Genomic DNA, 43,428 nt, shown 5'->3' with positions numbered 1-43,428 from the left:
AAAAGTGGATGGGTCCATTCCATTATCCTTGTAAAATCATTGTGTTTTTTGTTCTTAAAATGTTTTTCGAGGATAAAACAAAAGATGGGGCGAAACAAGGAAGGAATACCGAACATAAAGGACGATAGTTACCGTCCTTTATGTTGAAAAATCATTAGCTTTGTAAAAGTTGATGCTGGATAAAACGCCACTGTTCATCGAAGTGTGTCGTCGGTTTGAGTTTGAATTCACTTCGTACAAATTGGGCGATGCGGCCTTCGGCAAAGGCTAACAGTAAATTGGCTAATATGGCTTCGTCTAAGTTGAAGCCTTTACCTTCTCGCAGGGTTTTTTCCCGTAAAATTTGCTTTAACTGGGTTTCAATTTTGGCAAATAAGTTACCAATACGACTTCGCAGGCGTTCATTTTCACCGAGTAGAGCATCACCGTTGAGAACGCGGGAAATTCCTGGGTTACGCTCGGCAAAGATCAGCAGCAGTTGCAGTACCAACTGGCAGCGCTTCATGGTGTCTTTTTCGTCATCCATGATTAAATTGATGCGCGACAATAACGACTCTTCGATAAATTCGATTAAGCCTTCGAACATCCGCGCTTTACTCGGGAAGTGGCGATACAGGGCGGCTTCCGATACACCGACTTCTGAGGCCAGTTTCGCTGTGGTGATCCTTTGTCCTGGGTTGGTTTCTAGCATCTGCGCTAGACATTGCAGAATGTGTTCACGACGATTAATTTTTGGGCTTACAGCCATTGCAGTATCCTTGGCTCAATAACGACTTAGGGGATTATTTAGTGCCTGAATGGCCAAATCCGCCTTCACCACGGTCTGAGCTGTCGAACTCATCAACGAGTTTGAATTGTGCTTGTACCACAGGAACAAACACCAGTTGCGCGAGACGATCGCCCATTTCTAAGGTGAATGGACTGTCACCACGATTCCAACAAGATACCATTAAGGGGCCTTGGTAATCTGAATCTATGAGTCCGACTAGATTCCCCAGTACGATACCGTGTTTATGGCCAAGGCCTGAGCGCGGTAAAATCACCGCAGCAAGTCCTGGGTCGGCCACATGAATAGCAATCCCCGTGGGAATGAGCACTGTTTCACCCGGTGCTATGGTTAAAGCCGTGTCTATCATGGCGCGAAGATCCATGCCTGCACTGCCTGCGGTGGCGTAAGCGGGCAAAGGAAATTCTGAGCCGATACGGGAGTCGAGAATTTTTAATTCAATCGGTGTTTTCATGTATTTGTTTTTTCTTTCACTATCAACGAAAGTAATTGCCGTGCCAACGTGAGTTTGTCAGTAGCAGGCAAATCTTGACTGCCGTGCGGCCAGAAAACACGCAGGGCATTAGCATCGGCATTAAAGCCTAGGCCAGCAATGGAAACGTCGTTTGCGGCGATCATGTTCAAGTTTTTACGTTTGAGCTTATCGTGCGCATAGGCTTCTACATCATGGGTTTCGGCGGCAAATCCCACCACAAAAGGACGGTTAGGTAAGCTCGCAACCGTGGCTAAGATATCAGGATTCCTCACCAGCGCAAGTTGCATTTCTTCGGTCGATTTTTTGATCTTACAGGTAGCAATATCACTAATGCGGTAGTCTGCAACGGCGGCGCAGCCAATAAAAATATCTTTTTTATCAACGTTATCCATAACAGCATCGAGCATATTTTGCGCCGATTCAACATCAATCCGTGTCACGCCTTCTGGGGTGCTGAGATTTACTGGGCCTGAGACTAAGGTGACTGCTGCACCCATATCTGCCGCGGCTTTGGCCAGTGCAAAGCCCATTTTTCCAGAACTGTGATTTGAAATGTATCTGACGGGATCAATTGCTTCACGGGTTGGTCCGGCGGTAATAAGCACCGACTGGCCTGCAAGAGGCTGCGCAGAGACTTCTTTTGTTGCAAAAAAATCACTGGCTAGCTCGGCAATTTCTAGCGGTTCGAGCATGCGTCCAGGGCCGACTTCACCACAGGCCTGACTGCCACTGGCGGGGCCCCAAAGTGTAAAACCACGTGATGCGAGGCTAGTTAAATTCGCTTGTGTAGCCAGATTACGGTACATCTGCTGATTCATTGCCGGACACAGGGCGATAGGTGCCTCAGTGGCAAGACACGTGGTGGTGATTAGCTCATCGGCCATGCCTGCATTAATCCGCGCCAATAGGTTTGCGGTTGCAGGGGCGATGATGACGAGATCTGCCCAACGAGCGAGTTCTATATGACCCATGGCTGCTTCTGCTGCGGGGTCGAGCAAGCTAGATGCCACTGGATGTCCAGACAACGCTTGCAGCGTCAGAGGCGTGATAAATTCCATCGCACTTTGGCTCATCACCACGCGCACATCAAAGCCTCGCTCCTTCAAGCGGCGTACTAAATCAGCACTTTTATAGGCCGCAATACCGCCGCCAATGCCCAGCAGGACGTTTTTATTTGTCAGACTCACAGACATCATCCGAGATAGAAATAATGCCGGCAACAATATCACAAAGTGGTGAATTTTAGTGACTATCCCAGTTCAAAAAATCTCGTCCATACTCAGTAAAGTGAAAATATGTGAGATGACAGGGAGGTCACATGGGGATTAAAGATTGGCCTGAGGGCGAAGGTCCCAGAGATAAACTGTTACAAAAAGGAGCTGCGCATCTCTCGGATGCTGAATTACTGGCAGTATTGCTGCGTAACGGTTTAGCCGGATTAAACGCGGTTGACCTTGCTAGGTCGCTTATTTGCGAGTTTGGCGGCCTCAGAAACCTGCTCTGTGCCCCAAGAAATCAGGTGTGTCGACTTCCGGGCGTAGGACCTGTAAAATACGCCCAGCTTCAAGCTGCGGCCGAATTAGCGCGGCGTGTAGCGCAGGAAAATCTGCAAAGAGGTCAGGTTTTGACAAATCCCGATTTAACTCGGGACTATTTAATGCGACAATTGGCCGATCGCTCCTATGAAGTGTTCGCAGTTTTACTGCTGGATAGCCAGCATAGAGTGATTCAATTTGTCGAATTATTCCGCGGCACAATAGACTCAGCATCAGTGTATCCACGTGAAGTGGTGAGCTTAGTGCTGGAGAAAAAGGCCGCAGCAGTTATAGTTTGTCATAATCATCCGTCTGGTATTGCCGAGCCCAGTCAGGCTGACCGACGAATAACTGAGCGATTAAAAAATGCGTTAGCAACCATAGACGTATCCTTGTTGGACCATATGGTTGTAGGTGATCGAGAGATAGTTTCTTTTGCAGAACGAGGCTGGATTAATTAATCTAACACTTGATCTTCACTCTGTGATCGTGTATAAAATGCGCCCTCTTTGTGCCTCGGGCGACGGCCATACGAGGCACATTAATGCTCGAGCGTTAAAATTGTTTTTGGAGAAGATTGACATGTCAAGAGTATGCCAAGTTACTGGCAAGAAGCCGATGGTTGGTAACAACCGTTCGCATGCAAAAAACGCGACCCGTCGTCGTTTTTTACCTAACCTACAAAACCACCGTTTTTGGTTAGAAGAAGAAAAGCGTTTCGTACAGTTACGTGTATCTACTAAAGGTATCCGTCTGATCGACAAAAAAGGTATCGAAGTTGTTGTTGCTGAACTTCGTGCCCGTGGCGAGAAGGTATAATAGATCATGGCTAAAGCTAAAGGTAATCGTGAGAAGATCAAATTAGTTTCTACAGCTAAGACTGGTCACTTCTACACAACTGAAAAAAACAAGCGTAACATGCCTGAAAAAATGGAAATCAAAAAATTTGATCCAGTTATTCGTCAGCACGTTATCTACAAAGAAGCCAAAATCAAGTAATCCTTGGTTAGTGTTTCGAGAAAAGCCCCTTATTTAAGGGGCTTTTTTTTTGCATTTTTTTAGTGGCTAGTCATCAAGTTGAGATAATTGCCTCGCAAACTTAAGCAACTGAATCATCCCTTGTGAAGTTAAAAAAGTGTGAACACTTGCTGAAAATATAAAACAGTGCGGTTCTAAGCACTTTAAATCATTAAATCTGCACTTTAGTGAGAATAAATTCTTTATATGTGAATTAAAATGCAATACCATACGCGAAAGTTAGCGATTCATTCCTGGTGTGTCATAGTGACGCTGCCAGCTCAAAAATGAGGTGTAAATAACGCGTGCGTACCACTGAACTGGTTGATGGATTTCGTCATTCTGCCCCCTATGTTAATGCTCACAGAGGTAAAACTTTTGTGGTCATGCTTGGCGGTGAAGCTTTGGCTCAAAATCAATTCCGCGCCATCTTAAATGATGTCGCCCTGCTGCACAGTTTAGGGATCAAAGTGGTGTTGGTATATGGCGCTAGGCCGCAGATTGATGCTGCATTAGCCGCCAACGGTATTGCGCCTGCCTACCACGACGGTGTGCGTATCACGGATGAAGATTCGCTCAAAGTGATTAAGCAAGTTGCGGGTGCACTGCAATTCGATATCACAGCGCGTTTATCCATGAGTTTAAGTAATACGCCGATGCAAGGTGCGCAAATTAACTTAGTGAGCGGCAACTTTGTGATTGCTCAACCACTGGGTGTGGATAATGGTGTGGATTTTTGCCTGAGTGGCAAAGTGCGTCGTATTGATGTGCAAGGCTTAAAACGTCAGTTAGATAATCACTGCATCGTATTGATGGGGCCGATTGCGGCTTCGGTTACTGGTGAAAGCTTTAATCTCACCGCTGAGGAAATCGCGACTCAAGTGGCAATTAAGCTTAAAGCAGACAAGATGATCGGCTTTAGCTCACAGAACGGTATTCTCGATCGTAATGGCGATGTAATTGCCGAGTTGATGCCAAATGATGCGCAAAACATCATGAACAAGCTGGCCGAGCAAGGGTCTGCTTGTGTTGGCACTATGGCGTTTCTCAAAGCCAGTATCGATGCTTGCCGCAATGGTGTGCCACGTTGTCATTTAGTTAGCTACCTTGAAGATGGTGCTTTACTACAAGAGCTGTTTTCCCGCGAAGGGATTGGTACACAAATCGTCACTGAGAGTGCTGAGCGTTTACGCTGTGCGTCGATCGCCGATATTGGCGGTGTGTTGAACCTTATCCGTCCATTGGAGGAACAAGGCATTCTGGTGCGTCGTAGTCGTGAGCAGCTTGAGATTGAAATCGAACAGTTCATGTTGATTGAGCGCGACGGTTTAGTGATTGGTTGCGCTGCGCTCTATCCTTTTGAAGAGGACAATGCGGGTGAGTTTGCTTGTTTGGTGGTGCATCCTGATTATCGCGATGCCGACAGAGGCAGTTTACTGCTAAAGAACATTATCAATCAGGCTAGAAACCGCGGTTATTCACGCTTGTTTGCGCTGACAACTCGGAGCATTCACTGGTTCTTAGAGCATGGTTTTGTGATTGAAGATGTTGAAGCACTGCCGCAGAAGAAAAAGCAGTTGTATAACTATCAACGCCGCTCAAAAATTCTCGCGCTCGATCTCTAAGCCGTTCTAACTCAATCTAATCAATGCCAGCCTAGTACTCATATTAGCGCTGGCATTTTTATTGACATAATATGTCTTTATTGGCAGATTAAGGCTTCACTGCACGGGAGATACTGCCAATGAGTCCTCAATTTTTTGAACTCGCCCCTTTAACCCAAACCTCTATCTTCAGTTTTATCGTCTTATTGCTCGGTTTAGCGGGTATCTTACTGATGTTATGGCTAAAAAATATGCCTAAGATAGCGAAGTCAGCGAGTTTAGGTATATTGCTGGTGATGATGGGCGGATTTTCTTGGGTCTTCTATCAATCGAATAGCGCCGAATTAGTGTTAACCGATACAGAGCTCACAGTGGATGTTCCCTTCTATAAAGTGCAGTTATCCCGTGTGGATTTATTGCTCGCCGAGGCACGTATAGTCGATTTGCAACAAGAGGCAGATTTAACGCCGAGATTTAAAACGAATGGTATAGGCATGCCAGGATTTCAATTGGGTTGGTTTAATCTACAAGGGAAAGGCAGGGCATTTTTGGCGATAACAGATAAATCGCAGTTAGTGTTAGTGCCAACGACTAAAGGCTACAGTTTATTACTGACAGTACCGCAAGGGAGTGAGTTTTTAGCACAGTTACAGAAGTAATCATCATATGTCATCACTTCTGCCACTGTGTTTATCGGCGTGATAATGCTCACGCCGTTTTGCGTTTATAGGCCATATCTAAGGTAAAGACGAGTAGCGCGCTCCAGATAAAGCCGAAGGTCACGCCTTTTTCGGCATCGAAGGGCTCATTGAACAGACTCACCGCGAGGATAAACATAATACTCGGGCCAATATATTGGAAAAAGCCGAGCATAGACAATGGAATACGTACCGCTGCCCCTGCAAAACACAGCAAAGGAATGGTAGTCACTATCCCCGCCGCCATTAACATCAGATTCAATTGCCAATCGTTAGTCAGCATGCTCGCCGTGGCAGTGTCTAAGGTTGCGACGAGATAAATCAGCGCTACCGGTAATAACACTGCGGTTTCGACCAATAATCCGGCCTTAGCATCCACATTGACCTTTTTTCGCAGCAGTGCATAGAAACCAAAGGTGCCCGCGAGTGCTAGTGAGACGATGGGAATCGAGCCAAAAGAGATTAACTGGATCAATACGCCAGCGCTGGCGAGTGAAACCGCAAACCATTGCAGTTTACGCAATCTTTCGCCTAGAAATAACATCCCGAGTAAGACATTGAGTAAAGGATTGATGAAGTAACCTAGGCTGGCATCGAGCATGTGATCGTTATTTACCGCCCAGATAAATAGTAGCCAGTTTCCCGCGATCAGTATGGAAGTAATGGTAAGAACCATCAACTGTTTAGGCTGTTTAAACAGTAAGCGTAAGCGAGAAAAACCGCCGATAAACTGCATAATGATCAGCATAAACACGAATGACCAAATCACTCGATGGAGCAAAATTTCGGTGGCGGAAACATGGTTGAGTAATTTGAAATATAAAGGCGCAAAACCCCACATACAGTAAGCACTGACGGCAAGTAGGATCCCTTTGCGGTATTCAAGATCTGGCATGAGACATCTTCGAAGAACAACAAGGTGGCGATTGTAGGTGTGTCTGACCGCTGACTCAAGGGCATCGCCGTGTTCTTTTCGTTACAGAATATCTCCACAAAAAATTGAATGGGCGATTAAAGTGAGTAACCATCCTGTTAATCAGGACGTTTACCTTAGTCAATCTTGAGCCCTAAGGCAGTAATACACATCTAAATTTAATCGCCTAACCCACCATATAAGTCCCTGTTCCAAAAGCGATATGCGTGCCTTGCTCATTATGTAGTTCCATGCGGCATACTGAAACTCGATTACCCGCACGGATCACGCTGCCCGTCCCGGTAAAGGTGAGGCCGCGTCCCGGCCGCAGATAATCAACGCGCATATCGATAGTGCCTAGTGTTTGCAGGCGTTGCTGCAGCTCTTCGACTGTCCAATCATCACGACTGGCGACCAGTCCTGCAAAGGCCGTGAGTCCGCCAACCACATCGAGTACCGTGGCTGTCACACCGCCGTGGAGGATTTGCTGGTGGATATTACCAATCAGCTCAGGCTTCATGTTAATCACCACTTCGACGCCATCAATGTCGTAACGTTTGATATCAAGTCCGAGTAGATTATGAAAAGGAACATGTTGATCAAATACAGCTGCGACTCTTCTCAAAGCTTCGGCTTGGATTGGGCTGGTCATTTTTGGGTCCTTGTCACTGAGTGACGGTATTAGGCGTAATTGGATTTGTTATCAACACTGAGATAAACAAAGTGCGGCTTAGAGCAATTAATCTACAGTGAAGCTTACGGCTAATGCAACTCCGTCGCTAAAATGACGACACCGTTTCGGCAGTTTTTAAAGTATTTTACCCCGCGTTCGTTATTTTTGGCTTAGCCCACTAGGGTTAAAATAGCTGCAATCGTGGTGAATTGCCTCGTCTAAAGCGCTTTAAATTACCGTTGAATCCTGCATTTTGAACTAGTTTGGGTATAGAATAGGCCCCCTCACTTTTGACATAGAAGATCCATGGAAAAGCTCGTACTCGACACGCATGATGATCCGCTCTCGCAACGCCTCGCGCAGGTGTTTGGTTACCGTGACTTTAGGGACGGTCAGCGGGAGGTGATAGAACGTGTCTGCGGCGGGCAAGATTGCTTAGTGATCATGCCAACGGGCGGCGGTAAGAGTCTGTGTTATCAGTTACCCGCCTTGATGATGAATGGCATCACTATTGTCGTCTCCCCATTGATTTCTTTGATGAAAGATCAAGTCGATAGCTTATTGCAAACCGGTGTTGCTGCGGCTTATCTGAATTCTTCTTTGCCGCGTGAGCAGAGTGCCGAAGTATTAAGGCAGCTACGCCACGGTGAGTTGAAGTTACTTTATGTGTCACCTGAGCGCTTATTAACCGCTGATTTTATTGAGCGTATGCAGTCTATCCAGCTGGCGATGTTTGCCATCGATGAGGCGCATTGTATCAGTCAGTGGGGTCATGATTTTCGCCCTGAATATGCGGCGCTCGGCCAGTTAAAGCAACTCTTCCCCTATGTGCCCATGATGGCGCTGACCGCAACAGCAGATCAGGCGACTCGACAGAGTATTTGTGAGCGGCTCGGTATTGACCCGTTCCGTTTACTTTCAAGTTTCGATCGGCCCAATATTCGCTATACAGTCGCCGAAAAGCTTAATGCAGCTAATCAGTTACGACATTTTTTAACGCAGCAGAATGGTACTAACGGCATTATTTATTGCAGCAGTCGCCGTCGTGTCGATGAAGTGGCTGACCGTTTATGTCTGCAAGGTTTTAATGCCAAGGCCTATCATGCGGGAATGACGCAGGAAGACCGTGGTGCAGTACAGGATAGTTTCCTTAAAGATCAAATCGATATTGTGGTTGCCACTGTGGCTTTCGGTATGGGTATTAATAAGTCGAATGTGCGTTTTGTGGTGCATTACGATATCCCAAAAAGTATCGAAGCCTATTATCAGGAAACGGGCCGAGCAGGACGTGATGGGCTCGATGCAGAAGCTTTTATGTTGTTCGATCCCGCCGATATTGGTCGGGTGCGACATTTGATTGAACAGTCCGAGCCAGGACCGCAGCAACAGGTCGAATTCCACAAACTTAATACTATGGCCGCCTTTGCTGAGGCGCAGACCTGTCGCCGCCAAGTGTTGCTGCATTACTTTGATGAGAGTGCATTAGAGCCCTGTGGTAACTGCGACATTTGCCTCGACCCGCCTAAGCGTTATAACGGCACCGAAGATGCACAGAAGGTGTTGTCATGTATTTTCCGTTTAGGCCAGCGTTTTGGTATCAATCATTTAATTGAAGTGTTGCGCGGTTCGAAAGGCGCACCGATAGTCGATCGAGGGCATGACAAACTCACGACTTGGGGGATTGGTAAAGACAAGAGCCATGAGTATTGGCTGAGTGTGATCCGTCAATTGATCCACTTGGGACTGGCGAGTCAAGATGTGACTCGTGGCTCCTCTATTACCTTAAACCCATCGGCACGGCCTGTGCTCAAAGGGGAAGTGGCGCTAATGCTTGCTGAACCGCGTATTCAGTTAACAACCACAAAACGTAAGGCGAGTCAGTCTAAAGCACCGTTGAATTATGACCGTAAATTGTTCGCACGGTTGAAGTTATTGCGTAGAACCATTGCCGAGCAGCAGGATGTGCCGCCGTATTTAGTCTTTAACGACGCTACCCTCGCAGAAATGGCAGCCATGATGCCAACGAGCGCGGGGGAAATGCTCGCCGTTAACGGGGTTGGCGAGCGTAAACTGAGCCGTTTCGGTGACGCTTTTCTCGATGAAATCGCGGCTTATTTAGCGGGAGAATAATAGTTTGGATTATTCTCATTGACTTTAACCTTGCCCAATTGATTGATACTGGCTCGCTTAATTAAAGACTCTAAGGTATCAAACTGTTGCATCGCCGCTATACCAATATTGACCTTACTTGAACCCTGCCAAGGCTGAATGTAAGCAACTAACTGACTAACGACTCTTTTAGCACCAGTTGCCGAGGTATGCGGCAGGATAATGACAATTTCATCCATCGAATATCGGATTAACTTATCTTGCTCCCGTAGTCTGTGTTGTAGCTCATCCTGTAAGAGAGGTAGGTCAACTTGACGGATCTGACTCGCATTAAACAATAATAAAGACAGTGGGTAATTACCTTGTTTGGCACTGTTTAATGCTGATGTGACTTGTTGGAGCAGCGTTTCCGCAGGTTCATTACCTTCAATATGTGGGGCACGATTATTCTGTTTATCAATCAAATACCAAATAGCTCCGCCCAATAATGCCATTGCGATTAAGAACAGTGTGCTATAGGCCCAATCGACATTTAGCTCTTGTAAGATTGAATCTTTTTCTGGTGCAGTGCTATTTGGCTCCTGCTGCAGATCTTGTTGATTTAGACGGGCCTTAAACTGCAATATCCGAGCATTATTCATTGCTTGATTGGTGAGCTCGGCCGCTCGATAGCGTTTGAGTAAGAAAGAATAGGCTTGTTTAAAATCCCCTTTTTCTAAGTAGTGATCGCTCATGATCCCGTAGAATCCTTTGAGATCTGAGTATTGCTTTAGGTTTTCAGCTTGCTCAATAGCGTGATTCATGAGGATTAAAGCGGCATCTTCTTGATGCTGAGCAAAACGAATTTGGGCGAGTAGGCGAGTTGAACGCATTGTCGCTAATTGTTGATTTTGTTTTTTAAACGTATTAATCGCGATAGAAAGATACTCTTCGGCATTATCGATGCGGCCTTTATCGAGCGCGATTGAGGCCAAAATGGCATAACTGTAGGCGAGTTCAAGTGGCGAACCTAGCTCAGGTAAAAGCGCTTTAGCTTGTTGTTCGAGTTTATCACTGTAATCAAACTCTTGATTATCAAGCGCTATCCGAGCTGCATTGCGTAAAATAAAGTGTAAAACTTTCCCTTTTGCATCGGCACTTTGTATACCTAAGTTGGTGTAATACATGGCTTGGGGGAAATCATGGGTGGCATAAAGTAAATTTCCCATGGCGGCATACACATAGGCCTGTGGTGGCCAAATCCAATTTTGGGTTTGAGCATGAATATCCGGATAAATATCAATCGCGAGGCGTAAATCTTCGATAGCAGAGGAGAAGTTATCAGTGTCAGTATCGAGTTGGCCACGTAAGCGTAAAGCATCGACTAAGGCTTGTGGTTGCTGGTAACGTCGCGCTAGGTTAATGGCTGAATCAAGCAAAGGTAGGGCATTTTGAATATTGTTATAGCTAAGGTTGGCGTCGGCTTGGCAGATCAAAAAGTAAGGTCGTACTTGATCTAGCTTAAGTTGTTTAGCGTTTGCTTCGCCTAATTGAGCGACGTTGATAGCGGCTTCATTTTCCCCTATTTGTAGTAGGTTTTGGCATTTCAATACACTTAATCTGAGTCGATTGATATCTGAGCTTGCACTGGTCGCAAATTGTTTTTCTAACGCTGTTATTTGAGTGAGTGCTTTACTGGGATATTGGTAGACGAGTTCAGTGAGTTCATCTAATTGGTCTATAGCACTGGCCCCAAAGGGAAACAGCCATAACAACAGGCTCAGTACCAAGACGCGAAAATCCATTTTGTGCTCCATATAAAATGCGTAAGTTCTAATATCCCTAATCACTAAGGCGGGATTATAACTTTTCTTAATCGTTTTTTGCATAAAAAACTATTTTTTTCTAAGGGGAATAAGTTAACACATCCCAGTGATTTCTGAATCCAAACAGCTGGTTAATTCTGTGGAATCGATCACTAATTTGGGGATGAAACTCACCGTTATTAGCCTTAAGACAGGTTGAATGAGTGGAACATGAAAAAATTAGGGTTGACACTATCGGCTAGGCAAGTTAAATATTAACCGTCCTCAATAATTTAAACAGAATAAATATACAGATTAAATGAATATTATTAGCCGCAAACTCGACCTCCTCCTTCTCTCTCTCGCGGTTTATACGCGGAGGTCTTAGTGTTGCACGCTCGATAAAGAGGCAAAGCATTCACAAACCCCGCACCGATGTTGCGGGGTTTTTTGTATCTGAATACGGCAAAAATTAACTAACGAACGGTGACGTTCCATGGAGAAGCGAGATGTCTAACAGAGTCATAATATTTGATACTACCTTGCGTGATGGTGAGCAGGCGTTAGCCGCAAGTTTGTCGGTCAAAGAAAAACTACAGATCGCTATGGCGCTGGAACGTCTCGGTGTGGATGTGATGGAAGTGGGTTTTCCGGTTTCTTCACCCGGTGATTTTGAGTCAGTGCAGACTATAGCGCGTACCATCAAAAATAGCCGTGTTTGTGCCTTATCCCGTGCATTGGAAAAGGACATAGATGCTGCGGCGCAGGCCTTGTCAGTTGCAGATCAATTCCGTATCCATACCTTTATCTCGACCTCGACGATTCACGTTGAGAGCAAGTTGAAGCGTTCTTTCGATCAAGTGTTAGAGATGGCCGTAGGCGCGGTGAAGTATGCCCGCCGTTTTACCGACGATGTGGAATTTTCCTGTGAGGATGCGGGGCGTACGCCCATCGATAATCTATGCCGTATGGTAGAAGCGGCCATTCGTGCGGGCGCGCGCACCATTAATATTCCCGATACGGTCGGTTACACAGTGCCCAGCGAGTTTGGCAATATCATTCAAACTTTGTTTAATCGGGTGCCGAATATCGACCAAGCGGTGATCTCAGTGCATTGCCACGATGACTTAGGTTTGTCTGTGGCTAACTCGATAACTGCAGTGCAACACGGTGCGCGTCAAATTGAATGTACGATCAATGGCATAGGTGAGCGTGCGGGTAACTGTTCACTGGAAGAGATCGCTATGATTTTAGCGACGCGTAAGGGCATGTTAGGGCTAGAAACGGGCATTAATGCCAAAGAAATTCACCGTACTTCTAATTTAGTCAGCCAGTTATGCAATATGCCAGTGCAGGCGAACAAGGCTATTGTCGGTGCCAATGCCTTTACCCATTCGTCGGGCATCCATCAGGATGGCATGTTAAAAGCACAAAATACCTATGAAATCATGACGCCAGAAAGCATAGGTTTGAATCGCAACAACTTGAATATGACCTCGCGCTCGGGTCGCCATGTGATCAAGCATCGCATGGAAGAAATGGGCTATAGCGAGCACGATTACAATATGGATACTCTGTATGAAGAGTTTCTAAAATTGGCAGATAAAAAAGGCCAAGTATTTGATTATGATTTAGAAGCCTTAGCCTTTATGGAAGCGCAGGCCGAAGAAGACAATCACTATCAATTGCAGCAATTAGTGGTGCAGTCTGACTCAACTGAAGGCGTAGCTACGGCGACTGTGCGTATCGAAGTGGGCGGCGAAATTAAAACCGAAGCCGCAACGGGTAATGGTCCTGTCGATGCTGCCTATAACGCGATTGCCCGCGCAACCGATCGCCGAATCGATATCATCAGCTACAAGCTAGGCGCTAAGGGCGTAGGTCAAAATGCCTTAGGCCAAGTCGACATTACCGCGGTTTACCACGAGCAGAACTTTCACGGCGTAGGTTTAGCGACCGATGTGGTCGAAGCCTCGGCGCGCGCTTTAGTGCATGTGATGAACTTAACGTGCCGCGCAGACAAGGTTGCCGATTACAAACAAAGCATGCAAAAAAATCGAGAGCTAGGCGGCGTCTAGTCGCTAAAAGCATCCAGAGAATAGCAAGGTCGAGCATAAAGCATTTACATTTAAAGGAGTTGGCTGGCGTATGAGTTATCAAATAGCAGTATTAGCAGGGGATGGGATCGGCCCAGAAGTGATGGCAGAGGCGCGTAAAGTGTTGCGTGAGGTTGAAGCGCGTTTCGATTTGAATATCGAATACACTGAATTCGATGTTGGCGGTATTGCCATTGATAACCACGGTTGTCCCTTACCCGATGCCACGCTAAAGGGCTGTGAAGCGGCCGATGCGATCCTATTTGGTTCAGTCGGTGGCCCTAAGTGGGAAAAGTTACCGCCAAATGAGCAACCTGAGCGCGGCGCGTTATTGCCACTGCGTGGTCACTTCGAACTGTTTTGTAATCTGCGCCCAGCTAAATTGCATGATGGTTTAGAACATATGTCACCGCTGCGTAGCGATATTTCCGCCCGTGGCTTTGATGTTTTATGTGTCCGTGAGTTAACCGGCGGCATTTATTTTGGTAAGCCAAAGGGCCGTCAAGGCGAAGGCGAAAATGAAGAAGCTTTCGATACCATGCGTTATAGCCGTCGCGAAATTAGCCGTATCGCCCGCATCGCCTTCGAAGCTGCCCGTGGTCGCCGTAAAAAAGTGACCTCAGTGGATAAAGCCAACGTGCTCGCCTGTTCAGTGTTATGGCGCCAAGTGGTAGAAGAAGTCGCGGTAGATTTCCCCGATGTCGAGCTTGAACACATCTATATCGATAATGCGACCATGCAGTTGCTACGCCGCCCCGATGAGTTCGATGTGATGCTATGTTCTAACCTGTTTGGCGACATTTTATCCGACGAAATCGCGATGTTAACGGGCTCTATGGGCTTGTTGTCATCGGCGAGCATGAACAGTACTGGCTTTGGTTTATTTGAACCAGCGGGTGGCAGTGCGCCGGATATCGCGGGCAAAGGCATTGCAAACCCTATCGCCCAAATTCTGTCGGTGGCATTAATGTTGCGCCACAGCTTAAAGCAAGAAGAAGCTGCGTGTGCGATTGAGCGTGCCGTCAGCAAAGCATTAAATTCTGGCTACTTAACCGGTGAGCTATTGAGCAGCGACAAGCGTAGCCAAGCTAAATCAACCGCCGAGATGGGTGACTTTATCGCCAATGCTATAAAGGAAGGTGTGTAATGACGACTGTGCCAAAAAACGCGGTGGCAAAAACGCTGTATCAAAAAGTATGGGATGCCCACGTTGTAGCGACTCCTGAAGGTGAAGCGCCGATCATTTATGTCGACAGACATTTAGTCCATGAAGTGACTTCTCCTCAAGCATTCAGTGGTTTAAAGGTAGCGGGCCGCAAACTGCGTGCACCGGAAAAAACCTTTGCTACTATGGATCACAACACTTCGACCCGTAGTGCCAGCTTAGATGCGCTAAGCCCAATGGCGCGCGCACAGGTTGAAACCTTAGCGCAAAACTGTAAAGACTTTGGTGTGCGTTTATACGACATTCATCATCCTAATCAAGGGATTGTGCATGTGATGGGGCCAGAGTTGGGTATTACCTTACCCGGCACTGTGATTGTCTGTGGTGATTCCCATACTGCGACCCATGGCGCCTTTGGGGCATTGGCGTTTGGCATTGGTACGTCCGAGGTAGAGCACGTTTTAGCGACGCAAACTTTGCGTCAGTTAAAAGCTAAGACCATGAAGATTGAAGTGCGTGGTCATGTCACCGATGGCGTGACCGCCAAAGATATCGTACTCGCTATTATTGGCAAAATCGGCATGGATGGTGGCACGGGTTATGTGGTGGAGTTCTGCGGTGAGGCGATTGAAGCCCTGTCGATGGAAGGCCGCATGACAGTGTGCAACATGGCAATTGAGATGGGCGCTAAAGCGGGCATGGTCGCGCCGGATCAAACCACTTTCGACTATTTAGCAGGCCGCGAATTTGCACCCAAGGGCGAAGATTGGGCAGAGGCTGTCGCTTACTGGAAAGCCATTAAAACCGATGACGGCGCCGTATTTGATGCTGTCGTTGAGTTAGATGCCGCCGATATTGCGCCACAATTGACTTGGGGTACAAACCCCGGCCAAGTCGTAGCGATCGATGGAAAAGTGCCAAATCCTATTGATGAAGTAAATCCAAGTACCCGAGCTAGTATGGAAAAGGCCCTAGAATACATTGGCCTGAGTGCGGGTACGCCTATGACAGATATCAACATCAACAAAGTATTTATCGGTTCTTGTACTAACTCGCGGATTGAAGATTTACGCAGCGCCGCAGTACATGCCAAAGGCCGTAAAGTCGCGAGTGGCGTCACCGCGATTGTAGTACCTGGTTCTGGTCAAGTGAAAGCCCAAGCCGAAGCCGAAGGCTTAGATAAAATCTTTATTGAAGCGGGATTTGAGTGGCGTTTACCGGGTTGTTCTATGTGTTTGGCGATGAACGATGACAGATTAGAGGCGGGCGATCGCTGTGCTTCGACCAGTAATCGTAATTTCGAAGGTCGTCAAGGCCGCGGCAGTCGTACCCATTTAGTGAGCCCTGCAATGGCCGCCGCCGCTGCGGTGGCTGGGCATTTTGTCGATATTCGTAAACCTTACTAATTACCGTAAACCCAAGAGGAGAAGTTAATGCAACCTTTTACGACCCATACCGGGCTTGCGGTCATGATCGACAGCACCAATATCGATACGGATCAGATCATTCCGAAACAGTTTTTGTCTAAGGTGACGCGCGATGGTTTTGGGGTGCACTTATTTCATGACTGGCGTTATTTAGATGATGCGGGCGATGTGCCCAATCCTGATTTTTCATTGAACCAGTCTCGTTATAAAGGCGCTTCAATTCTTTTGTCGCAGGAAAACTTTGGTTGTGGTTCAAGCCGCGAACATGCGCCTTGGGCGCTGGCGGACTTTGGCCTACGCGCCATTATTGCGCCGAGTTTTGCCGATATTTTTTACGGCAACTCAATCAATAATGGCCTATTGCCTGTGGCGTTAACCCATGCGCAGGTGCGTCAGTTGATGGACGAAGTGGCGGCAGAAGAAGGCGCGCAAATCACGGTTGATCTCACAAGCTGTAAAGTGATTGCACCGTCAGGTGCTGAGTTTAGTTTTACGCTGGCAGAGTCGGCGAGACATAAGCTACTCAATGGGTTAGATGCTATTGGGTTGACCTTGTCCCATGCTGCGCAAATCAGTCAGTACGAAACTCAAATCCAAGGTTGGCGCCGCTAAACTTTCAGCGCACATTTGTACTGGTGTTGAGTCTATATTTAAGCGCCTAGGTTAATACCTAGGCGTTTTTGTTTTAAATCTCAATACACTCTTAATTTAATTAATTGTATTTTAAAGCATAAATTTTTATTGTCGTTTTGATACTAGAAAATTTTATTCTCTGCAGTGATTTATGCTGAATTTGTCGAGTTTAAATGATTTACAGGTGTTCCAGAGTTTTAATTTTTTATCTTGTTGTTTAATATTGGTATTTTTTGATTTATTAATTTAAATCTCACGACTGTCGTGAATGATTTTTGAGTGTTTAAAGGTGGTTTTTTGTTTTAATGGTGATGTATATCACTAAATCTGTTTTAAATTTGTATTTCTTTAGATTTTCTGTCTGTTTTATCTCCTTTGGTTGCAAACATCTTCTGCATAAGTAAACTGCTGCGCATTCAATATGGAGTGTTTGCTCTATTTTGCCTGAACGCCGCAGTACTCATCTAAGTAGTACAGATAACAATAATATGATTAGAGAATAACAATGCAAAAACGTCTTCTGACTTTGGCTGTCACTGCAGCCTTGTTAAGTTCAACGACTCAACTCCATGCCGCGGGTTTTCAACTTGCGGAATACTCTGCTACAGGTTTAGGTCGCGCCTTTGCGGGTGAAGCCGCTATGGCGGATAACGCTTCGGCTCAAGGTCGAAATCCTGCAATGCTGACTTATTTAGAAGGACGTCAGTTGTCCGCGGGTGGCATTTACGTTATGCCAAACGTCGATGTGACAGGTGATGTCAGCCTTAGCTCACCGTTAATTGGTCCAAATCCTGTTGTTATGAAAGGTGGCGATGCACTGGATGTGGCCGATGACGCACTCGTGCCAAATTTTTATTATTCAAATCAGCTAAATGATCAATGGACTTGGGGCCTAGCGGTAAACTCTAATTATGGTCTAGCCACTGAATTACCCGCGACCCACGCAGCGGCTATTTTTGGTAACAAGACTTCGGTTACGACCGTTGAATTTAATCCAAACATCGCTTATCGCATCAATGATGCTGTCAGCGTTGGTGCTGGTGTACGTATCGTTTATGGTGAAGGCGAAATCGGTGCCTCATTACCAGGTTGGGTCGATGATATCAAACCTGCTCTGCCGGCTCCTGTGCAGGCAGTGTTACCTCCAGGTGGCACTGAGCTGAAAAGCATGAAGGGTGATGATGTGGGTTACGGCTGGCAGTTAGGTGCAAGCTGGCAAATTAATCCTGCTCACCGTTTAGGTTTTGCTTATCACAGCGGCGTGCAACTGGACTTAGATGGCCATGCGTCTGGTGTTCTGTACACTGGCGGCCAAGATGTGTCCATTGAAGGTTATTTACCGCTTGAATTGCCCGCTTTTGCAGAGATAGCTTCCCATCACCAATTGACCGATAACTGGGCCATGCATGCGAGTGTAAACTGGACCGATTGGAGCGTATTCGATCAACTAGTGGCTTATTTCCCTGGTGAAGTTAAGCCTAAGGGCGGCTTAGAGTCTGATTTAGTTAAAGAAGAGCACTTCGAAGATAACTGGCGCTTCGCGCTAGGGACGACTTATCAAGTGAATAACGACTGGTTAGTGCGTGCCGGTGTTGCTTTAGATAAAACGGCGGCAAATGACGAGTGGCGCACAACCACAATTCCAGACTCTGACCGTCTGTGGTTCTCTGTGGGCGCAGGTTATCAGGCAACTAAGAACCTGAACGTTGATTTTGCTGTGACTTATATTAAAGCGACTGGCGATGCGCCAATCAATGAACAGCAAAACCTATTGAACCTAGCGACTGTTAACTTTAACGGCGAAGCAAGCGGCGATGTATGGCTTGCGGGTATCCAAATGAGCTACAAGATGTAAGTTCAGTATGTTAAAAAAAGCCCTGAATCTTCAGGGCTTTTTTATAGCTATAGCATGGTGGCGTTATCTTGTTTTACGGCTTGCTTGCTGGTCACGGCGGTAAATTCCGAATATATTCACTGCATAAGTCGGTGGATCATGTTAATTCTCCCTAGCATAAAAAGGCGGCGGAGAGTTCAGATAGGATAGTAGCGTGCAGAAAAAATACGTGGTGGCCTTAGATCAAGGCACGACCAGCTCAAGGGCGATAGTGTTCGATCACGACGCAAACATTGTCAGCGTGTCCCAGCGGGAATTTACCCAGTTGTACCCTAATCCGGGTTGGGTCGAGCATGATCCTATGGAGATTTGGGCAAGCCAAAGTTCAGTGTTAATTGAAGTATTGGCGCGTGCGGGTATTCACAGCGATGAAGTGGCCGCCATTGGCATTACCAATCAGCGGGAAACCACTGTTATATGGGAGAAGGCCACAGGTAAACCTATTTATAACGCGATAGTGTGGCAGTGCCGTCGCAGCGCTGAGATTTGTGAGCAACTCAAAGCTCAAGGGTTAGAAGAATATGTGCGTGAGAATACTGGTTTATTACTAGACCCTTATTTTTCAGGCACTAAGATCAAGTGGATTCTAGATAATGTGCCCAATGCCCGTGAGCAAGCCGAGCGTGGTGAGTTGTTGTTCGGGACTATCGATACTTGGCTCGTGTGGAAGTTAACCGAGGGCAAGGTGCATGTCACCGATCCCACCAATGCTGCCCGCACTTTGCTATTCAATATCCATAGCCTGACTTGGGATAATAAGTTACTCGAAGCCTTAGATATTCCCTTGTCTATGTTGCCTGACGTTAAACCCTCCTGCAGCGTGTATGGTACGACACGGATAGCGGGCGAAGGCAGTGAAATCCAAGTCGCAGGAATGGCGGGCGATCAACAGGCTGCGCTTTTTGGTCAGTTATGTGTCGAGCCCGGCATGGCGAAGAATACCTACGGTACTGGTTGTTTTTTGTTGATGAATACAGGGACAAAAGCGGTGCGCTCAAACCATGGGTTACTGACCACAGTTGCCGTGGGGCCTAAGGGTGAAGTGAACTATGCCCTCGAAGGTTCAGTCTTTATGGGCGGTGCGACCATTCAATGGCTGCGGGATGAACTGGGGCTTATTCGTGACGCCAGTGATACCGAGTATTTTGCCTCTAAGGTCGCCGATACTAATGGCGTGTATCTGGTGCCCGCTTTTGTGGGACTCGGTGCGCCCTATTGGGATCCCAATGCCCGTGGCGCACTCTTTGGTTTAACCCGTGGCGCCAACCGTAATCATATTATTCGGGCAGCGTTAGAATCTGTCGCTTACCAGAGTAAAGATTTACTCGATGCTATGACCAAAGACAGTGGCGTCAGCCTTAAGCGTTTAAAGGTGGATGGCGGCGCGGTCGCTAATGATTTTTTGATGCAATTTCAAGCCGACATTACCGATGTCGAAGTGTTAAGGCCAAGCGTTTGTGAGACAACCGCTTTAGGTGCGGCATTTTTAGCTGGGTTGGCAGTGGGCTTTTGGGAGAGTGTGATAGAGCTTGAGCACAAAGCCTGCATTGATAAGCATTTTATCCCTAATATCGATGCCCAGACTCGAGTACAGCTATACGAAGGTTGGCAGGACGCGGTGGCCAGAACTCGAACTTAAACAATACGCCTTGAGGCGGCATTGGTTTGAGATAAAACTTAATTTGAGGTATCGCATGATTCGAAATCTGGCCTGATTTCAGACATGCTCGATAGTGCTGCTAAAAGAGGCTAATAAAAAGGCGCTAATCCAATGGGATTGCGCCTTTTCCGTTTTATATCAGTACGGATTTATACTTCTACATCAATGATATGTTGGCTCGGTGGCTTCTTGATTTCTGCGGAATCATCGGTCACTTCAAGTACGACACCTTCTTTTAGTTTTAGCGTTTCGGTTTCATCCGATGCACGGCGTTTCTTATTTTTATTGTTATCTGATTCTTTGCGTCTTTCCCTAACTTTAGTATCGTGGCTTTCTAACGCTGGAGGTAACTGCGACTGCGGTGTTTCATGGCTATCGGGGGCATTTGCGCTTGCACTGCTGACTTGGTCAACAACCCGTTTAGGGTGAAACACGGCTTTTACTGGCTGTGCCAGCATGGCATAAATGCTATCCAATCCACTCATAACGCCTCCTTGTTATTACACCTCTTAATATGATATCGGCTGAAGTAGGTCAATATTTAGACTATACGCCGTTTAACTTGTTAAGGCGAATAAGGCGAGCCATTAGGTAGCTAGTGCGGGTATAAGGTGAATGTATAGGGAGAAAGTGGTTCTTTTGGTGGATTTTACGTGGGATTTTTGATCTTTCTCGCAATCGCGACATTAATATTCAGCCATTAGTAAAAAGATGAACGTCTTTATTTGGAATAAAAATTTAGATTTTTATGCTGATTTAAACTCTTTTTTGACTGTCGAATAAGGATGGACGTAAGTTTGTTTTGTTGCGTTTTTGAGTTTGACGTTATTTCTCGACCCGTAAAATCCCACAAATACAGAAATAATTCCCCATTTTTTTCATCGCAAGCACCTGAAAGCAAAAGGTTGCTGAATATATCGGCGCTATTTATTCCTGTTGTTTCCTCTGTTTAGTCAATCTCTAATGGTTTTTCTTGTCAAAAGTTTGTCGCGCGGTTAAGTGCTCAACATGCGGCTAACCCGCTTGCCGACTGGATTTATAAAAGGATCCCATCCCTTGACAATGCTTGTCGACTGTCCCTAAACTTAGCAGTTGTGGGAAATAGTGGATATTTGTGGATCAAAAATCAAAGGATAGGATGAATTAGCGTGTTTCGTGGAGCCAGTGCTATCAACTTAGATACAAAGGGACGGATCGCTATTCCAGTGCGATACCGCGAACCTTTGCAGCTTGAGCACCAAGGCCGCATCGTGATTACCGTCGATATCCAATCCGCCTGTTTACTCTTGTATCCCATTCACGAATGGGAATTGATCGAAGCTAAGTTGTTGAAGCTTTCAGATACCGATAAAACCCAGAGATCTTTAAAACGCCTGTTACTCGGCTACGCCCACGAAGTGGAGCTCGACAGTAATGGGCGCATATTACTGCCGCCACCGTTAAGGCAATATGCCAATTTAGATAAGCGCATCATGCTGGTGGGGCAATTGAATAAATTTGAGCTGTGGGATGAGCAATCTTGGCTGCAGCAAATTGATGAATGTCAGGAAACGATTCGAAGTGAGGATCTCGTTAATAACGAGCGCCTCGCGGATTTTTCACTTTAACGAGTCGTGATAACTAAATAAGAAGAGAGTAATGAGTCAAGAATTTGCCCATTTATCCGTACTGCTAGCAGAAACGGTTGGCGGTTTAAACATCAAAGACGATGGCATCTATATCGATGGCACGTTTGGCCGCGGTGGTCATTCAAGACAAGTATTACAACAACTCGGTGAACATGGTCGATTGATCGCCATCGATCGTGATCCTCAAGCGATTGAAGCGGCCAAACAATTTGCTGACGATCCACGCTTTCAAATCGTGCATGGTGGCTTTGGTCAATTAGCCGATTATGTCGAAGAGCTTGGGCTTGTGGGCAAAATTGATGGCGTATTACTCGATTTAGGTGTGTCTTCACCCCAGCTAGACGATGCTGAACGCGGTTTTAGTTTTTTGCGCGATGGTCCACTCGATATGCGTATGGATAACAGTCAAGGCCAAACGGCTGCGCAATGGTTGGCTCGGGCCGAAATTGAAGATATGGCTTGGGTATTTAAAACCTACGGTGAAGAGAAAAATGCTCGCCATATTGCCCGTTGTATTGCTGCCGACCGTGAGAAAACGCCGTTTTTACGTACTAAAGATTTAGCCGATTTAATTGCGCGTATCACTAAAAATAAAGAACGCAATAAGCACCCTGCGACTCGGGTGTTTCAAGCGATCCGCATTTATATCAATAGTGAATTAGATCAAATTGATCAGGCTCTTGAAGGAGCGGTCAATGTGCTCGCTCCCCAAGGACGCTTATCGGTCATTAGTTTCCATTCTTTAGAAGATCGTATCGTGAAGCGTTTTATTCGTCGTCATAGCCAAGGCGAAAGTGTACCGCACGGTTTTCCGGTTACTGAAGATCAAATTAACAAGTCGCGTAAGTTACGTGCCGTGGGCAAGGCGATTATGCCATCCGACGAAGAAATCGAACGCAATGCCAGAGCTCGCAGCTCAGTGTTACGCATTGCCGAGCGTTTAGATTACTAAGGGGCGCACTGTGAGTAAGCCCTCGATTAATCTGCCACGGATCGTTTTACATGATTTATGGCTGCACAAATGGATCTTGTTATTAGCCTTGCTTGTGCTGAGTAATGCGGTTGCCGTGGTTTATGGCAGCCATGTTAGCCGTCAACTGACAACCCAGTGGGACCAGTTACTGCAGGAGCGAGATAGATTAGATATTGAGTGGCGCAATTTATTATTAGAAGAGCAATCGCAGACTGAGCACAGTCGTATTACGCGTATTGCCTCTAAGGAACTCAACATGAGTCGTCCGTTACCCAGCGAAGAAGTTGTGGTAAAGGTGCCGTGAGTATAGGGAAGATATGACTAGGCAAGCGAAAATCAAACGGGTAAGCAAACCGCAAAAACCTCAATTGATCCACTGGCGTTTATACGTAGTGGTCGGGTTTGTGTGTGCGTTGTTTTGCAGCCTAGTGGGACGCGCAGCTTACATTCAAATTATCGAGCCCGACAAATTACGTCACGAAAGTGACATGCGAACATTGCGGACCACTAGTCGTGAAGTGCAGCGTGGCTTGATCACCGACCGTAATGGCGACATGCTGGCCGTGAGCGTACCTGTACGAGCCGTCTGGGCTGATCCAAAACAAGTCAATGATAGTAATGGTTTTGCCGATATGCGCCGCTGGCAAGCCTTAGCCGATGTGTTGCATGAGCCCCTCGAAGATTTGTTAGAGCGAGTGCGCAGTAACCCCACCAAACGCTTCACCTACTTGAAACGCCAAATTACTCCCGCGGTCGCGGATTACATCACTCAGCTGAAATTACCCGGTGTTTTCCTTAAATCTGAATCCCGCCGCTATTACCCTGGTGGTGAAATCACTGCTCAGCTTATCGGTATCACTAACATTGATGATGTTGGGATTGAAGGTGTTGAAAATGCTTACAATAGTTGGTTAACAGGTACGCCTTCCAAACAAAAAGTGCGTAAGTCACGCGATGGTCATGTCGTCGAGCGTCTGGATATAGTGCAGGAAGGTGAGAGCCCTAACGATCTCGTGCTGAGTATCGATCATAGGATCCAACAATTAGCCTATCGCGAACTAAAACGCACCACTGAGATGAACCAAGCGACTTCGGGTTCGATTGTCGTCCTCGACATTCACACGGGTGAAGTCTTGGCTATGGTGAATACGCCTTCGTATAACCCCAATGCGCGCGACAATCTGCAAACCTTCAGAATGCGTAACCGTGCTATGACAGATACCTTTGAGCCGGGTTCAACCATTAAGCCATTTGTGGTAGCCGCAGCGCTTGAAGCTGGCACAGTTAAATCGACCGATATTATTGCCACTTCACCGGGTTGGATGCGTTTAGGTGGTCGCCAAGTACGTGACCCCGCGAACTATGGTGATATGAGTTTGGCGCGTATTTTGGCTAAATCCAGTAACGTCGGCATCAGTAAATTGGCTTTGTCTATTCCGGTGCAGCAACTGCTCGGCACTTATCAATCCATGGGACTTGGTAGTTTTTCGGGAATTAACCTCACGGGTGAAAGCGCTGGCTTGATTCAAGATCGTCACCGTTGGTCAGACTTTGAACGTGCCACCTTGTCGTTTGGTTACGGCTTAACGGCAACAACACTTCAACTTGCGCGTATGTACGCCACCTTAGGCAATGGCGGCACTTTGTTCCCTGTCTCGATAATGAAACTGAAAAAGCCACCTGTCGGTGAGCGAGTCATTTCTGAAAATGTGGCCCACGATGTAATGCAAATGCTGGTCGGTGTAACGGAAAAAGGTGGCACTGGCACCTTAGCTCACATCGACGGTTATCCAGTTGCAGGTAAGTCTGGCACAAGTCGTAAGGCAGTTGCTGGTGGTTATGGTGATGATTATGTTGCTTTATTTGCGGGTGTTGCTCCTGCGAATAATCCTAGATTAGCGATAGTGGTGGTAGTGAACGAGCCTAAGGGCGATCTCTATTATGGTGGTTCAGTGGCGGGGCCTGCATTTGCCAAAGTCATGTCTGGCGCACTGCAAATGTTAAACGTTGAACCCATTACCGATAAAGAACAAGTGCAATTGGCGGGAATCGCCGCTGGGAGAGCAGAATGATGTTATTACGGGATTTGCTAGCGCCTTGGCTACATTATGCTGGCGCGCAGTCCTTCAATGATCTGACCTTAGATAGCCGCGCAATACGTCGCGGCGATGTGTTTCTGGCGCTGCCAGGACATAAGGTCGATGGCAGACAGTTTATTGAAAAAGCCTTAGATTTAGGTGCCGCAGGCGTATTAGTTCACACGGATGAGGCTGACCAACATGGCAAAGTGTTGCTGGGCGATAATGCCGAGCACGGTGTGCAGATTTATTTCTTTCAGTTAAGTCGTCAGGTATCGGCAATTGCCGCCCAGCGTTATCCCTTAGCGGACAAGTCTGCCGTTATGCCATCCCTTGGGGTTATTGGTATTACTGGAACTAACGGTAAAACCTCTACGAGTCAACTCATTGCACAACTGGTGACTTCATTGGGGCGCAAAGCCGCCGTCATGGGCACCCTTGGCAATGGTCTCTGGGGCGAGCTTGTTGATAGTGGTAACACCACAGCCGATGCGATTACCTTAATGCATCAGTTGCATGAGTTTAAAGCCCAAGGCGCGAGTGTCTGCGCCATGGAAGTGTCGAGCCACGGCTTAGTGCAAGGCCGCGTCGACGCAGTACCATTTGATGTTGCCGTGTTCACTAATCTGACGCGAGATCACCTCGATTACCACGGCGATATGGAAAGCTATGCCGCCGCTAAACAAAGCCTATTTCGTTTCAGCACTTTAGGTCACGGTTTATTGAATCTCGACGATGCAGTTGGCGCCTCTTGGTTGATTGAGCTTAAGCCTGTGCCTGCGCAGATTTGGGGTTTTAGCATTGAAGGTCATCAAGGTGCGGCTTTTTATACCAAAAATGCCAAGTTTGACGATCAAGGTGTCAGTGCAACCTTAGTGTGGCCCGAGGGCGAGACTCAAATCCACTCGCCACTTCTTGGTGCCTTTAATCTCTCTAATTTACTCGCGGCGTTATCGGCCTTGTATCTGCAAGGTTTTGATATGAAAGTGTTAGCCGAGCAGGTGCAATATTTAACGCCCGTTGCAGGTCGTATGGAGCGTTTCACTACAGCGGATAACATCACCTTAGTGGTTGATTATGCCCATACACCCGATGCGATAGAACAAGCGTTAAACGCGCTACGTCGCCATTGTGCTGGTGATTTATGGTGCGTGTTTGGTTGTGGCGGCGACCGTGATAAGGGCAAGCGTCCTTTGATGGGCCAAGCTGCTGAACAGTTTGCCGACCGCATTATGGTGACCAGCGACAATGCGCGCAGTGAAGACCCCGCGCAAATTATTACCGATATTATCCAAGGGCTTGCAACACCAGAGCAGGTATTGACTCAGGTTGACCGTATCGCAGCAATTAAAGAGGTTGTGGCATTGGCTAAACCTGGCGATGTGATCTTGCTTGCGGGCAAAGGCCACGAAACTTACCAAGAGGCGGCAGGTGTGCGTCATGACTATGATGAACGCGCTCTGGCACGCCAGTTAGCGGAGCAATCAAGATGATCCCTCTTTCTCTCTGGACCCTAAGTCAACATTATGATGGATGTGTATTGGCACACCGGTCATTGGAGCAATCAAGATGATCCCTCTTTCTCTCGAGACTCTAAGTCAACACTTAGGCGTGCATCGAGTCGGTGACGACGTCACCATCCAAGATTTAAGCAGTGATAGCCGCAAAATCGGCGCTGCAACCCTGTTTGTTGCCTTAAAGGGTGAGCGCTTTGACGGCCATCATTTTGCAGCTACAGCTATTGCGAACGGCGCCGCGGCGTTAATGGTTGAGCGTGAGTTAGCTTTTGATATCCCGCAGCTCATAGTGGCTGATTGTCAAAAAGCCATGGGTGCGATTGGTGCTTATGTTCGTGACCAGATCAATCCGATTTGTGTTGCTTTGACTGGCTCAAACGGCAAAACCAGCGTGAAGGAAATGATCGCGACCATTCTGTCGGCAAAGCATCAAATCCTCTATACCGCTGGCAATTTTAATAATGAGATTGGTGTGCCGCTCACTTTGCTGCGTTTAACGCCAGCGGATGAGTTTGGGATATTCGAGCTCGGCGCTAACCATAAAGGTGAAATCGATTACACCTCGGGACTTGTGCGTCCAAATGTCGCGCTGGTGAATAACGTCGGCAGCGCCCATTTAGAAGGATTTGGATCACAAGCGGGTGTCGCACAGGCGAAGTCAGAAATTTTTAATCATCTGCAGGCCGATGGCACTGCCATCATCAATGCCGATGATGCCTTCGCTGATTTTATGAGCGTTAAGGCAAGACCTTATAAGCAACTGAGCTTCTCCCAGCAAGATGGTGCCGCTAAACGTCATATCGACGTGATAGCGACAGGCCATAAGACTAATGCGGATGGTTGCTATCGTTTTATGCTCAATTATTTAGGTGAATCTTGCCAAGTGGTATTGCCGTTGGCGGGTCGTCATCAGGTGAGTAATGCTCTCGCCGCTGCAAGTGTTTGTATTGCTTTGGGATTGAGTTTGACTGAAATATCTGAAGGCTTGAGCCAATTAACGCCAGTGAAAGGACGTATGCAGCCGAGTCAATTGGGACGCGTGCGTCTAATCGACGATAGCTATAACGCAAATCCTGTGTCCGTTGGCGCTGCGATCGCTTGGTTAAAGGAAATTTCTGAAAATCGCTGTCTGGTACTGGGAGATTTAGGAGAATTAGGCGACAATGCGCCCCTTTTACACGCTGAACTAGGGCAACTGGCCAAGCAACAGGGGATTGATGCCTTGTTTTGTACCGGAACTTTAAGTCAGCACACGAGCCAAGCTTTCGGTGCGGAGCACTATGACAGTGTGGCGACGTTAGTAGAAAAACTTATAAAGCATATAAACCAGTTGCCGGGACAGGTAACGGTTCTCGTTAAAGGTTCACGTAGCGCCGCCATGGAGCGGGTCGTGGATGGCCTAACAGTAGCCTTCGGGCGTGGGGAGTTAGTGTAAATGCTGGTATATCTGGCCGAGTATTTAACCCGTTTTCATACCGGGTTTAACGTGTTTTCCTATGTAACATTTCGAGCCATTTTAGGCTTATTGACTGCATTGGTTTTTAGCTTATGGTTTGGCCCTAAACTGATTGAACGTTTGCAATTACTGCAAATTGGTCAGGTTGTGCGTAACGATGGTCCAGAATCACATTTTAGTAAGCGTGGCACGCCGACTATGGGGGGCTTGCTGATATTGGCTGCTATTTTCATCAGCGTATTGCTGTGGGGCGATCTCGGTAGCCGCTATGTGTGGGTCATGCTGTTTGTGCTCGGCAGTTTCGGTTTGATCGGTTTTATCGACGATTATCGCAAAGTGGTGCGTAAAGACACTAAAGGTTTGATCGCGCGCTGGAAGTACATTCTGCAATCTTTGGCTGCGCTGCTTATTGCTTTTTTTCTGTATGCCACAGCGGCAAATCCAGGCGAAACCCAATTAGTGGTGCCTTTCTTTAAAGACGTGATGCCACAACTCGGCGCCGTATTTATCGTATTGGCGTACTTCACGATAGTGGGTTCGAGTAATGCGGTGAACTTAACCGATGGTCTCGATGGTTTGGCGATTATGCCGACGGTAATGGTCGCGGCGGCGTTTGCCTTGATTGCTTATTTGTCGGGTCACGCGCAGTTTGCAAACTACTTACATATTCCGCATTTACCTGGCTCGGGTGAGCTTGTGATTGTCTGTACCGCCATTGTCGGTGCGGGTCTAGGCTTTTTATGGTTCAACACTTATCCCGCGCAAGTCTTCATGGGCGATGTGGGTTCACTGTCATTAGGTGCTGCACTTGGCACGATCGCAGTGCTTGTTCGCCAAGAAATTTTGTTAGTGATCATGGGCGGCGTGTTCGTGATGGAAACTCTGTCGGTGATCCTGCAGGTGGGTTCGTACAAGTTACGCGGCCAGCGTATTTTCCGCATGGCGCCGATCCACCATCACTATGAGTTAAAAGGTTGGCCTGAACCTCGAGTGATAGTGCGTTTTTGGATTATCTCGATATTCCTCGTCTTACTTGGCTTAGCCACGTTGAAGTTAAGGTAATTGGTTATGCAAAATCAGTATTCACACATAGTGTTAGGTTTGGGGGCCACGGGCTTGTCCGTGGTGCGCTATTTGTGTGGAAAGGGCATTACGCCATTGGTGATGGACAGTCGTCGGCAGCCTCCGGGCGCCGAAACGTTAGCGACGTCTTTTCCTGATGTGAAGCTGATTTCTGGCGGATTCGATTGCCGTTATCTTGTGCAAGCGACGCAGATCATTATCAGTCCCGGCATTGCCACTTATACCCCAGAGGTGCGTGCCGCTGTGGATATGGGCATTGAGGTGATTGGCGATGTGGAGCTATTTGCCCGTGAGATTGCTGACCGTAAACCTTGTGTGATTGGCATTACTGGCTCTAACGGAAAATCGACCGTCACTACGCTGGTGGGCGAGATGGCAAGGGAAGCGGGTATTGCTGTTGCCGTCGGAGGTAATATCGGTGTGCCTGCGCTGGATTTACTGCATGAAAATGCGGACTTATTTGTGCTTGAGTTGTCGAGCTTTCAATTGGAAACCACCCACAGTCTTAAGTGTGTGGTGGCGACCTGTTTGAATATCAGCGAAGACCACATGGACAGATACAGTGACATCGATGCCTACCGCGAGGCTAAATTACGCTTATATAAACAAACCCGTGCCGTACTTTTTAATCGTGACGATAAACTGACCGTACCACCAGAACCAATGAACCAAAACAGTTTTGGTTTAGCGGCGCCAGAAGCGGACGAATGGGGTATCAGCGACAGCAAGATTTATCACGGCAGCAGCGAAATAATGCCGATCACTGAAGTGTCGCTGATTGGCAGCCATAACCATGCCAACCTACTTGCGGCGATGGCGCTTGTGGATGTCGTCGGTGTCGATAAGCACGTTATGGCAAAAGTGGCGCGTAGCTTTACCGGCTTATCCCATCGCTGTGAAGTGGTTGGGATTAAGAATGGCGTGACCTATGTCAATGACTCGAAAGCGACGAACGTCGGCGCCACCGTTGCCGCGCTCGATGGCTTGAGTGACCACTTAGGCGATATTATTTTGATTGCTGGCGGCGACGGCAAAGGTGCTGATTTTAAACCTTTAGGCGTGGCATTAGCGAAAGTAACACACCTCATTACCTTAGGTCGTGATGGCAAAAAGATTGCTGCATTGAAAGACGGCTCGATAAGAGTCGACACTATGGCTGCTGCGGTAGCGAAAGCCGCTGAATTGGCAACCTCTGGTGATATCGTTTTATTATCGCCAGCCTGCGCCAGTTTAGATATGTACAGTAACTTCATGGCTCGAGGTGATGATTTTAGAAACCTCGTGGGACAGCTTAATGGCGAGTGATGCAAGACAACTTAGCCTATTTGGGCGTTTGCGTTTAGCAATACCCAATTGGCAACGTGATACCGAAGTCCCGGGCGTGCAATTGTACGACCGTGCTTTGCTCGCGGCTGTGTTGTCTTTGATTAGCTTCGGCTTTGTAATGGTGATGTCAGCCTCTATGCCTGAAGCGCAAACGCTCACGGGGAACCCATTTTATTTTATGACTCGCCATGTGGGTTATTTAGTGGGTTGCTTATTCATTGCGGCATTTGTGCTAAGAGTAGAGATGCAGACTTGGCAGCGCTGGAGCCCCATGTTGTTGTTGATTGTGGGTTTGATGTTGTTGGCTGTATTGGTGGTTGGCACTACGGTAAACGGTGCAACGCGTTGGTTATCCATAGGCCCTATTCGCATCCAGGTGGCGGAAGTCGCTAAATTTGCCTTCGCCATCTATATGGCGGGTTACTTAGTGAGGCGTCATCAGGAAGTGCGCGAGAATGCTAAAGGCTTCTATAAGCCGATTGCAGTATTTGCGATTTACGCTGTGCTGATTTTGATGCAGCCCGACTTAGGTACTGTGGTAGTGCTATTTGTGGGAACGGTTGGTCTATTGTTTTTAGCCGGTGCGCGTTTACTCGATTTCTTTGCCTTGATTTTTGCGGGCGTATTGGCGTTTGTGGCCCTAGTGCTATTGGAACCGTATCGTATCCGCCGAGTGACCTCCTTTATGGATCCTTGGCAAGATCCCTTCGGTAGCGGTTACCAGTTGACTCAATCTTTGATGGCCTATGGTCGCGGCGATTGGTTTGGCCAAGGGCTAGGTAATAGTATTCAAAAATTAGAATATTTACCCGAAGCGCACACAGACTTTATCTTTGCCGTGATCGGGGAAGAATTGGGCTTTATCGGCATTATTGCCGTGTTATCTGTACTGCTATTTGTGGCGCTGAGATCGATTCGTTTAGGTAATTTGTGTTTAGCCATGGATAAGCCATTTGAAGGTTATTTAGGTTATGCCATCGGTATTTGGATTTGTTTCCAGACTGTGGTGAATGTCGGCGCGAGTATCGGCATGTTGCCAACCAAAGGGCTGACATTACCTTTTATCAGTTACGGTGGTAGTAGTTTATGGGTCATGACTGCGGCAGCTATGATGTTGTTGCGCATTGATTACGAGCGGCGCATGACATTAGTTCAGGCCGTGCAAGGGAGATTGAAGTGATGACTCCAATAGGAAAACGTATTTTAGTCATGGCGGGTGGTACGGGAGGACATGTGTTCCCGGCACTGGCGGTGGCTAAGTATTTAGCTCAACAGGGTTGGCAAGTGCGTTGGTTAGGCACGGCCGATCGTATGGAGGCGCGTTTAGTGCCCCAGTATGGATTTGATATTGATTTCATTGATATCAAAGGTGTGCGCGGTAATGGTTTGATCAGAAAACTCGCGGCGCCCTTTAAAGTGGTGCGTTCAATCTTGCAGGCTAAGGCCGTGATTGCGGAGTTTAAACCCGATGTGGTCCTTGGCATGGGCGGATTCGCCAGTGGCCCAGGTGGTGTTGCGGCAAGATTAGCCGGTATTCCACTGGTGCTGCATGAACAAAATGCCATCCCAGGGATGACAAACAAGTTGTTGTCGCGGATTGCGACGCAAGTGTTATGCGCCTTTAAAAATACCTTTACCACAGTGAAGGCCAAGGTCGTTGGTAATCCGATTCGCCAAGAACTGATTGCCTTAGGTGCAGAACCTAAGCATGAGGCTGATGAAGCCTTAAAAGTGCTCGTGGTCGGTGGCAGCCTTGGCGCCAAAGTATTTAACGATCTTATGCCAGAAGCTGTCGCGATACTGAGTCAGCAGCAGTCAGTGACGGTTTGGCATCAAGTGGGTAAAGATAATCTTACGGGCGTGAAGGCGGCATATCAGCAACAAGGACAAGATGGTGGCGTGAATATCGCTGAGTTTATCGACGATATGGAAGCCGCCTATCGCTGGGCTGATGTGGTATTGTGCCGAGCTGGCGCCTTGACTGTGTCTGAGTTAGCAGCGGTGGGGCTACCGAGTATTCTGGTACCTTATCCCCATGCAGTGGATGATCACCAAACCCGTAACGCTCAAGTATTGGTTGAGGCTGGCGCAGCTTTCCTATTGCCACAGGCCATCTTGGATGTGAATAAACTGGCGAACAAATTACAGTTGCTCGCCAATGACAGAACAGAATTAGCCCGTATGGGCCAAAGAGCGAGAGACGTTGCGGTACTGGATGCGACTGAACAAGTTGCCGCAGTGTGCATCAGCCTTGCTGAGAAAGGATAAGCATGACTAAGACAGAAAGATACGCACAACTGAGAAGCATGATCCCAGAAATGCGCCGTATTAAGCGTATTCACTTCGTCGGCATTGGCGGCGCGGGCATGGGCGGGATCGCCGAAGTGTTAGTGAACGAAGGCTATCAGGTGAGTGGTTCGGATATTGCGCAAAATGCCGTGACTGACAGATTGTGTTTACTCGGAGCCAAGATCCAAATTGGTCATGCCGCTGAAAACGTGCAGCAAGTGGATGTGGTCGTCATATCAACCGCGATTAATCTGGAAAATCCAGAAATCCTTGCCGCTAAAGAATTACGTATTCCTATTGTGCGTCGTGCTGAGATGTTAGCCGAGTTGATGCGTTATCGACATGGTGTCGCGATTGCGGGCACCCATGGTAAAACCACGACAACGAGCCTTATCGCCAGCGTTTATGGCCAAGCTGGGCGGGACCCAACCTTTGTGATTGGTGGCTTGCTCAACAGTGCCGGTACCAATGCCAGATTAGGCACCAGCCGTTATTTGATTGCCGAAGCCGATGAGAGTGATGCGAGCTTTTTGCATTTGCAGCCTATGGTCAGTGTGGTGACCAACATCGAAGCCGATCATATGGATACTTATGGCGGTGATTTTGAAAAACTGAAATCGACTTTTGTGGATTTTCTACACAACTTGCCGTTCTACGGTGTCGCTGTGGTGTGCATTGATGATGCCGTCGTGCGTGAGATTCTGCCGCGTATTGGCCGTAAACACGTGACCTATGGTTTCAGTGATGATGCGGACGTGCAAGCACTTAATTTTAGCCAGCAAGGTCATCAGTGCCGTTTTACTGTCAGACGTAAAGCTAAAGAAGATCTCGATCTGGTGTTGAATTTACCGGGTCAACATAATGTGCTCAATGCGTTAGCTGCCATTGCGGTGGCGACTGAAGATGAAATCGACGATAACGCTATTACTCAGGCTCTAGTGGAGTTCCAAGGTATAGGGCGTCGTTTCCAGCATTTAGGCAAATTCGCCACGCCGAAGGGCGAAGTCATGTTAGTGGATGATTATGGTCATCATCCCAGCGAAGTTGCGGCGACCATTAAAGCTGCGCGCGCAGGATGGCCTGATAGACGTTTGGTCATGGCGTATCAGCCGCACAGATACACTCGTACCCGTGATTTGTATGAGGATTTTGTGGAAGTGTTATCACAAGTGGATTGCTTATTGTTACTCGATATTTATAGTGCGGGTGAAGCGCCGATCACAGGTGCGGATGGTCGCGCATTATGTCGTTCAATTCGCTTGCGTGGTCAGCTAGATCCGATCTTTATCGCAAGCCCAGATCTGCTTGCAGAAGTGTTGCCCGATGTATTGCAGGACGGGGATTTATTACTCACCCAAGGTGCGGGTAATATTGGCGCCCTGTCACGACAGTTAGCGTCGTCTGGATTAGGGTTTGCTGTGGTGGAATTACCTGCGCAAGCAAGCTGATCTTTAGCGCTTGATCTGCGAGAAAAAGGAAATTTTGACCAAAGGATTTTGGTCTATATAATGGCCGGTTTTCTGTGGTTTTTAATGGGTGTCGTTAAAGGTGGGATGAAGCGTGTCTTGGAGTGATAAGAGGCGGCACTGGCGGGCAAGAATGTCACGGTTTAATTGGTATCAATGGAGCGGGGCTGGCTTTTTATTCTTCATCGTAGCCAGTTTTGTATTTGGTGGCTATCAGTTACATAAATTTTTGAATGATGCCAGCAACTTGCCGATTGAGGCCGTTGCCATCAAAGGTGAGCGGGTTTACACCACAGATAAAGATATACAAGTAGCACTACAGCATTTAATGCAGCGCAGTTTTTTTAGTGCTGACATTACCTTAGTGCAGCAGGCGTTAGAAGCTTTACCTTGGGTGTATCGCGCATCGGTAAGGCGTGAGTGGCCAGCGAAACTCAGGGTGTATTTGCAAGAGCAACAACCCGCAGCTCATTGGAATGGTGACTTGTGGTTGAACGTGCATGGAGAAGTATTCGAAGCGCCATCGCACCCAGAGCTTGAGCATTTACCGCAGTTATCTGGACCAAATGATATGGGCCTTGAGGTGTTGACTGTCTATGCACAGATCAACTCCCTACTAAAGATTAATGGCTTTACCTTAGCCAGTTTGAATTTAACGCCACGACATGCGTGGCACGCGACCCTTGGAAACGGTATCGTTTTAGATTTGGGTCGAGAAGATAAAATTGCACGGATACAACGATTTATTACTGTTTATCCGGTTTTGGCGAAACAAGAGAAATCCGTTGCCAGAGTAGATTTGCGCTACGACACAGGGTTGGCCGTAGGCTGGGGCGATGCACAAACAAGAGAGCCGATAATTAATGATCAAAAACCAAGATAGAAACCTTATCGTCGGATTGGACATAGGAACCTCTAAGGTCGCAGTGATCATAGGCGAAGTTCTGCCCGATGGTGAAATCAGCATAGTCGGCCTTGGTAACCATCCCTCAAGGGGCATGGATAAAGGTGGCGTGAACGATTTAGATTCGATAGTTCGCAGTGTGCAACGTGCGCTCGATCAAGCGGAATTAATGGCGGATTGCCAAGTGTCATCGGTTTACTTGAGTATTTCGGGTAAACACATCGCCTGCCAAAATGAAAACGGCATGGTATCGATCAACGATGAAGAAGTGACACAGGAAGATGTTGATAACGTGATCCATACGGCTCGCTCGGTGAAGATCCCGACCGAACGTCGCATTTTACACGTGCTGCCGCAGGAATATGCAATCGACGTTCAAGACGGTATTCGCAGCCCAATCGGTATGTCCGGTATGCGTATGGAGGCCAAGGTACACATAGTGACCTGCGCCAATGATATGGCGAAGAATATTACTAAGAGCGTTGAGCGTTGTGGCCTTAAGGTTGACGACTTAGTGTTCTCTGGGATTGCTTCAGCCGATGCTGTGTTGACCTTCGATGAGAAAGATTTAGGTGTATGTATCGTCGATATCGGCGGTGGCACTACGGATATCGCGGTATATACCAATGGCGCCTTGCGTCATTGTGCGGTTGTACCGGTTGCAGGTAACCAAGTGACGAACGACATTGCGAAGATTTTCCGCACGCCATCGTCACATGCTGAACAAATTAAAGTACAGTTCGCCTGTGCTCGCAGTTCTATGGTGAGCCGCGAAGACAGTATTGAAGTGCCATCGGTAGGTGGTCGTCCATCGCGGAGCATGTCACGTCACACGCTCGCCGAAGTAGTAGAACCAAGATACCAAGAGCTGTTTGAGCTTGTGCTTAAAGAGTTGAAAGACAGTGGGTTAGAAGATCAAATCGCCGCAGGTATTGTGCTCACAGGTGGCACAGCGTCGATTCAAGGTGTGGTCGATATTGCGGAAGCGACTTTTGGCATGCCAGTTCGCGTAGCGTCACCGCTACCGATCAAAGGTTTATATGAATACGTGGACCAGTCTATTTACTCCACTGGAGTCGGACTGCTTCATTACGGCGCACGACGGGTGATCGAACGTCAGTTCGAACGTCCTGAGCGCCAAGGGGTAACTAGCGCTTGGAATCGGGTCCAAAGCTGGTTTAAGGGCGAATTTTAATTTTCATAACGCAGGCAACACGGAGATCAGACAATGTTTGAGATCATGGATACTCACTCAGACGACGCGGTGATTAAAGTCATCGGCGTTGGCGGCGGCGGCGGTAACGCTGTCGAACATATGGTCAAACACAACATTGAAGGTGTTGAGTTTATCGTTACCAATACAGACGCTCAGGCCCTGAGAAAATCAGGCGCTGGCTCAACAATTCAATTAGGACGCGATGTCACTAAAGGTCTTGGAGCAGGGGCAAACCCAGATGTGGGTCGTGCTGCAGCTGAAGAAGACCGCGAAAACATTCGCGCGGCAATCAAAGGTTCTGACATGATCTTTATCGCTGCCGGTATGGGCGGTGGTACAGGTACAGGTGCTGCACCTGTTGTGGCTCAAATCGCACGTGAAGAAGGTATTCTGACCGTTGCGGTTGTGACTAAGCCTTTCCCATTCGAAGGGAAAAAACGTATGGCTTACGCTGAGCAAGGTATTGCTGAGCTGGCTAAGCACGTGGATTCGTTAATCACGATCCCGAACGAAAAATTATTAAAAGTATTGGGCCGTGGTACTTCTTTACTCGATGCGTTCGCCGCAGCGAATAATGTGTTACTTGGCGCGGTACAAGGTATTGCCGAGCTTATCACTCGTCCTGGTCTAATTAACGTCGACTTCGCCGACGTGAAGACTGTGATGTCTGAAATGGGTAATGCCATGATGGGTACAGGCGTCGCTCGCGGTGAAGACCGTGCTGAAGAAGCGGCCGAAGCTGCTGTTGCCAGCCCATTATTAGAAGACATCGACTTAGCCGGTGCGCGTGGTGTGTTAGTTAACATTACTGCGGGTATGGATATGAGTATCGAAGAATTCGAAACTGTCGGTAATCATGTTAAGGCTTATGCCTCTGACAACGCGACTGTGGTTGTTGGCGCTGTCATCGACCCTGAAATGAGTGATGAGCTGCGTGTAACGGTTGTTGCTACTGGTATCGGTGCTGAAAAGCGTCCTGATATCCAATTGGTTTCTAAACCTGCACCTCGTCCAGAGCCTGTAGTTGTTGAACCAAAAGTCGAAGCCTATGTCGAAGAAGCTGCACATGTGAACTATGCAGCGCCAAAAGGCAACGTGTTGCCAGCGGCTCCGCAGCCAGCTCCTACGCCTGCACCATCGACAAAGCATGAATTGGATTATCTTGATATTCCAGCATTTTTGCGTAAGCAAGCCGACTAGCGAGAGCGTTTGAGTCCAGCGTAATATGTGAGGTGTTGTTCGTTTTGGGCAATACCACAACATAGCTGCATTTGTGTGACATAATAAAGTTATGTTATTATGTTGGACCAGTGCGGCTCGATTTACCGACGCTGAGTGTACAAATATTAGGCTTTATAATTGGCACATAAACGGGTAACTGAATGATATTTCAACGAACTGTTCAGAAAATGGTGAAAACAACTGGTGTCGGATTGCATTCTGGCAACAAGGTCACTTTGAGCATTATGCCCGCGCCCGTTAATTCAGGGATCGTACTCGTGCGCACCGATTTGAGTCCTGCCGTCGCCATTCCAGCGAAGGCGGAGCAAGTTCGTGAAACCACTATGTGTACGGCACTTGTCAATGACGAAGGTATTCGTATCTCGACCATTGAGCATTTATTTGCAGCTCTTGCGGGTTTAGGCATAGATAACGCTGTAATCGAAGTGGACGCGCCTGAAATTCCTATTATGGATGGCAGTGCAAGCCCATTCGTCTTCTTGTTGCAGTCTGCGGGTATTAAAGAGCAGGCCGCCCCTAAGAAGTACTTAAAGATTAAGCGCCCTGTGCGCGTTGAAGATGGCGATAAATGGGCCGAGTTAAAACCGTTTAAAGGTTTTAGAGTCAATTTTAAAATTGATTTTGCGCACCCAGAAATCGCTCGTAGCCAACAGCATGTGGTGATGGACTTTTCAACTTCTGCTTTCGTGAAAGATATCAGCCGCGCCCGTACTTTTGGGTTTATGCGTGATATCGAATATTTGCGAGCCAACAACCTAGCGTTGGGCGGCAGCATGGAAAACGCTGTTGTACTTGATGAATATCGCGTCCTTAATCCCGACGGCCTGCGTTATGAGGACGAATTTGTTAAGCACAAAATTCTAGATGCGTTTGGTGATTTATATGTGGCTGGGCACGCTATTTTAGGTGAGTTCACTGCGTATAAAACCGGTCATGCGTTGAACAACCAATTGGTGCGTGCTTTACTGGCGCAACAAGATGCGTGGGAGTTGGTCAGCTTCGAAAAAGAAGCCGATGTCCCCGTCAGCTTTACCGTACCAGGTGGCGCTGTATTTGCTTAAAAAGCGGTAAGATTATTTATTACGGCTGGCCAATGAGGCCAGCCGTTTTAGTTTTTCACCCAGTGAACCGCCAATATTTTCCGCTAATGCTGCAATGTGCTCCGCTGCTGCTGGGCTTAATTCTTTATGTCCCTGTTTAGGCTTTGCGTCATACATTGCTAATCTCGGGTTGACTTTAACCTCAATTGCGGTAAGGATTGGGAGCGTTTCTGCTTGAAGCTGGGTTAATAGCTTCGGCTTTTGGAAATTAATTCGCGCAGCCCAAGCTGCCGAAGTGGTTTCAACCACAAGAACACCCTGGCGGAAATTAGCGACTTTTAGTTGCTCCGCAACAGGACCTGCAATAATCTGCTTCACATGCTGATCCAGATACATAAGTAGTTCCGCTTTCTCAGCAAGGTCGGGTAATTTTCCCGATTGATGCAGTAATTTGCTGAGATCTTGAGGGGGCTTTTTCATATGATAATAAGATGGCTGAATTAGGCTATGAGTGTAACAGTATTTATTCAAGGTCGGAATGGCGTCACTCGCTGGCAGCCCAGTAAACGCTGGTTGCTACTTCCAATACTATTGTTGGCCACTGGGTCCGGTATTTATCAACACAACTCCGCTCGATTTCAAGATCAGCAAGCCAGTGTCGATAACGATCGTCTCGTGCGCGAACAACAAAAGAAACAAGTCTTAGAGCTTAAAAGTGCTACTGAGTCTCAACTGGCTATGCTTGTGACTCATGTTGCACGTATGCAAGCCAAGATCACCCGTCTCGAAGCTTTAGGTCAACAGGTCGCCCAGCAGAATAAGTTGGATGAAGATTTTGATTTTTCATCCGAGGTTGGTGTGGGTGGTTTGAGCGAACTAGGCACTAACATCGAGCTCGGACAGCTTATCGACGATATGGATAAGTTGGCATCACGAATTGACAATAATAATGTTCAGCTTTCACTACTTGAAACAGTGTCATCTAACCACCATATAGATGATGAACGTTATATATCAGGTATCCCGCTCGATAAAGGTTGGTTATCGTCGCCCTACGGATTACGTAATGACCCTTTCAACGGTCGCAGGTCTGTGCATAAGGGGATTGATTTTACCGGTCGAGAAGGAGCTAAAGTTGTTGCGACTGCTGCAGGCGTGGTGACTTTTGCTGGAAATATGTTCGGTTATGGCGAATTGGTTGAAATCGACCATGGTAACGGTTTGCATACGCGTTATGGCCATAATAAAGCTTTGTCAGTGACTGTAGGTGATGTGGTCGCAAAAGGCGATGCTATCGCCAGTATGGGAAGCACTGGGCGCTCAACTGGGGCTCATGTGCATTATGAAGTGTTGCGCGGCGGACAGCAGATAGATCCACAAAAGTTTGTCTACCGCAAAGCAAGTTAATTGAAACATTGGCTTCTAGTTTCCATCATGGACTTGGCCTACAGAGAATAAGTGATTCAGATGTTTGGTAAATTACTGACAAAAGTATTTGGTAGTCGCAACGACCGCACCCTTAAAGGGCTTCAAAAGATCGTTATTAGCATTAACGCATTAGAAGCTGATTATGAAAAATTAACCGATGAAGCATTAAAGGCGAAAACCGCAGAGTTTCGTGAGCGTTTAGCTGCTGGAGCTGCATTAGATAGCATCATGGCTGAAGCCTTTGCTACAGTGCGTGAAGCGTCTAAGCGTGTATTTGATATGCGTCATTTCGACGTACAGTTACTCGGCGGTATGGTACTCGACAGCAACCGTATTGCTGAAATGCGTACGGGTGAAGGTAAAACCTTAACGGCAACCTTACCCGCTTACTTAAACGCATTGACAGGCAAAGGCGTCCACGTGATTACAGTGAACGATTACTTGGCACGTCGTGATGCTGAGAATAACCGCCCACTGTTTGAGTTCCTTGGTTTAACCGTAGGAATCAACGTCGCAGGTATTGGCCAACATGAGAAGAAATCGGCCTATAACGCCGATATCACTTACGGGACCAACAACGAGTTTGGTTTCGATTATCTGCGCGATAACATGGCGTTTTCACCGCAAGAACGGGTCCAACGTCCGTTGCACTACGCCCTAATCGATGAAGTGGATTCAATCTTAATCGACGAGGCGCGTACGCCGCTGATCATTTCTGGCGCCGCCGAAGATAGCTCTGAGCTATACATCAAGATCAACACTTTGATCCCTAATCTTATCCGTCAAGATAAAGAAGATACGGAAGAGTTTGTGGGTGAGGGCGACTACAGCATCGATGAAAAAGCCAAACAAGTGCATTTCACCGAGCGTGGCCAAGAGAAAGTAGAAAATCTGCTGATCGAGCGCGGCATGTTAGCTGAAGGCGATTCACTCTATTCTGCTGCAAATATTTCCCTATTACACCACGTCAACGCGGCGCTTCGTGCGCACACGCTGTTTGAGCGTGATGTGGATTACATAGTACAAGACAACGAAGTCATCATAGTCGATGAACACACGGGTCGTACTATGCCAGGTCGTCGTTGGTCAGAAGGCTTACATCAAGCTGTCGAAGCCAAAGAAGGTGTACACATTCAAAACGAAAACCAAACATTGGCTTCGATCACTTTCCAGAACTACTTCCGTCAATACGAGAAGCTGGCAGGTATGACAGGTACAGCTGACACTGAAGCGTTTGAATTCCAACACATCTATGGATTAGACACAGTCGTTGTGCCGACTAACCGTCCAATGGTGCGTAAGGATATGGCGGATTTAGTTTATTTGACCGCCGATGAAAAATATCAAGCGATCATTAAAGACATTAAAGATTGCCGTGAACGTGGTCAGCCAGTATTGGTGGGTACAGTATCAATCGAACAGTCTGAACTGTTAGCGCGCTTAATGGTGCAGGAAAAGATCCCGCACGAAGTTTTAAATGCTAAATTCCACGAACGAGAAGCTGAAATCGTCGCGCAAGCTGGCCGTACTGGCTCTGTGACTATTGCGACGAACATGGCAGGTCGTGGTACCGATATCGTGCTTGGCGGCAACTGGAACATGGAAATCGATGAACTCGATAATCCAACAGCAGAGCAAAAAGCTAAGATCAAAGCCGATTGGCAAATTCGTCATGATGAAGTCGTTGCTGCGGGTGGTTTACATATCCTAGGTACAGAACGTCACGAATCACGCCGTATCGATAACCAGTTACGTGGTCGTGCGGGTCGTCAAGGTGACGCGGGTTCATCACGCTTCTATCTATCGATGGAAGATAGCTTAATGCGTATCTTCGCCTCGGATCGTGTCTCTGGCATGATGAAAAAGCTGGGAATGGAAGAAGGCGAAGCGATCGAGCATCCATGGGTGTCTCGCGCAATCGAAAACGCTCAACGTAAAGTTGAAGCCCGTAACTTCGATATCCGTAAGCAATTACTCGAATTTGATGACGTCGCTAACGATCAACGCCAAGTGGTTTACGCCCAGCGCAACGAGTTGATGGATGCGGAAAGTATTGAAGATACTATTCAAAACATCCAAGACGATGTGATTGGCGCGGTAATCGATCAGTATATTCCACCGCAATCAGTAGAAGAGCTGTGGGATATCCCAGGTTTAGAGCAAAGTCTACACCAAGAATTTATGCTCAAATTACCTATCCAAGAATGGTTAGATAAAGAAGACGATCTGCATGAAGAGAGTCTACGTGAGCGTATTATTACTGCTTGGGGCGATGCGTATAAGGCAAAAGAAGAAATGGTTGGCGCGCAAGTGCTACGCCAGTTCGAGAAAGCCGTTATGCTGCAAACGCTCGATGGTCTGTGGAAAGAACACTTAGCGGCGATGGACCATCTGCGTCAAGGTATCCACTTACGTGGTTACGCACAGAAGAATCCAAAGCAAGAATATAAGCGTGAGTCGTTTGAGTTATTCCAACAACTGCTGAACACTTTGAAACATGACGTCATCAGTGTGCTGTCGAAAGTACAAGTGCAAGCTCAGTCAGATGTGGAAGAAATGGAAGCGCGTCGTCGTGAAGAAGATGCCAAGATCCAGCGCGACTATCAACACGCAGCGGCAGAGTCGCTTGTTGGCGGTGGTGATGAGCATGAAGCTGTCACTGCGCAAGCACCGATGATCCGTGATGGTGACAAAGTGGGTCGCAACGATCCTTGTCCTTGTGGCTCTGGCCGTAAGTACAAACAATGCCACGGCAAGTTAAGTTAATCTGCTGATAGATTAAGCCTACTGAATAAGTAGAATAAAAAGTACACTAAAGGCAACTTATCTAAGTTGCCTTTTTATTTCTTCCATTAATTAAGAATTAAGCCTCACATTTACTCCCATGTCATCCGGATTACATTCTTACTCTTCTTTATATAGCTAATCGTCGTTATTCCCCATTGAACATCATTTCATTCTTATCGATAGCCATTAAAGCAAAGCCATCGCTGTAGCAAATTTAACCGTTAAAACTCATTTTGTGGATAAGTCTGAGGATAAAGTGGGGGTATTGTGTGACTAACTGAAAGTATTAAAAAAAGATCCATTTTTCTCAAAAAAGCCCTTGCGGACTTTCTCAATCTCCCTATAATGCGCATCCACTGACACGGCAGACAGCGAAACGCAAGTTAAGCAAAGAAAGCCAAGCAGTTCATCGGTTAGCAAGCTAAACGATGAGTGTTGAGAAAGTTTAAAAAACTACTTGACGCACTAACGGGAATGCGTAGAATACGCAGCCCTGACCCGCTGAAAACTCAGTGTGTGGTCAAC

Annotated in this window: 37 protein-coding genes; 29 read left to right on the top strand and 8 right to left on the bottom strand. The window is 47.3% G+C overall.

Annotated elements, in window-relative coordinates; translation table 11 throughout:
• Nucleotides 1–154 precede the first annotated feature (154 nt).
• Genes slmA through coaBC form a run of 3 tightly spaced genes read right to left on the bottom strand, consistent with a single transcriptional unit; the run spans nucleotide 155 to nucleotide 2,458 of the window.
• A complete protein-coding gene (slmA, locus tag AAA952_RS21195; protein WP_113941097.1) occupies nucleotides 155–748 on the bottom strand; it encodes a nucleoid occlusion factor SlmA in 594 nt (197 codons plus the stop codon).
• Nucleotides 749–782: 34 nt separating this feature from the next.
• Nucleotides 783–1,241, bottom strand: a complete 459-nt coding sequence (gene dut, locus AAA952_RS21190; RefSeq protein ID WP_105251173.1) for a dUTP diphosphatase — start codon at nucleotides 1,239–1,241, stop codon at nucleotides 783–785.
• Nucleotides 1,238–2,458 (bottom strand): bifunctional phosphopantothenoylcysteine decarboxylase/phosphopantothenate--cysteine ligase CoaBC, encoded by a 1,221-nt coding sequence (coaBC, locus tag AAA952_RS21185; RefSeq protein WP_338259424.1) that lies wholly within the window; start codon nucleotides 2,456–2,458, stop codon nucleotides 1,238–1,240. The genes dut and coaBC overlap by 4 nt, the downstream gene beginning before the upstream one ends.
• Before the next feature lie 122 nt (nucleotides 2,459–2,580).
• On the opposite strand from coaBC, the gene radC reads away from it, so the two are divergent.
• The 5 genes from radC (at nucleotide 2,581) to AAA952_RS21160 (ending at nucleotide 6,077) form a co-directional block, all read left to right on the top strand.
• Complete coding sequence (gene radC / locus AAA952_RS21180; RefSeq protein WP_113941095.1) at nucleotides 2,581–3,258, top strand: RadC family protein; 678 nt, start codon at nucleotides 2,581–2,583, stop codon at nucleotides 3,256–3,258.
• A gap of 121 nt (nucleotides 3,259–3,379) precedes the next feature.
• Nucleotides 3,380–3,616: a 50S ribosomal protein L28 gene (gene rpmB / locus AAA952_RS21175; protein WP_006079870.1), complete on the top strand. Its 237-nt coding sequence runs from the start codon at nucleotides 3,380–3,382 to the stop codon at nucleotides 3,614–3,616.
• Nucleotides 3,617–3,622: 6 nt separating this feature from the next.
• Nucleotides 3,623–3,796 carry a 50S ribosomal protein L33 gene (rpmG, locus tag AAA952_RS21170; protein WP_006079871.1) on the top strand — a complete coding sequence of 58 codons (174 nt, stop codon included), beginning with the start codon at nucleotides 3,623–3,625 and terminating at the stop codon, nucleotides 3,794–3,796.
• 323 nt (nucleotides 3,797–4,119) lie between these two features.
• Entirely contained in the window at nucleotides 4,120–5,439 is a 1,320-nt protein-coding gene (gene argA, locus AAA952_RS21165) for an amino-acid N-acetyltransferase (protein ID WP_105251176.1), read from the top strand.
• Nucleotides 5,440–5,558: 119 nt separating this feature from the next.
• Nucleotides 5,559–6,077 carry a PH domain-containing protein gene (locus AAA952_RS21160; protein WP_338259413.1) on the top strand — a complete coding sequence of 173 codons (519 nt, stop codon included), beginning with the start codon at nucleotides 5,559–5,561 and terminating at the stop codon, nucleotides 6,075–6,077.
• Between the two features lie 49 nt (nucleotides 6,078–6,126).
• Here the strand turns inward: AAA952_RS21160 and rarD are convergent, their stop codons facing one another.
• Nucleotides 6,127–7,011, bottom strand: coding sequence for an EamA family transporter RarD (gene rarD / locus AAA952_RS21155; protein ID WP_113941091.1), 885 nt, complete (start codon nucleotides 7,009–7,011; stop codon nucleotides 6,127–6,129).
• Nucleotides 7,012–7,216: 205 nt separating this feature from the next.
• Complete coding sequence (locus AAA952_RS21150; protein WP_006079875.1) at nucleotides 7,217–7,681, bottom strand: thioesterase family protein; 465 nt, start codon at nucleotides 7,679–7,681, stop codon at nucleotides 7,217–7,219.
• A gap of 327 nt (nucleotides 7,682–8,008) precedes the next feature.
• On the opposite strand from AAA952_RS21150, the gene recQ reads away from it, so the two are divergent.
• On the top strand, nucleotides 8,009–9,832 hold the full coding sequence (gene recQ, locus AAA952_RS21145; protein ID WP_263207452.1) for a DNA helicase RecQ: 1,824 nt from the start codon (nucleotides 8,009–8,011) through the stop codon (nucleotides 9,830–9,832).
• Here recQ and AAA952_RS21140 read toward each other — a convergent pair.
• Entirely contained in the window at nucleotides 9,814–11,595 is a 1,782-nt protein-coding gene (locus AAA952_RS21140) for a diguanylate cyclase domain-containing protein (RefSeq protein WP_338259408.1), read from the bottom strand. The two genes, recQ and AAA952_RS21140, sit on opposite strands and share 19 nt — an antisense overlap.
• A 509-nt stretch (nucleotides 11,596–12,104) precedes the next feature.
• On the opposite strand from AAA952_RS21140, the gene leuA reads away from it, so the two are divergent.
• From leuA to glpK, 6 genes are all read left to right on the top strand, one after another.
• Nucleotides 12,105–13,673 (top strand): 2-isopropylmalate synthase, encoded by a 1,569-nt coding sequence (gene leuA, locus AAA952_RS21135; protein WP_113941087.1) that lies wholly within the window; start codon nucleotides 12,105–12,107, stop codon nucleotides 13,671–13,673.
• 70 nt (nucleotides 13,674–13,743) lie between these two features.
• Nucleotides 13,744–14,838 (top strand): 3-isopropylmalate dehydrogenase, encoded by a 1,095-nt coding sequence (leuB, locus tag AAA952_RS21130; RefSeq protein WP_338259406.1) that lies wholly within the window; start codon nucleotides 13,744–13,746, stop codon nucleotides 14,836–14,838.
• Nucleotides 14,839–14,861: 23 nt separating this feature from the next.
• Nucleotides 14,862–16,262 (top strand): 3-isopropylmalate dehydratase large subunit, encoded by a 1,401-nt coding sequence (gene leuC, locus AAA952_RS21125; RefSeq protein ID WP_338259422.1) that lies wholly within the window; start codon nucleotides 14,862–14,864, stop codon nucleotides 16,260–16,262.
• Between the two features lie 27 nt (nucleotides 16,263–16,289).
• Entirely contained in the window at nucleotides 16,290–16,895 is a 606-nt protein-coding gene (leuD, locus tag AAA952_RS21120) for a 3-isopropylmalate dehydratase small subunit (protein WP_338259404.1), read from the top strand.
• A 526-nt stretch (nucleotides 16,896–17,421) separates the two neighbouring features.
• Nucleotides 17,422–18,771 (top strand): outer membrane protein transport protein, encoded by a 1,350-nt coding sequence (locus AAA952_RS21115; protein ID WP_338259402.1) that lies wholly within the window; start codon nucleotides 17,422–17,424, stop codon nucleotides 18,769–18,771.
• 193 nt (nucleotides 18,772–18,964) lie between these two features.
• Entirely contained in the window at nucleotides 18,965–20,449 is a 1,485-nt protein-coding gene (gene glpK, locus AAA952_RS21110; protein ID WP_173247352.1) for a glycerol kinase GlpK, read from the top strand.
• A gap of 170 nt (nucleotides 20,450–20,619) precedes the next feature.
• Here glpK and AAA952_RS21105 read toward each other — a convergent pair whose 3' ends face one another.
• Complete coding sequence (locus AAA952_RS21105; protein ID WP_173247350.1) at nucleotides 20,620–20,955, bottom strand: hypothetical protein; 336 nt, start codon at nucleotides 20,953–20,955, stop codon at nucleotides 20,620–20,622.
• Between the two features lie 663 nt (nucleotides 20,956–21,618).
• Between AAA952_RS21105 and mraZ the strand changes: the two genes are divergently transcribed.
• The 15 genes from mraZ (at nucleotide 21,619) to lpxC (ending at nucleotide 38,709) form a co-directional block, all read left to right on the top strand.
• A complete protein-coding gene (gene mraZ / locus AAA952_RS21100; protein WP_105251188.1) occupies nucleotides 21,619–22,077 on the top strand; it encodes a division/cell wall cluster transcriptional repressor MraZ in 459 nt (152 codons plus the stop codon).
• A gap of 31 nt (nucleotides 22,078–22,108) precedes the next feature.
• Nucleotides 22,109–23,050, top strand: a complete 942-nt coding sequence (rsmH, locus tag AAA952_RS21095; protein WP_105251189.1) for a 16S rRNA (cytosine(1402)-N(4))-methyltransferase RsmH — start codon at nucleotides 22,109–22,111, stop codon at nucleotides 23,048–23,050.
• 10 nt (nucleotides 23,051–23,060) lie between these two features.
• On the top strand, nucleotides 23,061–23,375 hold the full coding sequence (ftsL, locus tag AAA952_RS21090) for a cell division protein FtsL (RefSeq protein WP_105251190.1): 315 nt from the start codon (nucleotides 23,061–23,063) through the stop codon (nucleotides 23,373–23,375).
• Nucleotides 23,376–23,388: 13 nt separating this feature from the next.
• Nucleotides 23,389–25,143 carry a penicillin-binding transpeptidase domain-containing protein gene (locus AAA952_RS21085; RefSeq protein WP_105251191.1) on the top strand — a complete coding sequence of 585 codons (1,755 nt, stop codon included), beginning with the start codon at nucleotides 23,389–23,391 and terminating at the stop codon, nucleotides 25,141–25,143.
• Nucleotides 25,140–26,642 (top strand): UDP-N-acetylmuramoyl-L-alanyl-D-glutamate--2,6-diaminopimelate ligase, encoded by a 1,503-nt coding sequence (gene murE / locus AAA952_RS21080; protein WP_338259395.1) that lies wholly within the window; start codon nucleotides 25,140–25,142, stop codon nucleotides 26,640–26,642. Before AAA952_RS21085 ends, murE begins: the two co-directional genes overlap by 4 nt.
• 76 nt (nucleotides 26,643–26,718) lie before the next feature.
• The gene (locus AAA952_RS21075) at nucleotides 26,719–28,101 is read left to right on the top strand and encodes a UDP-N-acetylmuramoyl-tripeptide--D-alanyl-D-alanine ligase (RefSeq protein ID WP_338259393.1); all 1,383 of its coding nucleotides are present in this window, start codon (nucleotides 26,719–26,721) and stop codon (nucleotides 28,099–28,101) included.
• Nucleotides 28,102–29,184: a phospho-N-acetylmuramoyl-pentapeptide-transferase gene (mraY, locus tag AAA952_RS21070; RefSeq protein WP_006079891.1), complete on the top strand. Its 1,083-nt coding sequence runs from the start codon at nucleotides 28,102–28,104 to the stop codon at nucleotides 29,182–29,184.
• A 6-nt stretch (nucleotides 29,185–29,190) separates the two neighbouring features.
• Nucleotides 29,191–30,510, top strand: coding sequence for a UDP-N-acetylmuramoyl-L-alanine--D-glutamate ligase (murD, locus tag AAA952_RS21065; protein ID WP_338259391.1), 1,320 nt, complete (start codon nucleotides 29,191–29,193; stop codon nucleotides 30,508–30,510).
• Complete coding sequence (gene ftsW / locus AAA952_RS21060; RefSeq protein WP_113941076.1) at nucleotides 30,500–31,711, top strand: cell division protein FtsW; 1,212 nt, start codon at nucleotides 30,500–30,502, stop codon at nucleotides 31,709–31,711. Before murD ends, ftsW begins: the two co-directional genes overlap by 11 nt.
• Entirely contained in the window at nucleotides 31,711–32,799 is a 1,089-nt protein-coding gene (gene murG / locus AAA952_RS21055; protein WP_113941075.1) for an undecaprenyldiphospho-muramoylpentapeptide beta-N-acetylglucosaminyltransferase, read from the top strand. Before ftsW ends, murG begins: the two co-directional genes overlap by 1 nt.
• A gap of 2 nt (nucleotides 32,800–32,801) precedes the next feature.
• Nucleotides 32,802–34,268, top strand: coding sequence for a UDP-N-acetylmuramate--L-alanine ligase (gene murC / locus AAA952_RS21050; protein ID WP_105251197.1), 1,467 nt, complete (start codon nucleotides 32,802–32,804; stop codon nucleotides 34,266–34,268).
• A 151-nt stretch (nucleotides 34,269–34,419) separates the two neighbouring features.
• Nucleotides 34,420–35,169, top strand: a complete 750-nt coding sequence (locus AAA952_RS21045; protein WP_168826587.1) for a cell division protein FtsQ/DivIB — start codon at nucleotides 34,420–34,422, stop codon at nucleotides 35,167–35,169.
• Nucleotides 35,150–36,385 (top strand): cell division protein FtsA, encoded by a 1,236-nt coding sequence (gene ftsA / locus AAA952_RS21040; RefSeq protein ID WP_006079897.1) that lies wholly within the window; start codon nucleotides 35,150–35,152, stop codon nucleotides 36,383–36,385. Before AAA952_RS21045 ends, ftsA begins: the two co-directional genes overlap by 20 nt.
• Nucleotides 36,386–36,418: 33 nt before the next feature.
• Nucleotides 36,419–37,606, top strand: a complete 1,188-nt coding sequence (ftsZ, locus tag AAA952_RS21035) for a cell division protein FtsZ (protein WP_106648312.1) — start codon at nucleotides 36,419–36,421, stop codon at nucleotides 37,604–37,606.
• Between the two features lie 182 nt (nucleotides 37,607–37,788).
• Complete coding sequence (gene lpxC / locus AAA952_RS21030) at nucleotides 37,789–38,709, top strand: UDP-3-O-acyl-N-acetylglucosamine deacetylase (RefSeq protein ID WP_011845621.1); 921 nt, start codon at nucleotides 37,789–37,791, stop codon at nucleotides 38,707–38,709.
• Between the two features lie 12 nt (nucleotides 38,710–38,721).
• On the opposite strand, the gene AAA952_RS21025 is transcribed toward lpxC, so the two are convergent.
• Entirely contained in the window at nucleotides 38,722–39,168 is a 447-nt protein-coding gene (locus tag AAA952_RS21025; protein WP_338259384.1) for a DUF721 domain-containing protein, read from the bottom strand.
• A gap of 27 nt (nucleotides 39,169–39,195) precedes the next feature.
• Between AAA952_RS21025 and AAA952_RS21020 the strand changes: the two genes are divergently transcribed.
• The gene (locus tag AAA952_RS21020) at nucleotides 39,196–40,095 is read left to right on the top strand and encodes a M23 family metallopeptidase (protein ID WP_105251201.1); all 900 of its coding nucleotides are present in this window, start codon (nucleotides 39,196–39,198) and stop codon (nucleotides 40,093–40,095) included.
• A 60-nt stretch (nucleotides 40,096–40,155) separates the two neighbouring features.
• Nucleotides 40,156–42,882 carry a preprotein translocase subunit SecA gene (secA, locus tag AAA952_RS21015; RefSeq protein ID WP_338259418.1) on the top strand — a complete coding sequence of 909 codons (2,727 nt, stop codon included), beginning with the start codon at nucleotides 40,156–40,158 and terminating at the stop codon, nucleotides 42,880–42,882.
• The last annotated feature ends 546 nt before the right edge of the window (nucleotides 42,883–43,428 follow it).

It is taken from the genome of Shewanella sp. M-Br (assembly GCF_036245925.1).
Classification (GTDB): Bacteria; Pseudomonadota; Gammaproteobacteria; order Enterobacterales; family Shewanellaceae; genus Shewanella; species Shewanella oncorhynchi.
The sequence above is the reverse complement of the archived record's forward strand: the minus strand, read 5'-3'. Positions and strand labels throughout refer to the sequence as shown.

Coding starts and splice junctions, on each gene's coding strand:
- lpxC (WP_011845621.1), top strand. CDS start 37,789: ATGATATTTCAACGAACTGTTCAGAAAATGGTGAAAACAACTGGTGTC.
- murC (WP_105251197.1), top strand. CDS start 32,802: ATGACTAAGACAGAAAGATACGCACAACTGAGAAGCATGATCCCAGAA.
- rpmB (WP_006079870.1), top strand. CDS start 3,380: ATGTCAAGAGTATGCCAAGTTACTGGCAAGAAGCCGATGGTTGGTAAC.
- AAA952_RS21105 (WP_173247350.1), bottom strand. CDS start 20,955: ATGAGTGGATTGGATAGCATTTATGCCATGCTGGCACAGCCAGTAAAA.
- AAA952_RS21045 (WP_168826587.1), top strand. CDS start 34,420: ATGTCACGGTTTAATTGGTATCAATGGAGCGGGGCTGGCTTTTTATTC.
- AAA952_RS21160 (WP_338259413.1), top strand. CDS start 5,559: ATGAGTCCTCAATTTTTTGAACTCGCCCCTTTAACCCAAACCTCTATC.
- recQ (WP_263207452.1), top strand. CDS start 8,009: ATGGAAAAGCTCGTACTCGACACGCATGATGATCCGCTCTCGCAACGC.
- ftsA (WP_006079897.1), top strand. CDS start 35,150: ATGATCAAAAACCAAGATAGAAACCTTATCGTCGGATTGGACATAGGA.
- rpmG (WP_006079871.1), top strand. CDS start 3,623: ATGGCTAAAGCTAAAGGTAATCGTGAGAAGATCAAATTAGTTTCTACA.
- murG (WP_113941075.1), top strand. CDS start 31,711: ATGACTCCAATAGGAAAACGTATTTTAGTCATGGCGGGTGGTACGGGA.
- radC (WP_113941095.1), top strand. CDS start 2,581: ATGGGGATTAAAGATTGGCCTGAGGGCGAAGGTCCCAGAGATAAACTG.
- leuA (WP_113941087.1), top strand. CDS start 12,105: ATGTCTAACAGAGTCATAATATTTGATACTACCTTGCGTGATGGTGAG.
- secA (WP_338259418.1), top strand. CDS start 40,156: ATGTTTGGTAAATTACTGACAAAAGTATTTGGTAGTCGCAACGACCGC.
- AAA952_RS21085 (WP_105251191.1), top strand. CDS start 23,389: ATGACTAGGCAAGCGAAAATCAAACGGGTAAGCAAACCGCAAAAACCT.
- AAA952_RS21020 (WP_105251201.1), top strand. CDS start 39,196: ATGAGTGTAACAGTATTTATTCAAGGTCGGAATGGCGTCACTCGCTGG.
- ftsZ (WP_106648312.1), top strand. CDS start 36,419: ATGTTTGAGATCATGGATACTCACTCAGACGACGCGGTGATTAAAGTC.
- AAA952_RS21140 (WP_338259408.1), bottom strand. CDS start 11,595: ATGGATTTTCGCGTCTTGGTACTGAGCCTGTTGTTATGGCTGTTTCCC.
- slmA (WP_113941097.1), bottom strand. CDS start 748: ATGGCTGTAAGCCCAAAAATTAATCGTCGTGAACACATTCTGCAATGT.
- rarD (WP_113941091.1), bottom strand. CDS start 7,011: ATGCCAGATCTTGAATACCGCAAAGGGATCCTACTTGCCGTCAGTGCT.
- AAA952_RS21150 (WP_006079875.1), bottom strand. CDS start 7,681: ATGACCAGCCCAATCCAAGCCGAAGCTTTGAGAAGAGTCGCAGCTGTA.
- leuD (WP_338259404.1), top strand. CDS start 16,290: ATGCAACCTTTTACGACCCATACCGGGCTTGCGGTCATGATCGACAGC.
- rsmH (WP_105251189.1), top strand. CDS start 22,109: ATGAGTCAAGAATTTGCCCATTTATCCGTACTGCTAGCAGAAACGGTT.
- dut (WP_105251173.1), bottom strand. CDS start 1,241: ATGAAAACACCGATTGAATTAAAAATTCTCGACTCCCGTATCGGCTCA.
- leuB (WP_338259406.1), top strand. CDS start 13,744: ATGAGTTATCAAATAGCAGTATTAGCAGGGGATGGGATCGGCCCAGAA.
- AAA952_RS21025 (WP_338259384.1), bottom strand. CDS start 39,168: ATGAAAAAGCCCCCTCAAGATCTCAGCAAATTACTGCATCAATCGGGA.
- AAA952_RS21075 (WP_338259393.1), top strand. CDS start 26,719: ATGATCCCTCTTTCTCTCGAGACTCTAAGTCAACACTTAGGCGTGCAT.
- ftsW (WP_113941076.1), top strand. CDS start 30,500: ATGGCGAGTGATGCAAGACAACTTAGCCTATTTGGGCGTTTGCGTTTA.
- mraY (WP_006079891.1), top strand. CDS start 28,102: ATGCTGGTATATCTGGCCGAGTATTTAACCCGTTTTCATACCGGGTTT.
- coaBC (WP_338259424.1), bottom strand. CDS start 2,458: ATGATGTCTGTGAGTCTGACAAATAAAAACGTCCTGCTGGGCATTGGC.
- murE (WP_338259395.1), top strand. CDS start 25,140: ATGATGTTATTACGGGATTTGCTAGCGCCTTGGCTACATTATGCTGGC.
- AAA952_RS21115 (WP_338259402.1), top strand. CDS start 17,422: ATGCAAAAACGTCTTCTGACTTTGGCTGTCACTGCAGCCTTGTTAAGT.
- murD (WP_338259391.1), top strand. CDS start 29,191: ATGCAAAATCAGTATTCACACATAGTGTTAGGTTTGGGGGCCACGGGC.